At 40.6% G+C, this 50,249-nt stretch carries 44 protein-coding genes, 1 tRNA gene and 1 pseudogene (1 of these 46 cut by a window edge); 15 read left to right on the top strand and 31 right to left on the bottom strand.

Features of this window, described 5'->3' with window-relative positions; all coding sequences use genetic code 11:
* The 20 genes and pseudogenes from ACOYVE_RS13845 to ACOYVE_RS13750 form a co-directional block, all read right to left on the bottom strand.
* Positions 1 to 125: pseudogene (locus ACOYVE_RS13845) on the bottom strand (sugar kinase); the annotation flags it as partial.
* A gap of 23 nt (positions 126 to 148) precedes the next feature.
* Positions 149 to 1,921: a chondroitinase-B domain-containing protein gene (locus ACOYVE_RS13840; RefSeq protein WP_014856041.1), complete on the bottom strand. Its 1,773-nt coding sequence runs from the start codon at positions 1,919 to 1,921 to the stop codon at positions 149 to 151.
* A gap of 174 nt (positions 1,922 to 2,095) precedes the next feature.
* Complete coding sequence (locus ACOYVE_RS13835) at positions 2,096 to 3,361, bottom strand: MFS transporter (protein ID WP_014856040.1); 1,266 nt, start codon at positions 3,359 to 3,361, stop codon at positions 2,096 to 2,098.
* Between the two features lie 26 nt (positions 3,362 to 3,387).
* Positions 3,388 to 3,735, bottom strand: coding sequence for a cupin domain-containing protein (locus tag ACOYVE_RS13830; RefSeq protein ID WP_014856039.1), 348 nt, complete (start codon positions 3,733 to 3,735; stop codon positions 3,388 to 3,390).
* Between the two features lie 26 nt (positions 3,736 to 3,761).
* Positions 3,762 to 5,960 carry an alginate lyase family protein gene (locus ACOYVE_RS13825; protein ID WP_041355969.1) on the bottom strand — a complete coding sequence of 733 codons (2,199 nt, stop codon included), beginning with the start codon at positions 5,958 to 5,960 and terminating at the stop codon, positions 3,762 to 3,764.
* Positions 5,961 to 5,981: 21 nt separating this feature from the next.
* On the bottom strand, positions 5,982 to 6,737 hold the full coding sequence (locus ACOYVE_RS13820; RefSeq protein ID WP_014856037.1) for an SDR family NAD(P)-dependent oxidoreductase: 756 nt from the start codon (positions 6,735 to 6,737) through the stop codon (positions 5,982 to 5,984).
* Between the two features lie 18 nt (positions 6,738 to 6,755).
* Positions 6,756 to 7,397 (bottom strand): bifunctional 4-hydroxy-2-oxoglutarate aldolase/2-dehydro-3-deoxy-phosphogluconate aldolase, encoded by a 642-nt coding sequence (locus ACOYVE_RS13815; protein ID WP_014856036.1) that lies wholly within the window; start codon positions 7,395 to 7,397, stop codon positions 6,756 to 6,758.
* Positions 7,398 to 7,414: 17 nt separating this feature from the next.
* Positions 7,415 to 9,694, bottom strand: a complete 2,280-nt coding sequence (locus ACOYVE_RS13810; protein ID WP_014856035.1) for a heparinase II/III family protein — start codon at positions 9,692 to 9,694, stop codon at positions 7,415 to 7,417.
* 12 nt (positions 9,695 to 9,706) lie between these two features.
* Positions 9,707 to 11,605 (bottom strand): T9SS type A sorting domain-containing protein, encoded by a 1,899-nt coding sequence (locus tag ACOYVE_RS13805; protein ID WP_014856034.1) that lies wholly within the window; start codon positions 11,603 to 11,605, stop codon positions 9,707 to 9,709.
* Positions 11,606 to 11,618: 13 nt separating this feature from the next.
* Positions 11,619 to 13,811, bottom strand: coding sequence for a chondroitinase-B domain-containing protein (locus tag ACOYVE_RS13800; protein WP_014856033.1), 2,193 nt, complete (start codon positions 13,809 to 13,811; stop codon positions 11,619 to 11,621).
* An 84-nt stretch (positions 13,812 to 13,895) separates the two neighbouring features.
* Complete coding sequence (locus ACOYVE_RS13795) at positions 13,896 to 15,305, bottom strand: DUF5123 domain-containing protein (RefSeq protein ID WP_014856032.1); 1,410 nt, start codon at positions 15,303 to 15,305, stop codon at positions 13,896 to 13,898.
* Between the two features lie 30 nt (positions 15,306 to 15,335).
* Positions 15,336 to 16,850: a hypothetical protein gene (locus ACOYVE_RS13790; RefSeq protein WP_014856031.1), complete on the bottom strand. Its 1,515-nt coding sequence runs from the start codon at positions 16,848 to 16,850 to the stop codon at positions 15,336 to 15,338.
* Between the two features lie 26 nt (positions 16,851 to 16,876).
* Positions 16,877 to 17,860 (bottom strand): PorV/PorQ family protein, encoded by a 984-nt coding sequence (locus ACOYVE_RS13785; RefSeq protein WP_014856030.1) that lies wholly within the window; start codon positions 17,858 to 17,860, stop codon positions 16,877 to 16,879.
* A gap of 24 nt (positions 17,861 to 17,884) precedes the next feature.
* A complete protein-coding gene (locus tag ACOYVE_RS13780) occupies positions 17,885 to 20,197 on the bottom strand; it encodes a T9SS type A sorting domain-containing protein (protein ID WP_014856029.1) in 2,313 nt (770 codons plus the stop codon).
* 24 nt (positions 20,198 to 20,221) lie between these two features.
* Positions 20,222 to 23,119: a TonB-dependent receptor gene (locus ACOYVE_RS13775; protein ID WP_014856028.1), complete on the bottom strand. Its 2,898-nt coding sequence runs from the start codon at positions 23,117 to 23,119 to the stop codon at positions 20,222 to 20,224.
* 98 nt (positions 23,120 to 23,217) lie between these two features.
* On the bottom strand, positions 23,218 to 23,937 hold the full coding sequence (locus ACOYVE_RS13770; RefSeq protein ID WP_014856027.1) for a FadR/GntR family transcriptional regulator: 720 nt from the start codon (positions 23,935 to 23,937) through the stop codon (positions 23,218 to 23,220).
* A 125-nt stretch (positions 23,938 to 24,062) separates the two neighbouring features.
* The gene (locus ACOYVE_RS13765) at positions 24,063 to 24,263 is read right to left on the bottom strand and encodes a GIY-YIG nuclease family protein (protein WP_014856026.1); all 201 of its coding nucleotides are present in this window, start codon (positions 24,261 to 24,263) and stop codon (positions 24,063 to 24,065) included.
* A gap of 102 nt (positions 24,264 to 24,365) precedes the next feature.
* Positions 24,366 to 24,611, bottom strand: a complete 246-nt coding sequence (locus tag ACOYVE_RS13760) for a GIY-YIG nuclease family protein (RefSeq protein ID WP_422882426.1) — start codon at positions 24,609 to 24,611, stop codon at positions 24,366 to 24,368.
* A gap of 103 nt (positions 24,612 to 24,714) precedes the next feature.
* Positions 24,715 to 24,960, bottom strand: a complete 246-nt coding sequence (locus ACOYVE_RS13755; RefSeq protein ID WP_041355964.1) for a GIY-YIG nuclease family protein — start codon at positions 24,958 to 24,960, stop codon at positions 24,715 to 24,717.
* Between the two features lie 53 nt (positions 24,961 to 25,013).
* Positions 25,014 to 25,088: transfer RNA gene (locus ACOYVE_RS13750), tRNA-Asp, on the bottom strand.
* Positions 25,089 to 25,378: 290 nt separating this feature from the next.
* On the opposite strand from ACOYVE_RS13750, the gene ACOYVE_RS13745 reads away from it, so the two are divergent.
* From ACOYVE_RS13745 to cysK, 10 genes are all read left to right on the top strand, one after another.
* Positions 25,379 to 25,966 carry a YceI family protein gene (locus ACOYVE_RS13745; RefSeq protein WP_014856024.1) on the top strand — a complete coding sequence of 196 codons (588 nt, stop codon included), beginning with the start codon at positions 25,379 to 25,381 and terminating at the stop codon, positions 25,964 to 25,966.
* On the top strand, positions 25,963 to 26,412 hold the full coding sequence (locus ACOYVE_RS13740; RefSeq protein ID WP_014856023.1) for a MarR family winged helix-turn-helix transcriptional regulator: 450 nt from the start codon (positions 25,963 to 25,965) through the stop codon (positions 26,410 to 26,412). The genes ACOYVE_RS13745 and ACOYVE_RS13740 overlap by 4 nt, the downstream gene beginning before the upstream one ends.
* Before the next feature lie 68 nt (positions 26,413 to 26,480).
* On the top strand, positions 26,481 to 27,503 hold the full coding sequence (locus ACOYVE_RS13735) for a S1 family peptidase (RefSeq protein ID WP_422882423.1): 1,023 nt from the start codon (positions 26,481 to 26,483) through the stop codon (positions 27,501 to 27,503).
* 10 nt (positions 27,504 to 27,513) lie between these two features.
* The gene (locus tag ACOYVE_RS13730; protein WP_014856020.1) at positions 27,514 to 27,990 is read left to right on the top strand and encodes a methylglyoxal synthase; all 477 of its coding nucleotides are present in this window, start codon (positions 27,514 to 27,516) and stop codon (positions 27,988 to 27,990) included.
* Positions 27,987 to 28,493 carry a DinB family protein gene (locus ACOYVE_RS13725; protein ID WP_014856019.1) on the top strand — a complete coding sequence of 169 codons (507 nt, stop codon included), beginning with the start codon at positions 27,987 to 27,989 and terminating at the stop codon, positions 28,491 to 28,493. Before ACOYVE_RS13730 ends, ACOYVE_RS13725 begins: the two co-directional genes overlap by 4 nt.
* A 75-nt stretch (positions 28,494 to 28,568) precedes the next feature.
* Positions 28,569 to 28,901, top strand: a complete 333-nt coding sequence (locus ACOYVE_RS13720; RefSeq protein WP_014856018.1) for a DUF2752 domain-containing protein — start codon at positions 28,569 to 28,571, stop codon at positions 28,899 to 28,901.
* Entirely contained in the window at positions 28,880 to 29,230 is a 351-nt protein-coding gene (locus ACOYVE_RS13715; protein ID WP_014856017.1) for a TM2 domain-containing protein, read from the top strand. The genes ACOYVE_RS13720 and ACOYVE_RS13715 overlap by 22 nt, the downstream gene beginning before the upstream one ends.
* A gap of 131 nt (positions 29,231 to 29,361) precedes the next feature.
* Positions 29,362 to 29,574, top strand: a complete 213-nt coding sequence (locus ACOYVE_RS13710; protein ID WP_014856016.1) for a cold-shock protein — start codon at positions 29,362 to 29,364, stop codon at positions 29,572 to 29,574.
* A gap of 256 nt (positions 29,575 to 29,830) precedes the next feature.
* Positions 29,831 to 30,688, top strand: a complete 858-nt coding sequence (gene epsC / locus ACOYVE_RS13705; protein ID WP_014856015.1) for a serine O-acetyltransferase EpsC — start codon at positions 29,831 to 29,833, stop codon at positions 30,686 to 30,688.
* A 19-nt stretch (positions 30,689 to 30,707) separates the two neighbouring features.
* Positions 30,708 to 31,619 (top strand): cysteine synthase A, encoded by a 912-nt coding sequence (gene cysK, locus ACOYVE_RS13700; protein ID WP_014856014.1) that lies wholly within the window; start codon positions 30,708 to 30,710, stop codon positions 31,617 to 31,619.
* Between the two features lie 54 nt (positions 31,620 to 31,673).
* On the opposite strand, the gene ACOYVE_RS13695 is transcribed toward cysK, so the two are convergent.
* The 5 genes from ACOYVE_RS13695 to ACOYVE_RS13675 are packed head-to-tail and all read right to left on the bottom strand — an operon-like array spanning position 31,674 to position 33,882.
* A complete protein-coding gene (locus ACOYVE_RS13695) occupies positions 31,674 to 32,273 on the bottom strand; it encodes a peroxiredoxin family protein (protein ID WP_014856013.1) in 600 nt (199 codons plus the stop codon).
* A gap of 54 nt (positions 32,274 to 32,327) precedes the next feature.
* On the bottom strand, positions 32,328 to 32,546 hold the full coding sequence (locus ACOYVE_RS13690; protein ID WP_014856012.1) for a hypothetical protein: 219 nt from the start codon (positions 32,544 to 32,546) through the stop codon (positions 32,328 to 32,330).
* Positions 32,515 to 32,724, bottom strand: a complete 210-nt coding sequence (locus ACOYVE_RS13685; RefSeq protein WP_422882420.1) for a DUF6132 family protein — start codon at positions 32,722 to 32,724, stop codon at positions 32,515 to 32,517. The genes ACOYVE_RS13690 and ACOYVE_RS13685 overlap by 32 nt, the downstream gene beginning before the upstream one ends.
* Before the next feature lies 1 nt (position 32,725).
* Positions 32,726 to 33,472: a protein disulfide oxidoreductase gene (gene pdo, locus ACOYVE_RS13680; protein ID WP_226990982.1), complete on the bottom strand. Its 747-nt coding sequence runs from the start codon at positions 33,470 to 33,472 to the stop codon at positions 32,726 to 32,728.
* On the bottom strand, positions 33,451 to 33,882 hold the full coding sequence (locus ACOYVE_RS13675; RefSeq protein ID WP_157867328.1) for a septal ring lytic transglycosylase RlpA family protein: 432 nt from the start codon (positions 33,880 to 33,882) through the stop codon (positions 33,451 to 33,453). The genes pdo and ACOYVE_RS13675 overlap by 22 nt, the downstream gene beginning before the upstream one ends.
* 109 nt (positions 33,883 to 33,991) lie before the next feature.
* Here ACOYVE_RS13675 and carA point away from each other — a divergent pair, with 109 nt between their 5' ends.
* Entirely contained in the window at positions 33,992 to 35,074 is a 1,083-nt protein-coding gene (carA, locus tag ACOYVE_RS13670) for a glutamine-hydrolyzing carbamoyl-phosphate synthase small subunit (RefSeq protein WP_014856009.1), read from the top strand.
* Positions 35,075 to 35,091: 17 nt separating this feature from the next.
* Positions 35,092 to 38,271: a carbamoyl-phosphate synthase (glutamine-hydrolyzing) large subunit gene (carB, locus tag ACOYVE_RS13665; protein WP_014856008.1), complete on the top strand. Its 3,180-nt coding sequence runs from the start codon at positions 35,092 to 35,094 to the stop codon at positions 38,269 to 38,271.
* 57 nt (positions 38,272 to 38,328) lie between these two features.
* Here the strand turns inward: carB and ACOYVE_RS13660 are convergent, their stop codons facing one another.
* The 6 genes from ACOYVE_RS13660 to dnaG all read right to left on the bottom strand — a co-directional run bounded on the left by ACOYVE_RS13660 (position 38,329) and on the right by dnaG (position 46,698).
* Positions 38,329 to 39,180, bottom strand: coding sequence for an outer membrane beta-barrel protein (locus tag ACOYVE_RS13660; protein WP_014856007.1), 852 nt, complete (start codon positions 39,178 to 39,180; stop codon positions 38,329 to 38,331).
* Between the two features lie 63 nt (positions 39,181 to 39,243).
* Entirely contained in the window at positions 39,244 to 39,645 is a 402-nt protein-coding gene (locus ACOYVE_RS13655; RefSeq protein ID WP_014856006.1) for a response regulator, read from the bottom strand.
* Positions 39,646 to 39,711: 66 nt separating this feature from the next.
* Positions 39,712 to 40,389, bottom strand: coding sequence for a sensor histidine kinase (locus tag ACOYVE_RS13650; RefSeq protein WP_226990997.1), 678 nt, complete (start codon positions 40,387 to 40,389; stop codon positions 39,712 to 39,714).
* A gap of 117 nt (positions 40,390 to 40,506) precedes the next feature.
* Positions 40,507 to 43,203, bottom strand: coding sequence for a PAS domain S-box protein (locus ACOYVE_RS13645; RefSeq protein WP_422882416.1), 2,697 nt, complete (start codon positions 43,201 to 43,203; stop codon positions 40,507 to 40,509).
* A gap of 172 nt (positions 43,204 to 43,375) precedes the next feature.
* On the bottom strand, positions 43,376 to 44,848 hold the full coding sequence (locus tag ACOYVE_RS13640) for an alpha-amylase family glycosyl hydrolase (RefSeq protein ID WP_157867326.1): 1,473 nt from the start codon (positions 44,846 to 44,848) through the stop codon (positions 43,376 to 43,378).
* A gap of 8 nt (positions 44,849 to 44,856) precedes the next feature.
* Positions 44,857 to 46,698, bottom strand: coding sequence for a DNA primase (gene dnaG / locus ACOYVE_RS13635; protein ID WP_014856001.1), 1,842 nt, complete (start codon positions 46,696 to 46,698; stop codon positions 44,857 to 44,859).
* 104 nt (positions 46,699 to 46,802) lie between these two features.
* On the opposite strand from dnaG, the gene ACOYVE_RS13630 reads away from it, so the two are divergent.
* The 3 genes from ACOYVE_RS13630 to ACOYVE_RS13620 form a co-directional block, all read left to right on the top strand.
* Positions 46,803 to 47,333 (top strand): DJ-1/PfpI family protein, encoded by a 531-nt coding sequence (locus ACOYVE_RS13630; protein ID WP_014856000.1) that lies wholly within the window; start codon positions 46,803 to 46,805, stop codon positions 47,331 to 47,333.
* 5 nt (positions 47,334 to 47,338) lie between these two features.
* Entirely contained in the window at positions 47,339 to 49,288 is a 1,950-nt protein-coding gene (gene ispG, locus ACOYVE_RS13625) for a (E)-4-hydroxy-3-methylbut-2-enyl-diphosphate synthase (protein ID WP_014855999.1), read from the top strand.
* A 162-nt stretch (positions 49,289 to 49,450) separates the two neighbouring features.
* A protein-coding gene (locus tag ACOYVE_RS13620) for a Nif3-like dinuclear metal center hexameric protein (protein WP_422882414.1) crosses the window boundary here: on the top strand, positions 49,451 to 50,249 show its 5' portion. It continues 314 nt past the right edge of the window; only the first 799 of its 1,113 coding nucleotides appear in the window; the start codon lies at positions 49,451 to 49,453; its stop codon lies off the right edge, out of view.

Genomic DNA, 50,249 nt, shown 5'->3' with positions numbered 1-50,249 from the left:
ACAGCTACGTTTGCTTCGCCGCCGCCGAATGTTACGTCGAAATTCTGCGCCTGGACAAAACGAGTGTATCCCGGCGTAGAAAGACGAAGCATTATCTCGCCGAAGGTTACTACTTTCTTGCTCATTTAATTAACTCCTGTTTTAAATATTATTTTAGATAAACTATTTTTAGTATTTTATGCCCGCTTGGTCCTTCTATTTTACAGAAATATTTACCGCTTGCTATTTTATCAGCTACAAATTGAACTGTATATTTACCCGGCAATAGCTCCTTGTTTAGTAGTTTTGCAACTTCTCTCCCAAGTATATCATATATCTTTAATATGTATAGTCCTTTTTTATTCACTATAAATACAATATTTGTCGTTGAATTGAAGGGATTTGGATAATTATTCATTAGTTCAAAATCGTGACTAGGTACATCATACTCTCTAACGGAAGTCTCTATATCATCCTCGGCGGCATATGGACCAACTTTATCAGGAGTAAGCAGATAATTGGATTTTGGGAACATACTTAACTCGTCGGCTCCTATATCGGGCATAGTATCTCTCTGTTGTCCTTCGATATCGTAATTAACAAAAGGGTAATGATTATTTCCCTTATTCACCGTAGGACTTTTTGCACTAATTTGATATACGCCGTCATTCATCACCAAAGACGGGTCGTCTATCAATTCTATTTCATTTTTTGTAAAAGGCACTCCTACATAAACAGAATCGGTAACAGCGAAAGCATTATTTTCCAGTAATAAGCCCTCCGGTTTAGAAATGATTTTAATAATTGGATTAGTTCCGTTTGATACTACTAAATTATTAGAGAACATAATATTCCGGGGAGCCTTTTTATAAGAATCATTGTTTGTGTAACCTATTTCAACCGGATGCTCGACATTAATAAAAGAATTAAAGCATACTATGATATTTTCGGGTCTCATGTGGGAAGAATAACTTGTAGAAGTGTTTTCCACATCGCCATTTGTAATGGTAATAGCAGCATCCCATTTTTCCCCCTGTAAGTCATGAAAATAATTGTTATATATTTTATGCCCGTATCCATACATACGAATACCGCCCGTACTGTCAACATTGTATCCTAAAAAGTAGTTGCCATATACCACGGAATTTTTTGTTTGTCTGAGGCATAACGTTCCCTTTGACCTTATAAAAGTATTAAACCTGATAGTATCTTCGGATGTTTTTACCGAAACAATTTCAGGGTCGCCGTCGCACTCTTCAAACAAATTATATTCTACTACCGTAAAACCGCTATCCCAGCTTAATTCACTTTGTCCCAATCGTACAGACTCTTTTTCGTTTACCACCCTCGGTTTATTATTTCTGAAGTAGTTATGATCGATTCTATCGTATTTTGAGGGGATACTTGTTGGTTTTGGCGTTCCATCCAAGGTAATAAAATTGCCCGGTTGTGTTTTATTTTCAAAAAGATTATGATCTATTCGGTTATAAGAAGAAGTTGCGTACGGTTCGTCCCATTTACCACCCACGATAATCCATTTAGCCGATTTAGTTTCATTTAATCTGAAAAAATTTCTTGTAATACGAACATGATTACACGCTTCTAATTTAATAACCGTCCCGCTTTCCGAACGGAAATCAAATCCTTTTAAAATAACATGACTTATTTTCCTTAATGTAAAATAAGAATTGCCTGTTAATACCGCTCCTCCTACTGCCTGGCTTTTTATAACTATCGGTTCTTCGGCTGTGCCATTTATGCCGGCGATAGTAATATACCCAAGTTCATATTGTCCGTTCGCAAGCTCAAGCGTATCACCGGGCAACAATGAATTCACATATGCCTTTAATTCGTCTTTAGAATGAGCGACATATTTATTACCCGCCAATACTTTACTTAGGTGGCTTACAAAAAAGATTATTAAAAAAATCTTTCTAAGCATATTTTATTATGCAATAATCGCTCTGTTATATATTGTTCTTTGACTACCGTATTGTATCAAAAGCCTGAATTAGACTTTTGGTGTATATATTAACCAGTCACAAACTTATTTACAGCTAACTAGCTTCATTTTTCCGACGACCGACAATTTCTCCGAGATTTAATTTAATCAAGATCATTCTAACGGTTTAATTTCTTTTGCAAAGAAATAAATTGCCAATACACCGAATGGTACAAATACTGCTATCATAATAAATACTGGTGTATATGAGATTTTAGTAATAATAGGGACAAGAAAATTCATAACAATTACAGAAAAAACCCCCACGCTGCCGCCTAGCCCCGCCAAAGTGCCAACCGATTTTCCACTGAAGAGATCGCTTGGCAGAGTTTGAACATTGCCTATTGCAAACTGAAAACCGAATAAGACAAACGCAACTATCACAACAAATTTTAATGGAGTGTCGGCAAAAAGAATCGTAGTTATTAATCCGAGGAACATAATAACCGCTCCTATAGAGATAGCTGTTTTTCTTGCTCTGTTAACAGATTTACCCTTAGAGATAAGCTTGCCGGCGAAGTATCCGCCGCTTATACTTCCGATAGCAGCTCCGACATAAGGCACCCAGGCAAAGAGTCCTATTTCCTTAACGTTGAATCCGTATACGTCTGCAAGATATATCGGCATCCAACCTACAAAAAGCCACCAGATAGGTTCAAAGAAAAATCTTGATATTAAGACCGACCATGATTCTCTGTGGGATAAAATTTGTTTAATACTTAGCGCTCTCGCGTTACTATTGTTTTTTTCAGTTTGAGTTTGTCCGTCAAGTATATATGTCCTTTCTTCCTCGCTTAACCACGGATGTTTATCAGGAGATGTTTTATTAATAATTAGCCATGGAATCAACCATATCAATCCGAAAGTGCCAACTATCATAAAGGTTGTTTGCCAGCCAAAACTCGCCCATAACAAAGCGATAAGAGGAGGAGCGATCACAGAACCGATTGAAGCGCCGGCATTAAATAAACCCTGTGCAGTTGCTCTTTCTTTTACTGGAAACCACTCAGCATTGCTTTTGACTGCGCCTGGCCAGTTTCCGGCTTCCGCCAATCCAAGCGTTGTTCTAAAAAGGCTAAATGAATAGATATTCCTCGCAAAAGCATGAGCAAAAGAAGATAACGCCCAGACTCCTACGGCAATTACATATCCGATTCTGGTGCCAACTTTATCGAATAATTTGCCTGACACAGACTGCCCGATCGCATACGCAATCATAAACACGTTTAGTATCAAGCCGTAATCTGTTTTATCCATTCCCGTATCTTCAGAAATGCTGGGCCACATTATTGCCAAAGTGCTTCTGTCTATGTAATTAATAATTGTAGCGATACAAATAAGAGTTATTATCCACCAACGTAAGCCTTTTACTTTTTTCATTGTAGACCTCAATATTTTTTATCTGTTTAACCTTTTTTGAGAAAATCCTCACGTACCGGACTGAACACATCTATAAGCATACCGTCCTCCAGACATATGGCGCCGTGCAATGCATTGGGTGGGACATAAAATCCGTCCCCGCTACTTAATATTTGTTTAATCCCGTCTATCTCTACCTGGAATTTTCCGGACACAACGTAAGTCGTTTGACTGTGAAAATGTTTATGCGGCTCGCCGACAGAATCTTTTTTAAAACGAACTTTAACCATCATTATTTTATCGTCGTATCCTAGAATTTTTCTTTCTACGCCCGGGGCAACATTTTCCCATTCTAAGAAATTAGCTTTAATAAAATTTTCGCTTTTATTTTTCATTTTTATTCCCCTTAATTTAAAGTTACTTAATTAATGTATTTCAGATGAATTGGTCCTTTCCAAGAATATTGGGCATTTCCCGTATTAATATTATGCACTTTATTTTTGGAAGGATCATTATTTGCAATAAATAAGTTAATCCCGGATTTATCTTCGTTAATGATTTCGATTACGGTATAATTACCGTCATTATAAAGCACTTTAATATCGCTAATAGTAGCGTATGAATTCTTTGTATATTCCAGAGTCGGATTGAACTCGCCATGCGGTTCAATTACTGAAACAATAAGGTGATTTTTTGCCTTTTTTCTAAACATTATACCTTGTTCATTTCGAAGATTATAATTTTTATCGTTAGCTCCTATCTGAGTTAAATATATATCCGTTGAATTATCGCAAGTTGTTAACAGAGTATAAAATCTATTATTGTCACTCAGGAAAGTTAGCGAAGAGACGCCGTTTCCTTTTCCTTTGGCTGTAACCCACAGATGTTCATATCCGTTAGACTTTCCCAGAGGAACTCTTTGATTATCGTACGCTTCATAATCGAAATTTATATCTATAATATGCCCCATAAAATAATATGGCAAATCGTACTGATGTTCCGTATCGGAGTTGACTCTAAATACATCAACAATGATCGGATAATCGTGTTGGTGTGATTTTACAAGCGCCAATGTTCGATGTAATTCAATCCCTTTGTAAGCATTTTTTTCTTTTGCGCTTACGTATTGGAAATTAGCATCCGAAATATCAAACAGGTACTCTTCGGGGTGGAATTTTTCGGCCCTGCTTCGTTTACCGTCAAAATGGGATTTCTCATCCGCTACAATTGTATTATGAGCAATTGTTTGCATAGCGTATGATTTATTTTCAGGCAAATATCTGCCGCCGAATTTCTGATCGATGTTTAAGAATCTAGCTGCGCCGTAATCCTGTATAATTTCACTTCCTTTGTCGTAATATAAAAAGTGTAGTCTGTCATAATGACCGTGCGAAAGGCCATGCGATGCATATTTAAATACTAATGTTGAAAGTTCTTCTTTATTATTCCCCCAACGTAGAATTGCAAGACCACCTTGTTTACCATCGGCTCCGTCGCTAAACTTTATACTTTTCCATTTAAATTCAGGCAGACTCTCTCGTTTCGCTATAGCTTTTGCTACAACCAATCCGGCGTAACTCAGAATTACCCGACCATGCTCATTGACAAGGCTCAGCAAATTGTCGTCCTTATCATACCTGTAGTAAATTAAATTAGAAGCTATAACCAGTTCTTCGGACTGCCATGTTTTTTCTTTGAGAGCATCGTTAATGGGGAAAAAAGCTCCGTTTGTATTCGTCTGTTGCAACAGAGCGTTCAAAGTCTTTTTTAGTATAGAGTCCCTGTATTGATAAATTTTCAATTCAGGTTTATTATTTTCCAGAGCTTCCGCGTAAATAAAAAACGGCCACAAAGCATAACGCGCATAATATGGCCCTTCCGTATAATAACCGTCTGGAGAGAACAATAAATCCAATTGTTTTATAAACCCCCCTTTTCCGTCCAAGTGTGTTCCGTAAAGCGAATACTGCACATACTTATCATTTTGTGTAACCAGTCCAGTCATACCAACGGCTGTTACCATCCAAGTTCCATGATTGTGTATCCTATTAAATTCCTCTTCGTGTTCCATGAAATATTCACACATTGGATTAAAAATATTATTCTCATATTTTTCTCTATCTTGCGGGGACAACCAATCATATATGCAATCGTATGCCTGGATTGTATGTACAAGCCATACATTTTCATTCAAGGTTTGCCAGAAGAGACGCCCGGGGGTTTCTATTTTGCTTTGCGGATGCTGTCCTATCTTAGGATACAGTTCTGCATATTTATTTAACATATCACGGATAAAAACGGCATATTTTTCATCTTGCGTAATCTGATACAATATCCCGGCATAGTACATCTCATTGTAATTTTGTTTGTGTTTCTCGTGAGTGTACCCTCCGCCGGCGTCTTTGGGAACCGGTACGTCCATCGGCTCGGCAATTACCGAATCGATATAGTTTTTAATCTTTTGATAGGTATTATGGAAGAGCGGATATTTATCTTTTTCCTGCCTAATAATTTCAACAGTTTTTTTAGTTAATAATAAATTCGGATGCATATTTTGCGCATCCGAATTTATATATGTAAAGAACATCAATACACTTAAGACTAACGTATTAAACTTCATAATTTTCCTCTCGTGTTAATATTATACAAAATAAGTACCGCCGTTAATTTCAACGCAGGCGCCTGTTATAAAAGAAGCAGAGTCGGATGCAAGATAAGCAACCAAGTCCGCCACTTCTTCGGCTTTCCCTTCTCTTCTTAACGGTGTGTTATTGGCAACCATTTGTCTTACTTCCGGTTTTGTAAATTTATCATGGAAGGTTGTACTTATCATACCAGGGGAAACGGCGTTAACTCTAATTCCTTTAGGGCCGAATTCTTTGGCAAGGCTCCTGGTATAAGTTAGTACTCCTCCTTTAGCAGCAGCGTATGCGCCAGCTCCGGGACCTCCGCCGTCTCTTGCCGCCTGAGAAGCAAAATTAACAATCGATGCGCCGCTTTTCATATAAGGCACAACGGCTTTAGTTACCATAAAGACTGTTTTCATATTTAACGTAACCACGAAATCCCAAAAAGCTTCATCCATTTCGTTGATTGTTTTCCTTCCTACCAAACCTCCTACGACATTTACCAATATATCTATTTGAGGTCCGTACTCTTTAACGCAGGTTTCTACAAGACGATTGATATCTTCTGGTTTAGTCATGTCTCCCTGTACTTTTATAGCTTTGCCGCCAAATTCAGAAATTAATCTTAATGTTTCGTCGGCGTCTTCGGGATTATCAAAATAATTCAGGCATACCGAAGCGCCTTGCCGAGCAAGTCTTATTGATACTTGTCGACCAATATCTCTTGCGCCACCGGTTACAATTGCTACTTTACCTTCTAGATTAACCATTTTTTTACCTCCGTAATGTTAGTTTATATTTTTTAGGTTTTCTAAAGCTTTTTGGGCATTTTCAGTTAATAACTGATAATTATTTTCTTTTATTGCCGTTTTATCCAACAAGGCAGTTCCTATTCCGACCGCACAAGCTCCAGCTTGTATCCAGTCCTTAATATTGGACAGTGTAACCCCTCCTGTTGGCATTAAATTAATTTCTGGGATAGGAGCTTTTACAGCTTTAATAAATTGCATTCCAAGAATATCGGCGGGAAAAACTTTTATAATCTCTGCGCCGCTTTCATAAGCTTTATAAATCTCTGTAGGAGTAAAACAACCGGGGAATGCAGGTAAATTATTTTTATGAACCAAGTCTATTATTTCCTCTTTGAATATAGGGCTTACAACAAATTTAGCTCCCGCATTTATAGCATCCTGAGCGGTTTCTTTTTTCAATACCGAGCCGACGCCAATAAGAACACTATCTCCGAATTTCTCAGCCGTTTTTTCTATTAAATTTATTGCTCCCGGCACTGTCATTGTAATTTCGATTATGTCTACGCCGCCTTTATAAATTGCGTCTACTACGTTTAATAATTTATTCGCGTCTTCCATCCTGATTACTGCAACTATTTTATGGTCAAGTATTTTCCGAATTATTTGTTGTCTCTCCATCCTTTTTTAATCTCCTATTATTTATCGTATGATTTGTTTACCAACTTCCAGCCATCAGCCGATTTTTGATATTCATATACAGATTTATTCGATTGCTTTGTATCTAATCCGTCGTATCTAACGTAACTGCCTTTATATAACAATAATGCGCTTGGTTCTTCGTCCCTACTCAATATGCATACAAATTGCGCGTCAGTTTTTATTTCAGGCAGCTTTAGCTCGTCGCCTTTTTTTATATAAACATCAGCCTTTAGTCCGCCGGACGTAACAGTAAGCAACACATAATTAGGATTGTTGTATTTTCTTATCGACGGCGTTACTTTGTCATTGAGCGTAGGAAACAGGAGTGTATTAAACGAGTAATCATTAACCGAGTGTTTTTCAAACAATACAGCGTCAATTCCATACTTGGATATTTTATTAATATCCATATCTGTTTGATCAGCCTGCAAAATATAAAACCGGACATTTCCCTTATGTTTTACGACTCCGTTATTCATGCTTTCCCGCTCATATTCTCCTTGAAATATTTGTTGATAATTATGTATCTCTTTTGATGTAAAATTATCCGTAAGCAACCAGAAATACGGTTTGACAAACAATATTTCTCTGTTATAATTAACTCCGAGTGTGTCAAAACCATTGTGTTCAGCCATGATATAATCAAAATTACTACCGATATACAAATCATGTATTAGTGGCTCCGGTAGAATATTCCATTTACCAAAACCCGTTCTTGCATGATTATCAATCCAATCTCTGCCCTGTAAATAGCGATCAGCCAGCGCTACATTCTTTGTTAAAGAATTTTTCATATACTGAATCGATACGTCGCTGTATCTAACTCTGTAAGAAGGCAATAATTCTTCGCCGTAACCGTGAGCTACTATACCCAAAACGCCTCCGTGCGTGTGATCGGGCTTTAACTTCGCCAATCCGGCGTCTACTAATAAATACAAGGAGCTACTGTCTGATCCGCTACGCATTACAAAATATTTGGTTTGTTCTAAGAAAGCCGAACTAATATTTTGTCTTTCAGGAATCAATTTATGGTAGTCCTCTATTTCTTTAGCGGAAAAGAACCAGTACAACTCCGAAGGGAATTTATAGCAGCTATAACTTTTATAGTTCTTATCCAGGAAAAACGCCGCTCCGATAGTCATGATAATGGAAGTTTTAATATCCGGCAACTCTGCAGCTTCTAAATTCTCGAGAGAATCATTCTCGGCGCCATAAGTAGCCTGAGCGTCTTGCAATACGGGTAATTCTCCAGAAGGCAATGCTAATTTGACAATTGCATCGAACATTCTGTGAAATCTTCTGCGAAACAGCTCGGGAAGCTCAACATTATTTCTGCGAGATAGCTGAGATACTCTGAAATAATTGATCAGTTCCAGTTTAAAATAGTGGGAAGCTCTTTCGAATTGAAAACCGTCTTCCATTACCTCGGTTTTAATATGCTCCATCAGGGTATTAAGAGCTATCTTGTTCCACAACTTTGCAATAGTAAACTCGGGAAACATTAACGTCGTTTCATATAAAGCTTCCAAACCATGGGTTTGATGATTGCCATAATTATAGACTTTACTTACATCGACAATACGCGCGCCGTGAAGCAAAAACAGTTTTATTAAAAATATTTGATCCTTCCAGTCTAAATAATCCGCTCCTAGCATAAAATGATATGCCTGCAACAAATTCCTTAATCGGTGTCCCGCATAAAACCTCTCGAACAAATCATTGCCTCCAATTTCAGTCTCTTTGTTTTCATAATCTCTTATAAAATCTTTAACCAACAACAATAAACTTTTCACATACCGATCATCCTTGGCGTAGTACGAAGCGAGCGCCATTTCGCTTGCTCGTTCGAAACGCGAAACATAGCGCAGCGCATTCGGATTAAGTTTTCTTCCATGCTTGTCTACCGAAGGTAATTTCCAATCGATATCTGTCCCGAACGTTCTTAAAAATTTCTTCGAATCTTCAATGTACATTACCACTGCGTCGGGATATTCATTGCCAAAAGAGGCTAATCTTTCTTTTAAAGAAACATTATTAAAAAAATAATTGACGTTGTTTCTTTTTCTGAAATATTCGGCAAGTTGAATTAATCCTTTTTCTTTATCTCTCTTATAATAATCATATATTGATTTGAGTTGAGGAACCGTTAAATCCAGAAGATTCATTAATTCATCATCCGAGAGAAGACGATTGCGAGGCACATTATCCTGAACGCTATTCTGGCCGTAGTATAGCGTAAAGCTTAACAATAAGAACAATAGAATGTTTTTCCTCATTTTAATTAATTCCTATTTTGATAATAACATTGGAATGGTTTTTGAATTGTTGCCGGCTATAATCCTACATAAATAAACGCCCGAACAGAGATTAAATGAACTGGCGTCGAATTTTATTTTATAATAACCTGCTTTTTGAAATTGGTCGACAAGAGAGCAAATTTTTTCTCCGAGCATATTATAAACAGCGACATTAACATAATTATCTTCGGATAGATTGTAACTTATAATTGTTGAAGGATTGAAAGGATTCGGGTAATTATAATTCAGCTTAAATTCGGACGGAAGCGTTTTCTTTTCAGATTGAACCGATGTATAATTTCTTCTTTCGTTAAGTTGCGCTATGTATAGCGAGGATGGATTTAACCCTTCTCTATTAGTGCCTTCTATGTATCCTTCAGGGTGGACGAATAAAGCGCCGTGCACTTTTAAGCCGCTTACCTTTCCGGCAAAGCATCCGATTGCATAATTTTGCGCTGTGGGAGGTTTTTGTATTATTATATTTTTTGAATTTTCTACTTTGCAATTCCAAGCTACCGAATTCACCGCGCCCCATCCGTGACCGGTGCCTTTGTCGCCTCTATTATAGAGCGCCAAAACATAGCTGTAGTTTGGGGATTTGAACAATATATTATCGTATAAAAGTCCCTGACTCCACCATCTATGTCCTTCACTCGACGAATAAGTATATTCACTTACATTGTTATAAAAGACGCATCCCGAAACAGTACTGGTGCCATTAGATACAAAATCGTGTCTACCATATCTGGCATAGCAATTCTTAACAAGAATTAACTGCGACGCATGGTATAAGTTGAAATTATATCTTCTTTCGCCGGTAATTCTGCTTATCGGATCGATTGCTTTGCAGCTATCTATCGTTATGCGGGATGCAGTGCTGGTTCGAAAGCCGGACTGCCCGAAATGAATAGCCGTACATTTTATCACCCAGGCATCCTCAATCTGCATCAATTCAATTGCTTGCCATGCATGATTTTCGTTTCCGTTGGAGTTCGTAGGCAGATCATTTGCTTCAATGTCGACTCTTAAATTTTCAATACCAATATTAGTCTTAATGCCTTCCCGGCTATACTTGTAAACATAGGATTCCGATAAATTCTTATTAAGAGTATAAAAAACCGGAGCGTCAATAAAGATTGTATCACCGTTTATTTTTTCAATGTAACGATTATAAACTATATCAATTCCATCATATATTGTCCAGCCCGGGTCCGATGCCGTTCCTCCCCTGTCGACAGCATCTAGCCAAGCGTCTGTAGCAGGATGATATATTATAATATTATCGCCCTGTTTGAATAAAGATGGATTTTCCACCCTAAACTTAAATGCCCCGACGAAGACATAATCATCAATAATTTTTGTGGTTGAATTTTCTACTCTATCCGCCCACCTTGTATTATTTCCACCGCCAGCAATAATAACGCTTCTTTGATGCGGGTTATTTCCGACTGCGTATATAATTGTATTAGATGTTGTATCCTCGCCGTCTCCTTCTCCCCTAAGCACTATACCGCTTTCGTTTAGATAAATAGTTCCGCTTATTCTATACACGCCGGCTCTTAATAATAGAGCTCCTCTGAATCCGCTAGCATTCAATGGCAGCCGGGCTAATTCATTAATAGCATTCTGTATATGCTCAGTATTGTCTCCCTCCAAAGGTTCGATAATTTTAACAGTTTCTACATAAGGGAGCTCTTCTTCGCCGTTTTTATATCCAGCATAACTAAAATCGGGTATTCTGTTTCCAGCGCTATCGCTTATGTAAACAAGTTTATCGCCGTTATAGTAAACTATCGAAGATTGCCATTCCTGAGCATAAAAAATATTTGTGATGAAAAAAAGGATTGACAGACTCAAGAGCAATTTAAAACCGATAAATATTCTATCCATTATTTTTTAGGTATTATTTTATTATTAACATACATTTTGTTTCTGAGTACTTATCTGTTTCGATGCGATAGAATAATCTTCCCGAACTGAAATTTTTCCCTTCAAGATTGTACTTTAACTGATATTTACCCGCTCTTTTATATTCATTAACCAGCACGTCTATTAGTTGTCCCAACTCATTGTAAACTAAAATTTTGACAAAAGTTGGTTCCGGTATAGAGTATTCAATAACCGTGGAAGGATTAAATGGATTCGGGTAATTTTGTTGAAGATTGTATTCTGTCGGAACCGCCTTTTCATAAACATCTGTTAATTTGTTGAAATTTGCTATAACAAGCTTGTCTGCATCCATAAGTACCGTGTCCGGATTGGAGTTGCCAGTTAAGGCGTTACTCCAGGATTCGAACGCCCATCCTTCAGCCGGAACAGCCGTAATAATTACTTTAGTGCCTTCAATGTAACTTCCGCCCTCCGGTGACAGGATTACATCGCCTTCGCCGTTTTTCCATATCGCTAGTTTATATACTTTCGGGTCTTTAAAATTTGCCGTAATATTCTTATCGGAATTCATCAGTATTGTGATCGGATTTTCGGTGGTTACGGTGTCCCCCGTCCAATTAATAAAAGAAGAATTAGTTGCCGGAATTGCGGTTAAAGTAACGTTTGTTCCTTTTTTATAAACTCCGCCTGCGGGTTCTAATATTACTTCGCCTGTCCCGGTTTGAGTTACCGTTAAGACTACTACATCGTTGTTATTCGATAGCCAAGTAGGCCCTGACGATTCGGGAGTAACGGGAGTCCGTATAATTTCTGCAACTGAATATTCGTCGGCGCCGACATCTTTCAAAGAATCTCTAACTTGTCCATCTATATCGTCTATTACAAAATAGTAATCGCCTTCAGCAGAATTAATCAATGGACTGTTAAATTGAGGACGCCAAAGATTATCCGCTCCCATGACCATTAACGGATCGGCCTCAACAAAACCTTCGGCAACAGTCGTATAATTGCCGCCCCACACGTAGTTGTTTTGATATATAAAATTAATAGGCTCAGTTACATAAGTAAGTAAATTCGTAGTATTATAAATTACATTATTTGCAAAGACAGAATTTTTAGGCGGCAATATCTGATCGGGATCACTAGACTTTTTGAGTCCGATTACGAATCCATTTTTGCAATTAACAATAGTATTAAACGCTACCGTAGCGCTGTCTACCTGGAAGTATCCGTTCAAAGGTGAATTTTCAATGCCATTCATCATTACAATCGCGCCGTGCCAATCGCTTACTTCGCCTGCCAAATCCTGGAAATAATTATTATAAACTTTGTGCCCTGCTCCAATAATTCTTACCCCTCCGGTTCCTGGTTTATTATTGCCGAAAAAATAATTTCCGTACACCTCGCAATTGTCGCCGTGTCTAAGAGTAAGCTGTCCGTCGCATTCGTAAAAAGTGTTATATCTGTAGATATTGTAATCACTTTTGTTCGATATAATCTCGGTTTCACCATTACATCTTTCAAAATAATTATACTCAACGGTTGTGGAAGAATTATAAATCGAATTTTCGCTATCGCCCACACGTATTGTTTCGCCTCCGTTATAGCCAAGTTCAGGCCTGTAACCAAAATAATTGTGATCTATAAGATGGTAATTAGGAGACGTATTTTTACTAACCCAAACCACCAAAGTTGTACCTGAGTGCTCTTTCCCCTTAAAATAACAGTGGTCTACTCTGTTATTTTGACCGTAAATGGAGACCCATTTATAATCGGTATTTTTATTAGCCGGATTATAATCTTCAATTGCAGTATTCGTTAATCTGCAATGATATGCATTAACGCTGCCATTACGAAACTCAACAACCGCTCCGCTTGAACTATAACCTTTATAAAACCACAAGCCGTCTACAGTCAAATATTTCCCTGCAATTCTCAAGGTAGAATTACCGTTAAGAATAACTCCGCCTGGCGTCTCGGCTTTTAACACAATATTGGCTTCCTCTGTACCGTTCCCTGTAAACACTATCGTTTGGTTAGTCCAGATTCCATTTTTCATAATAATAGTGTCGCCAGGAGCTGCAATTTTAGTGAAGTTTGCAATCTCGGAAGCATTCTTCGCTTCGTATGTAGTGGCAAATATATTATTAAGGAAAAAATGCACTGCAACAATGATAGTTATTAATATTTTGTAAGATTTATTCATTAGTTCACCCTAAAATTTTAGGAGTCGGAGAATTAGTTATTCCCCGACTCGCTATTCGTAATGTGGAGGCAACACGAAAAGGCTTTATTTCATCAACATCATTTTTCTAATAAGATTTATGTTTTCACCAGAAAGTTTATAGAGATACAATCCAGATGGTAAATTCTTTGCGTTAAAGATTGTAGTATGCGTACCAGCAGCCAAGTTTCTATTTATCAAAGTAGCTACTTCCTGTCCAAGTACGTTATATACTTTGAGTGTATAAGCTCCAGCTTTGGGAACTGTAAATTCTATTACGGTTGAAGGGTTAAAGGGGTTTGGGAAATTTTGTTTTAGTTCAAAACTAGTAGGAGTTACGCCATTTTCTTCAACACTGACAACATCTCCAGCCCACCTTAAGTCGCCCAATGCTTTTCCGTCGGAAGCAAGTGTACGAACCGGCGAATTAGGATCTAATGTGAAATCGGCATTATCCGGATCTTTATACATTGGATCGTAATTATAAATAGTCGATTCGTCGATTGTAGCTGTGCGTTGCGCTCCCGACCATGACGCTGGAGTTTCAGCTAAAAATCCGTTAGTGTAGTTTGGTATTGAAACGTTAAATGTATCTATATGCGATACTATCGTACCTTCTCTCTGGACAGTAATAATATAGCCAAGTTGATCGTTACCTTGAATCAAATTCGTTATCAATAAATTTCTTATAATCGAATTTGAAAGGTCGCGATGCCAAATAACTCTTCTTTGACTCTTATTAAATGTACAATGATCGATTAATACCTGTGTGTCGACATTTGTTGAGTCGCCGTCGTCTTCAATTTTTATAGCGCTTCCTCTGATATTATGAAAGGTGCAATTTCTTACTGTAAATGTTTCCGCAAATTTTCCTTCAAGCGGCACAGGATCTTTGTGCGTATTGATTGCTCTAAGCGCTTCGTCGCCTGTATTCATAAACGTAGTATTTTCAATTAATACATCGCCTGCGCGCGCGCCCTTAGCAAAGTCTAAGATTGTACCGTCTGTGCTCGTTTCCGGGTCACCGTACTTGTATATATTTCTTACAATACAGTCTTTAATTGTAACTTTTGGTTTTTCATTAACGCCGCCTGCCATAGCCTGAACCTGGAAGACATACTGAATTGAGTCGTATGTGCCTGCATTCGAATCATAACCGTCAAATATGATTCCTTCTATCTCGAAATCATTTTTAATTTTGAAAAACGGCAATGCTTGACAGCCTTTTATTACCACAACGGGAGGGTTTTGCAACCCTTCTTTAGCTCTAATTTTAACGGGTGTTTCGATAGTTGTCGGATTAGTGATATAAAGCCCCCCATCGTCGACCAATATAATTTCATTAGCGGCGCCTGTATTGACAAAAGCAAGCGCGTTATTCAATCCGTCGCTTACTTTTACTTCTATTGCCTGTCCTAATACTATATTGGCGAAGGAAATAAGTGTAACAACCAAATAATAAAAATGCTTCTTCATAGCTTACTCCTTTTTATTGATTAATAAATATTAGAATACTAAAGTGTACCCCAATAATATTTGTTGATTTCTTCTTACCTGATAATTTGTATTGCTGAAGTAGGAATCGTAATATTTCAGAATACTGTAAGCGTAAGTAATATTAATTTTGCCATAAGGAATAGAGACGCCCAGACCAAAGGAATAAGCGTTCGAGTTGGGTCCGTATTTTTTATCCGGCGCTCCATCCGGAATAAATAGCTCCGAATAAGTGTTGTAACCGGCTAACAATTCAACGAAGTCAAGTAGTTGATACTCTATTCCAAATCTTAGCGAATACGAATCCGGGATGCCACTAAATGCGGTATCCTGCGCTGCAAGCGCAAATTTAGATTCGGAATAAGGATTCAACTCGTAATCTATAGCCAGTCTGAACTGCTCTACAGGACGATAGGAAATACCCACTGCAAAGTTCAACGGGATATCAATTTCGTCTTCGCCTTCTACTCGGGTTTTTGTTTTGTTGTTTATGTCCGCATTATAAATTTCGTTCTCATATGAATATTTTCTCGTAATCGAGGAAGGTATGTCGAATTTCAAACCCACATCGAGTTTACGAAACGTGAAAATAACGCCGAGAGTAACATTAAAAGAATTAAATTCCGAAACGCCCGAATTAACGTTATTTAATGTATCGTAAGAAAACTTAAATTTGTTTGCGCCTCCCATCAAATCGAAATAACCTACTTTGTTCAACGACAAAAAATCATCGGTTTCACCTGATAAAACGGTTGCGCTAAGACCAACCTTAATCCAGTCGTTGATTCTTGAAGATAATGCGAATCTATACTGAGTAACTTCTCCGAATCGTTTTCTTTGATAGTCGTACCAATTAATTCTAATGCTATCGTCGGCGGACGTAACTCTTTCAGGCAGATACCCGTATCCAGTATATCCGATATGCGGATCCAAGTAGGTTTGGTTTCTGTCGTAATCCCAAACATTATTCCTGTTATAGGAGGCTGCGAATACAAAATTGTACGATGCAAAATTAAATGGAACTGCAACGGCAATGTTCTTTAACGCCCATTCGTCTTTACTTTCAACCCAGTCCGCAGCGTCCTGGCTATACGGATCAGGACCGATTTTGGGTTCAGAAACGATGTAGGACGAATCATTAAAGAAAGCTTTATTATCCCATTCCCCATTGTTTTCCGGATTTGGCACGTACATTCCGTCGAGATAGAATGGCAAGGTTACAAACTGACGATTCGGACGGTAATCCTGGTTTTCCCACCACTTGCTTTCGAAGTTGCCAATTCCAATATATATCTGAAATTTACTGGAGCCAGACAAACCTGCAGGGTTCGTATATAACGAGTTGATGTCGCTTGTGCCGCCTACGCCCGTTCCTCCCAGCGCTATTAATTTAACGCTGCTCAAATTTGTAATATCATTCAATCCCTGGAAGTAGATATTATCCCCTCTATGCTGAGCAAACAATGTCGGCAGCAAAAACATTAAGAAGATTAGCATCAATAATTTTCTTACAAATAATTTTGACATTTTTAAACTCCTTTTTGAATAAGCCTTTAATTTGTACTGAAGCTAATAGTAAACCGATGAACATCTCCCAGGAAATCGCCGTAGTCGTTAAATGAATAATCTATTTTATAGCCGCTATAATTCAGTCCCAGTCCAACGGATATGCCTTCTTCGTCATAATTAAATTTGTAGCCTCCCCGCAGAAAGAATATTTTTCTGAAAGAATATTCAAACCCCACTTGATATTGCTGGCTGTAATCTCTTGGCTGAGATAAATTAGCAGCAACTAAAAAAGCGTGATCCGAAGAGCTTGCTAAAAACGGCTGACTGTCCGATACCATGTATGTAGATATTCCAATTGCAAAAGTTTGCGGGAGGGGATACGATTTATCATAATATTTTACTTCAGGACCAAAATTTCTCAGAGACGCGGCAACTATTATTGACTTAAAACCCGTATTGTACAAAACTCCGCCGTCAAACATCAAAGCGCCCGTGCTTTTTACAACGAGATTTTCGTAAGCATATTTTGCTGTCAGACCGAAAGAAAATTTATCGGTCAGACTTTTTGCAAACGACAGCCCGTAAACCTGGGAATTTGGTCTGATAGTTTCTCCAGTGATACCCGGATTGAAATTGCCCTGTTCATCGCGATACAAGCTACTTACTCTTGTCACTTCAATAGTTCCGATGTCGTTTACCATGGCATGGAATCCGATGGTGCCAAAATCGTTCAAGTTATATGCAGCCGAAAAAGAAAATTGTTTAACATCCAGGAACCAGTCAACCACAGAAAACGAACTGCTAAAGCCATTTATATATATCAGATTCGCAGGGTTCCAGAATACCGCATCCGAATTATCAGCTATACTTACGCCGGCATCCCCCATTCCGGTAATTCTCGCTTCCGGTATGACCTTTAAGAATTGAAACGAGGTTGTTCCCACTTTGTCAATGCCGATGCTCTGACTGTAAATAGTTGACAGCGGGATTATAATAATCATCAGCAAATTAATTAAGACTATTCTCATGACTAATACCTTAATTTTTTCTAATTATTTTACAATAACTAATTTACCAGTTGCTGTTTCGCCTGATGGAGTAGTAATGACATAAAAATAGATACCCGAAGCTATATCTTGATTATTTCTGGTTACCTGGAACCAGGCTGTAGAATAAACCGGGGAATCGTGCTCTATTGTTTCTACCAATTGTCCGGCATAGGAATAAATTCTAATGGTGCATTTTTCAGGGAGTCCGTAAAACCCGATAGCATTATCCTGTCCGTGTCCTTCGAAACCCGACTTTACAATAAACGGGTTAGGAACTGCATATACCTTATCCATTTTATCGACGCTGCGTACATTTTTAACATGCGGGGTTATATTTGTTCTGCCGCTTTGATTGCCTTTATCGTCAACCGAAGTTACGCTATAGTATTTTGTTTCGCCCAACTTGTATGTTTCGTCGTTATCGATAAATTCATACAATCCTTCTTCATTTACATTGCCTAACTGGACTTCCCCTAATAATTTCCACGGACCCATACCGGCATTGCTTCTCCATACATAGAACTTGCTCAACTTGCCTGTCATACGGGGCGCCGAGAAGTTTTCCACAGACCTTTTCCAGGTAATTTTGACAGTCGCTTGAGGTGTGTTTTCTACTTTAATCACCGGAGCAGGTACTGGAATCGGGATTTTGTACTTAGCTGAATTTAGCGACGGTTTGGGATTGTCTTCGGGAAACAGCATGCCGCCCGCCGGTCCTTTTCTATCAGGGTCGTATGGAATTTGCTGCCCCAAATACGCTTCCCAAGCTTTATGAGCAACTTGATTAACGCTTATAATATCCGAGTCGATATAATCCGGATATCCATAATCCTGTAAATAATGCTCTGTGTAAACTTTCCCGTTTACAACAACTTTTCTGTCCATAGATCTGATGGGGAAAAATTGAGTGCTCGTTTGTCCGCCGCAAATAATTTTGCCTTCCGTACCTCCATAGCCGACCACTTCCGCATAGGCAAATTCAAGTTTATCTCCCAATTTCATCTTGTATGGTCCGAACCCATTAATAATCTGAACTCCGTTGTAGCTTTCATCCCATTCATAACGAGCTCTTCCAAGCCATTGTCTTCCCTTAGGCAGAACAAATCGCCCTTCGTCGGAAGGAAATCCTTCCGGCGCTCCAAGTTCGCCATATACTGTCCACCATCTTTCGTCCATAGTTGTAGCTCTGTCTTCCATTTTCTCGATACGTGTATTTCCGCTTTCTGTTTTCATATTCCACGGTTGTAGTATATACCCGTTTTCATCTGTTTCAAAATATCTTCCTTTACTGTCTTTGAGCATATAGTTTGCATATTCCGATTCATTTCTTTCCGGATTGACAGGGTCAACAACGGCAAAATGATCAGTGTCCCAGTAGAGCCAGCAATATCCAGGCGCCTGAGGACTTAACAGTCCGCCTCCGTTTACACCCGTTTCTGCGAAATATTTAAATAATTCCTCGTCTGGTTCCGGCTTAAACGCCATATACTCGTCTTTTGCGTCTGCCGCTCCGGTATGAACTGTTTGCATAAACGTCAGCCAGTAGTCGGGATCGAAACTGCTTCGATTGTCCTGTCTATACATACCTTGTTCGTATTTCCATTCGCCGTAATTCCGTTGGTAACCGAGCATGGAAGGAGAAAAACCGTAATTAACGTGGAATAAAACATCGACCAGGGGAGCAGTTCTTTCGATTGTTGCGGGATTGCCGTCGGTGTCTCCCGTGTATTCCAATTCATATTCGTAAATTATCATATCATTATAATCGGGATACGACCAGGCACGCGAAGTTCTTGTGACAGTAATTCCGACATTTGTAGCCCATTTTGCTATAATAATCTCTTCGGCTTCGTCGGGATTATAATTGGGGTTTAATTCGCCGTCGGGCAATAGTGGATAGTTCTCGATTTTTTCAATTGAGATAGGGAAGCTCCACCTTCCGGCAGGCAATTCGGGTCCGCTACCCGTCCCGATACCGCCGCAAAAAGAGAAAATGCGATTTTCCCATCCCGGCTTGCCGACTTCATTTGCGCTTATATATATACCTCCGCCAATAATATTATGTTGACCGCTGTATTCAATTCCATTAATAATTGTTTTTGAATACGGGGGCCACTCGAAACTTGGCAAACTTTGTTTTTCTCCGCTGCTACCGTATTGCCAAGGTCTTCCAATTACTCCGTCGTTGTAAACAGTCTCATGCAGCATGCCCCTTTGGTGTATTCTATAATCAACAAGTTGCGCACGAACTAATGCAGGCAGAAGCAGCAGAAAAACTGCTACTGAAAATATTTTGTATTGATTAAGAAATTTCATTGGAACTATTAACTCCTTTATTTATTAAAATCTGATATTAACGCCCAGACGAAAATGTCTTGGTGTATTACCGTAAAGAAAACTTTCTATTTTCGTTACATACGGCGCATATAACATATCTGTCTCTAAATTTTCCCTGTCTTTAACATAAATCGATTTATATCTGTTATCCGGACTTTCCGAGAAAACATTATTGTAATCATATACTTTACTATTGAGCACATTAAAGGCTTCTAAATAAATTCCCAGGTCGACTTTACCCACTGTAAATTTCTTATCAATTCTGAGTCTCAGATCGTGCTCGTCCGGCGTTCTTCTGTTATTTCTCAACCCTTGGCCAGTTTCGTCATATGTAAAAGGTCTTCCGGTCTGGAATCTGTATATCATACTGAGAGATACATTGTTAAACGGATTTACTCCAAAGATAGAGACGCCCTTTTCAATGCTGTATTTCAAGCTTGCGAGCACTCTGTGCGTACGGTCAAAATCGAGGTAGATGTCTTCGGGCGCAGGCAAAGTGTTATTCTCAGGGTTAGTTTCATAATAAACCGCACTGTAAACGGGACCGATAGCGCTTGAATTTTTTCCCCTTACAGACTGCCAATTGTATCGTATAAATCCTGTAACAGCGCCTTCGTTTTTCTCAATGTTAATATGAAAGCCTTTAATATCGGCATATTCTCTGTTATTAAAAGTCTGATATAAATTTCCGCTTCGATCGACGTACACGGCATCCTGAACAAGGTTGCTAACGTCTTTAAGGTAGGCGCTCAGGTCAATAGAAAAACCAAACGGGAGCATCCGAACAATTCCTATATCATAGGATATGGTTTTTTCTGGTTTTAAATCAGGATTACCCAAGCGAGTAAAATTGGGTTCGGGAGAAATTTTTAGAGTTTTCAGAAAGACATACTGATAAGCCGGTCGCTGGGTAAACAGACCATAATTGAGATGCAACACGGTGCTTACGTCAATTGGGAAAGAAATACCGATGCGCGGTTGAAGCACGGATACCAATTTCGTGTTTTCCTTCGCGGCTAATTCTTCGCTATAGTACTTTGAAGTCGGATCGGTCGGGTCAATATTTGGATTTCGATATGGTGAAAATTTATCGAGATATGAGAATGTGTTAAAATTGTAGAAATCATATCTTAACCCGACGTTAGCTATCATACCTTCAAATTCAAGTTTATCCTGTATATAGAGCGCGCCTTCATAAGGGTAAGCATGATACTTGTCGAAGCGTACACTGGACGAGTTGGTAGCGCTCGACCGCCGGTCGACATCCATATCGTAATAAAAGAACTGGACGCCGGTTTTTAACAAATTATTCTTGTTGACCTGGCTTGTAACGCTGGCGTTAATGCTCAATGTATTAGTTTTACTCTTTCCCGACGACGTGTATAGGCTGCCGACAGTATGACCTGAGGGGTCTGTATAAAATCTCCAATTACTGTTGTCGTTGTATATAGTTGAATACTCATTATCTTTCAAAACATGAAGGTCATCTAAATCATCTGTCATCAACCAACCTATTTTAACATCCATAAATGTTGAGTTGCTGAATACATGGTTCCATTCAGCGCCCATTTGTAACGTATTCTGAGTATTAATTGTCAAATTAAAAATTGGGTCAAAATAACCGAAATAATCTCTGTGGAATTCATTTGCCCGTTGATTGCTATAGTTCAATATCAGTTTGAATTTATCCGATGATGATGGTCTGTACATCAAGGATGAAAGCATTTGTATATTCAAGTCTGGCTGAGAAGTAGGAAGGATAGGATTAATGACTTCGTATCTGCCTGCAACGAAGAGGGAAGTATTATTAGCCACTGGACCGCCAAGCGTAAAATCAACTCTGTAATCGGGTTTATCGTATTCAAGTCCGACCAATTTGAAAGCCTGCAACCATAAAGCTCTTACCAAGCTTGCGGTTCTGAGTGAATCCATACGACTCAGAGGGGGGCTGGGAGGCCAAGTAACTGGAACGGGAGGCAAATAATTTTCCGGAAAATTAATTCCAAAGTGAGTCCATAAAATTTTACCCGACGACGGATCTTTTCCGTCCAGCCACTCTTCCGGATTATACATCTTCTCGAAGAATGGATTATTCTCCCTACTATAAACACTCCCCCCCCAAGTCTTATAATATGAGTTAGTTGTCGCAACCTCAAATTTAGTTTCCCATCTATCAGTAGGTCCTTCCTTTGTAACCAGGTTAACCACGCCTGATTGTACGTTTCCATATTCAGCGCTAAATCCGCTTGTATAAACTTCAACTTGCTGGAATGCGAAAGCTATAGGTTCAAAAGAACGTGAATTATTCAGAGGATTTACAATTGAAGAACCACCGACCAGGTAGAGAGACTCTCCCGACCTTCCCCCTCTAAAATGGCCGTCTGATACATCCGCTTGCAGCGAAACGATATCGCCAACATCCGTAACGCCCGGCAGCGTTTCAATTTTTTCAATAGTATATGTTTGCTTTGTTGCAGTAAGATCCGACTCCACCTGATCTTTTTTATATCCGACTATATATACTTCTTCATAAGCGACAGTACTGAGAGATAACTGGAAATCCACCCTCGTAGTTTTGTCAACGTTTACTTCGACATTTGTCTGAAGTTGTTCATTATATCCCACGTAGGATGCCTTGACATTATAGTACCCAGGGGGGATATTTATAATGTAATATTCACCATCAATATCCGTTGCCGCTCCATAAGTATATGCTAGAGGCACCTCTTTACCTTCAACAATTTTTGAGACAATAATTATATTAGCGCCTATTAAAGGTTCCCCCGTTTCCTTATCAATTACTCTCCCTGATATTTTACCAGTTTCCCCGGCAAAAGTAACTTCACTGGTTATGAACAGAAGTAAAGTAATTGAAATTAGCAGTAGCAAAAATTTTTTCATTATTTAATTACCTCCAAATGATTATTTGTCGCGGTTAAATAAAGAGAAAATATTACCTATGTTGTAATATGTCATACATTAAGTTGAAAAAAAATTTTTTACTTTATTTTTTCTATGCGTATCATTTCTTTTGCGTGTTTTTTAGCTATAGTCAAATGTTCTTTCATCAAATCATGCGCTTTATCAGAATTTCCTTCAATAATTGCGTCCAAAATATATTGATGCCAAACAACGGCTGAATTTATTGCATCGGGAATATCATGAATTATTCTGCTTTTAATTTCCGGCATGAGGTTAAATATTGGTTTTAACATAAGTGGAAGGACTTTGTTTTTAGTAGCCTTTGCGATAGATACATGGAATTCCATATCAACACCTGCTAATTCTGCTGCAGAACCGCTAAAGGATTTTAGTTTGTTCAGAGCTTCGTTGATCCGCTCGATATCTTCACTAGTCCTATTTAAAGCGGCATATCGAGCTATTTCTGGTTCAATTATCAGTCTTGCTTCTACAATATCCAATATATATGAAGACCCGCTGTGGTACAACAGATAATTTTTTAATGGATTAGAAACACTATCCGAAGATATTTTTCTTACAAATATCCCTCTTCCTTTTTCAACACTAATCAATCCTTTGGCACTCAATGTTCTTAAGGCTTCTCTTACAGCAGTCCTGCTAACTGCAAATTGTTCGCAAAGTTCCAGTTCGGTTGGAAGACGGTCGCCGGGATTCAATATTTTCGAATTGATTGCTTCTTCAATTTCCTCGGCAACTTTCATACTTAAAAGTTCTTTATTCCCAACAGGATTAAACATACTATCCTTTTTTGTATTATGTCATACGTAATATTAACGGAAAAATCAAAATTTGTCAAGCGAAAAAATATTTTAAAGAGACTTTGAGGAAATTCTTAATCAATAGAGAGAGTAAATAGTATGTTCTAGACACCATATCTTCTTTTCATTGCTTCGGATTTGGTGGGGTAAACTTCAAAGTAGACAATTTCCCAGGGTATACCGTGTTTTGTCGAACGGCTATTGCCCGAATTATGTCTTTCGAGTCTTAATGACAAATTCTGAGTGTGACCAGCATAATATCTGTCTGCGGAATGCGAATAAATTATGTAGGTATACCATTGCATTGCGGCTAACCTTTTAAAACAAAAAACTCGCTCTGTTGGCGAGTTTTTCTTGCGGGGCCGACGAGACTTCCCGCCCCGGCGGGACGACCTCCTTCGTGTGTTCTAATTTCCTATTAGCTCCTCAATGTATTTTCTGCTCTTCTTTCTTTTGATTTCGTATTCTCTTTTCATTGCTTCGGATTTGGTGGGATAAACTTCAAAGTAGACAATTTCCCAGGGTATACCGTGTTTTGTCGAACGACTGTTGCCCGAATTATGTCTTTCAAGTCTGAATGATAAATTATGCGTGTGGCCAACATAATATCTATCCGTCGAAGATGAATAAATTATGTAGGTATACCATTGCATTGGGGCTAACCATTTAAAACAAAAAAACCCGCTTTGTTGGCGAGTTTTTCTTGCGGGGCCGACGAGACTTCCCGCCCCGGCGGGACGACCTCCTGCGTGTGTTCTAATTTCCTATTAGCTCCTCAATGTATTTTCTGCTCTTCCTTCTTTTGATTTCGTATTCTCTTTTCATCGCTTCGGATTTCATAGGATAAACTTCAAAGTAGACAATTTCCCAGGGTATGCCGTGTTTTGTCGAACGACTGTTGCCCGAATTATGTCTTTCAAGTCTCAATGATAAATTATGCGTGTGGGCAACATAATATCTATCCGTCGAAGATGAATAAATTATGTAGGTATACCATTGCATTGCGGCTAACCATTTAAAACAAAAAAACCCGCTTTGTTGGCGAGTTTTTCTTGCGGGGCCGACGAGACTCGAACTCGCGACCTCCTGCGTGACAGGCAGGCGTTCTAACCAAACTGAACTACGACCCCATTTATTAAAAGAACTTTATTTCATCACTCTTTGACGCCGACGAGACTTCCCGCCTTTGGCGGGACGACCTCCTGCGTGACAGGCATACCGATCTATCGGGATATCCTAACTTCCAAATCAATTATCTAAAAAAGAACATAACCCTTTCAAAAAACGCCTACAAAAATAATGATTCTATCTAATCCGAAGCAAGTAAAATTTTCTGTGATTTTATAATGAACTTTTTAATTGCAATATATGTTATAACGCTTATACTAATTAATTTTTTCATAAAAAAAGGAGAGTTGCCATGCGTAAGTTATTTTTATCATCATTAATACTTTTTTTGGCAGTCGGGCTTATTAACGCTCAGACCAAATGGAATTTCGATAAATCCCACTCCAAAATTGCTTTTAAAGTAAAGCACATGGTCATTTCTGAGGTTACCGGATATTTTAACGAATATGAAGGCGCCGTAGAAACAAACGGCGATAATTTCGAAAACGCCAAAATTAACTTTACTATCGACGTCAACAGTATCGATACCGACAACGAGAAACGCGACGAACACTTGAAATCCGACGACTTTTTCAATGCCGCCAAATTTCCCAAAATTACTTTCGTCGGTAAGTCCTTGAAAAAAGTTGCGGACAATAAATATAAACTGGTCGGCGACCTTACAATCCGAGACAATACAAAAGAAGTGACTCTCGATGTCACATACAACGGTATGGTAAAAGATCCGTGGGGAAATACGCGCGCAGGTTTCAAGGTAACGGGAACAATTAACCGTTTCGATTTCGGTCTGAAATGGAATGCATTGCTCGAACTCGGCGGCGCTGTTGTGAGCGAGGATGTCGACATTGTTATTGACGTACAATTGATAAAAGCAAAATGAGATTAGAAGAAGAGATTAAACAAAAAAAATTCAGGAATGAATTTCATAAACTGACAGTCAATCTTCATTACACAAACAATTGGCTGTTAAATATTCACAAATCTATTTTCGAACGGTTCGGCATAACGCCGAACCAGTTCAATATTCTGCGTATTCTCAGAGGGCAGCATCCCGGTAGCGCGTCTGTAAATCTGCTTAAAGAGCGCATGCTAGATAAAACATCCGACGTTTCCCGATTGGTCGAACGCTTGCGCGTCAAAGGATTGGTAGAAAGAAATCGATGCCCTAACGACCGGCGACGCGCCGATGTGATTATAACTGAGAAAGGGCTCGAGCTTTTAAAAGAAATAGATAAATACAACGATGAATTCGATCGAGCTCTATCCAATCTTTCCGAGAACGAGGCAAAACTCCTCAATGACTTGCTCGATAAAATGAGAGGCTGAAAAAATATTCTTTCCTCAGTGCGTAAATTCTGTTACATTTATTATCAAAATTTCCGCGCGGGGGATTTGTGCGATTATTATCCGCCTTATTACTTGTATTATCAGCATGCACCGCCGTCTACGATTCGGTTTATCCCACCCTTTCCGACGGCAAGTACGATAGCGAGTTTCCGTATAAAAGCTCTTCGGAACAATTGGAAGAGATAAGCAATTCCATCAATCTCATAAACAGTATAGCGTTTTATACCGGCTATGTTTTCGACTATAATTCTCGATTGACCCGAAAGGACATCTCACGAATCGACATCGAATCTGCGGCGACAGAAAAAGTTTATTTCAACCGAACCGCATCCGGCACAGCCACTTTAATATATGCGGGCGACGGTAATATTCTCTATCTTACGGTAGCGCATATCGTGGCTTTTCCCGATACCGTCTATTCTTATTTTATCAATCCGGACGGCAGCGTTTCGGAGTATATCGAAAGCATTTCCATTAAATCGCGACAAAGCAATTATATTCCAGACCTTCCCGACGGGGGAGAACTCGATATAATTTTAATGGATAAAAACATCGACATAGCTTTCCTCGGCAAAAAAATCGATCCGAAGGCGGCTTTTGCGCTCAATCCCTTTAAATATCCGTGGGGCTCATCGTCCGAACTCGAATGGGGCACTTTTGTCTATGTATTCGGTTATCCGATGAATTACAAAATGATTACCAAAGCATTGGTGAGCAATCCCAAAAGGGAAAAAAATATTTTTTTAATCGACGCAGTATTCAACAAAGGATCAAGCGGCGGAATTGTTCTGGCTATCCGGGACGGAGTGCCGAATTTCGAACTTGTAGGACTCGTCCGTTCAGTGCCAGCCGATTTTCAATTGAATCTTCATCCTTTCACCAAAGAACACGACATCGACTTTAATCCTCAAATTCCCTATAAAGGCGAAGTTTATGTAGAAAAAGAGCAGGTTATCCGAAGCGGTATCGTAAAAGCAATCGGGATTGAAGCCGTCAAAGATTTTATTGGAAAACATTTGTCTTATCTCAGAAGCAAAGGCTATTATCTGAGCGGATTTGCAACAAATTAATATATATCTTATGAAACAGAAAAAAATCAAAATTCAAATGCCGGTCAAAAAGAGGATTGCTCTCGTTGCTCACGACAACAAAAAGCGCGACCTTCTGGAATGGACTGCTTTCAATAAAGACAAACTGAAAGATTGCGCTATTTATGCCACCGGAACAACCGGTAGACTTCTCGAAGAAGAAACGGGTATAAATGTGAAAAAGTTAAAAAGCGGACCCCTCGGAGGCGACCAGCAGCTCGGCGCTTTAATTTCAGAGAACGAAATCGACATTCTGATTTTTTTCTGGGACCCGCTCGAACCGCAACCGCACGACCCCGACGTCAAAGCTCTTTTGAGAATTGCCGTCGTCTGGAATATTCCGATTGCAAACAACAGATCGTCGGCGGATTTTATTTTTTCATCGGCTTTGATGGACGAACCCTACGAAAGAATTCTGCCCGATTATGATTCGTATACGGAAAGAATTATCTCAAAAGAGGAAAAATGAAACCTTCTCCGAAAGATTATCATCCGTATTACAAGATGTATATCGATCTGATTGATTCGGAAGATATTGTTTCCGTTCTCGAAAATCAAATCGACGAGTTCAATGATTTTGCGGCAGGCTTGACTGCCTATGATTTCAACCGCAGATACAGCGAAGGTAAATGGAGCGTTAAAGAGATAATCGTTCATTTGATCGACACCGAGCGGATATTTGTCTACAGAATGCTTTCGGCTGCCAGGAACGACGGTTCCGATTTAAAAAGCTTCGACCAGGAATTTTATGTCAGCAATTCGGACTGCCGCGAAATAAGTCATCGATTGTTAATCGAAGATTTTATAAATCAGCGCAAATCCACGATTTCTTTTTTAAGAACTTTGACCGATGAAATGTGGCATAGGAAAGGAGATATCGGAGGATATCCTTTTAATGTATCCGCAGGCGCATACATTATTGCGGGTCATTTTATCCATCACATTAATTTCATAAAGGAAAATTATTTTTAACGGTTATTAAGAATTTCACGTTTTCTTAAAACTATCCCGCCGCTCATACGACTAAACCGTTAAAAGCGACAATAATTGATTAGATTAATCTTCATATTGAAAAATATTGAGTGGGAAGCCGTTTTCTGGCTAATCGGACTAATTTACCTAGCATCGATCGATCCGTATGCTCCGCAGCATTATACACTCTGTCCTTTTAAGAATATAGGTATTGACAGCTGTCCGGGCTGCGGATTGGGACGCTCGATAGGGCTGCTATACCATTTTGATTTCGTACATTCTTTCGAGGCTCACTTTCTGGGCGCAGTTGCATTAATATTAATTGCAGCCCGCATAATCGGACTAATTCATAAAACAATAAACAATTTCAAAAAATCGGAGTTGATATGGCTAACGTATACGAACTGATGCCCGAAATTATGGGCGAAGAGCAGATTTTTGTGGCTAGTATAATCAAAAATTTCGACGACCAAAAAGCGCAGCAATTTGCAAATGTTTACAGAACCCGCCGGCGCGATCCTCAAACAATACTCCTCCTTACGCTTGTAGGTTTCCTCGGAATTGCAGGTATTCAGCGTTTTATTACCGACAGGATGGGACTCGGAATTCTCTATTTACTGACAGGCGGTATTTGTATGATCGGAACGATTATCGATCTTATCAATTATAAGAAGATTGCTTTCGAATACAATCAAAAGCAGGCAATGGAAATTGCCGCTATGATTCGCGCCGTTTGAATTATTTTTGAAATTATTGAATTTATTCTTAAGTTTCGCCCGTAGAGCAGATGCTCTAAATTATATAATTTTTTTAGATGCGTTCTGCCTACAATCAAGAAGTAAGTAAAATTTTTAAGGAGTCTTTTTTTATGGCAGAACGTGAAAACGGAACCGTTAAATGGTTTAATGCCACAAAAGGTTACGGTTTTATTGAGCGATCGCAAGGAGGAGATGTATTCGTTCACTTCTCTTCGATTCAGGTTGACGGATACAAAACTCTCGAAAAAGGTCAACAGGTTGAATTTACCGTCGGAGACGGACCGAAAGGACCTCAGGCTCAAGACGTAAAAGTTGTCAAATAATAAAGTTTATTATTTTGCAACACACGAAAGCGGCTAACTGCCGCTTTTTTTATGCCCGTTCTTGAACTTTTCGGATTATTAACGCATTTTTAAAAACGTGATTCGAATTTATATGAAAACTTTTGCTTCCATATCGCACTCTTCATTCTCACTTCAGCTTAACTGCTGTCGCTCCAACAACTGCGCTTGTTGCTGTTGTTAATACATACTTAACCCCAAAAAATTAATTTATAAAAATTATTAAAGGGCATAAAAAATGGAATCCTGGGAAAGGACTAATTTTACAGATTTTGCAAAAAATATTTTAACGAGACGGCAAACGCACGCGTGCACGTCGTCCCTCAAAAACGAGTCGATAGCTTTTCTGGAAGGTATAATCGATTTTCTCTTTCCTCATTTTTCTTCCAAAATTTATTATACGGAAGAAGACATTCTTTCAAAGCTCCAATTGATCAAGAGAGATTTTATACAACTGATTAAATTGCTGAACGGAATGGCTCCTGTAAACGCCGCTGAGAAAAGCGCGGAATTTATAAAGAAGCTGCCGGCAATAAACGAGATGCTGTGGGAAGACGCCGAATTTATTTACAAAGGCGACCCGGCGGCAGAAAGTATCGACGAAGTAATTCTCGCATATCCGGGCTTTCGCGCAATTGTAATTTATCGTCTCGCGCACGCAATATATGAATTGAAAATTCCGATTATTCCACGCATTCTTACCGAACACGCTCATCAGGTGACCGGAATCGACATTCATCCCGGAGCTCAAATCGGATGTCCGTTTTTTATCGATCACGGCACGGGAATAGTCATAGGCGAAACTACAGTTATAGGAAAAAACGTGAAACTCTATCAAGGCGTAACTTTAGGCGCCCTTAGCGTCGACAAAAATCTCGCCCAGCAAAAACGCCATCCCACAATCGAAGACGACGTGGTAATCTATTCCCAGGCGGTCATATTAGGCGGCAACACAGTAATCGGAAGAAATTCCGTTATCGGGGGAAACTCTTGGATAATCAAAAGCATTCCTCCAAATTCTGTGGTTTATAACAAAAGCGAAGTACGCATCAGGTCTTCCAGACCATTCGAAGAAACACTCGATTTTGTAATCTAAAAAGAAAGGAAGAAATAAAATGAAAGCTTTCAATATACTCCAGACAATCGGCAACACGCCGCATCTCAAATTAAACCGATTATTCGGCGATAAATACGAAGTGTGGGTAAAACTCGAAAGGTCGAATCCCGGCGGCAGCATTAAAGACAGAATTGCTCTTGCAATGATTGAAGACGCCGAGAAGAAAGGAATCCTTAAATCCGACAGCATAATAGTCGAGCCGACTTCGGGCAACACGGGAATCGGGCTTGCAATGGTTGCGGCGGTAAAAGGCTACAGGATTATACTTGTAATGCCGGAATCGATGTCGATCGAACGCCGCAAAATTATGGCTGCCTACGGCGCGGAATTCGAACTGACCCCGCGCGAACTCGGAATGAAAGGAGCCATCGAAAAAGCAAAAGAACTAGCGGCTTCGAATCCCAATATATGGATACCTCAGCAATTCGAAAATCAATCGAACGTCGAAATTCACGTTAAAACCACCGCGCAGGAAATATTAAACGACTTTCCCGAAGGTTTCGACTATCTGATTACGGGCGTGGGAACCGGCGGACATATTACCGGCGTTTCGAAAGTTCTGAAAGAAAAATTTCCGAATCTGAAAGTATTTGCCGTAGAGCCGGAAAATTCCCCCGTTATTTCCGGAGGTAAACCCGGTCCACATCCGATTCAAGGCATCGGCGCCGGATTTATTCCTCAAATTTTCGACACCTCTTTAATCGAAGGCGCCATTCAGGTGACTAAAGAAGAAGCCTTTGAATTTGCACGCAGAGCGGCTAAAGAGGAGGGGCTTTTTGCAGGTATTTCCTCAGGCGCCTCGCTTGCGGCAATCAACAAAAAGCTGCCTGATATTCCCGAAGGTTCAAGAATCCTTACTTTCAATTACGACACGGGCGAACGGTATCTTTCGATTGAAGACCTGTTTTAAAATAAAAAGGCTGTCTCTTTCGGGACAGCCTTTTTAAGTTTCGTTACTTAATTTCTATAGACCCAAAATCTTTTTGATGTGATTTTCGTATGCAAGCTTGGGCACGAGACCTTCGTAACTGGCTACAATTTTGCCGTGCGGATCGATTACGAATGTAGTCGGAATGGCTCTGATTCCGCCGTACTGCATATAAACGCTTTGATTACCGTAAACTACCGGGTAGTTGATTCCCTTTTCTTTCATAAATGGAACAACCTGATTTTTTGTATCTGTATCGACGGAAATACCCACAATTTCGAGTCCTTTTTTGCCGTATTTATTTTTAAGATCGATTAAATCGGGAATTCCTTTTCGGCACGGCGGGCACCATGTAGCCCAGAAATCAAGAATAACAATTTTCCCGCGCAAGTCGGAAAGTTTCAAAGTTTTTCCGTCGGTTGTCGGCAACGCAAAATCGGGAGCCATTACAGAATTCTGCTGAGCCGCAGGAACGTAATTCGGCGGATAAGGCCCTCTTTCGGGTTCGCTGCCGGTATTATTGACTACGAATAAAAGCAGTATAAGTCCGACGAAAAATCCTGTATAGATATAACTTCTTTGTTTCTTGGTTAATCCCTGTTTGGTTTCTTTTGCGCCGGGATTCTTCTTTTTCATATTCTTCCTCATTTCTTTTGATGAATAAAATAAAGATAATAAATAACGTTCAATTTATTTATCACTTTTTGATAACATTTCGTTCAAATCCTCCACGAATACGTCGATTTGACTATCGTCAAAGCCTTTTTCGACGGCGGCTTCTTCCAAAGTGCCCCAAATCGGTTCTCCGCATCGTAAGCATCGTATCCCTTTTTCCATCAAGTATGTAACCGATTCGGGCAGAAGATTTACAAGGTCTTCAATCAGAATGTTTTTGCTTATCTTCTTCATTTTTTTTACCGGGAATTAACCAAACCGCGCCTACCAGAGCGCCGTAAAGCGTCGACACATACGGGTTGCCCGATATGGGGCAGCTTCCGTTACAACCGATAAAATAATAATACGCATATCCTAGTAACGCGCCGGCAGCGACGGGAAATATTTTCTTTATTATTTTTTTATTAATCATATTAAACAATAATCGTATTTAGAGCTTCTTTTACCTTTTCGAGAACGGTTTGTTCCGGAGCGGCTCCTTCCAGGAAAGCGCTTTCGTTGATTACGGTTCTCGGCACTCCGCGAACATTGTATTTTTGCGACAGATGCGGAAATTCCGTTGCTTCCACCATATCGCTTTTGATATTGTCGTTCAAATAAGCGAATTTGTGAGCAGTTATTACCGCCTGAGGACAATACGGGCAAGTCGGAGTTACGAATACCTGCATATGAACCGGTTTGTCGATTTTTTTGACTTCCTCTTCGATTTCCTGAGGCAATCCGGTAACGCCCGTGCCAAGCATTTTAATGTCTTCTAACAAAGATGCAAATTCATATCCGCTCGGTATTCCGTAATAACGGATACCGTAATCTTTGCCATTTTCGTCCAAAAGTACCGTAGCCGGAATTTTGTCCACTCCGTATTTTTCCGCGTCGGCTTTGTCGTTAACGAAATTTTTGACTTCAAGATGAAGTCTGTCGTTTATATCGGCTAATTCGGTCAATATTCCTTTTGTTTCCCGGCAGTATTGGCATTCGAGTTCCTGAGTAAAAAACACAATCTTAACATCCTTTGTCAAGACCGAAAGAACTTTCTGCAATTCTTCTTTTAATTGATCGTCTATATACATCTTTTCTCCTATTGAATTTTGCTTGCTACGGGTATGATGTTCAAAAACGGAAAACGTTTCAGAATTGATTATTTTTTTCCCTTCCCCCATTCGAGCACTTCGACTTTGACTTCGGCCAGTCCTTCTTCCACAAAGCCGAGTTCTCTGGCGGCGCCGAGCGAGAGGTCGATTATCCTGTCGGGGCGATACGGCATCCTGTCGTTTATTTTCAATACTATGCTCTTTTTGTTAGCAAGATTTGTTACGCGCACAAGGGTTCCCATCGGAAAGAAAGGGTGCGCCGCGGAAACCGAATTCATGTCGTAAACTTCGCCGCTGTATGTTATTTTATTGTGAAATTCGTCGCTGTAAAAAGATGCGATTCCGGTTTGAACTCTCAAACTATTATAGTCGTCGGGGGATTTTTCGGTTTTCGAAGTAAATCGCACCGATGACGAGCAAGCCGTAATAATTAAGGTTAAACATGCGATAATCGATATTTTATTTATTTTTCCAAGCATAAAGCAATAATTATTTTGAACGAAAAAATTTTTTTCATAAATTTGCACAATTTATTTATACATCCAATTGCAGGCTTCCTCCCTAAATAACTTGGAGATATACGACGCTATGAAAGATAGAAAAATTACGCCCAAACGAAAAGCCAAACTTGTACTGAAAAACGGAAAAGTATTCGAAGGATTTCTATTCGGGAGCAGAAGAAATGCAGCGGGCGAAGTTGTGTTTAATACCGGCATGATGGGCTATCCGGAAACGATGACCGACCCTTCTTACAAAGGTCAGATTCTCGTATTTACTTATCCGCTTGTGGGCAATTACGGAGTTCCGCAATTAAACGATTCGGACGACCTGCCTCTCTTTTTCGAATCGCAGAAAATTCAGGTAGAAGCAATTGTGGTTTCGGAACACTCCGAAAAATATTCCCACTGGAACGGCTATCAAAGTCTGGACGAATGGCTCAAGGCATACGATATTCCCGGTCTCTACGGCGTAGATACGCGCGGACTAACAAAAATTCTACGCGAGCAAGGCACGCTTCTCGGCAAAATTATTACGGACAATAAACCCGTCGACTACTACGACCCCGATACGGACAATTTAATTTCAAAAGTAACCATTTCGCAGAAATACGAGTACGGCAGCGGTAAAAAGAGAATTCTCCTTGTCGATTGCGGCTGCAAAAAAAGCATTATCACAAACCTTCTTGACAGGGATGTGCGTGTATTAAGAGTTCCGTACGATTACGATATTTCGAACGAGGATTTCGACGGCGTTGTTTTGTCCAATGGACCGGGCAATCCGGTTGTGTATAAAAAGCTTGTAGAAACCGCTCGCAAATTAATCCAGAAACAGGTGCCCACGCTTGGCATTTGTATGGGTCATCAGATACTGGCTCTGGCGGCCGGAGCCAAAACTTATAAATTGAAATACGGACACCGCAGTCAAAACCAGCCTGTTAAAGTTGTCGGTTCCAACAAATGCTATGTAACTTCGCAAAATCATAGTTTTGCGGTCGACACAAAGACATTGCCCAAAGGCTGGATGCCGTGGTTCGAAAATCTCAACGATTATTCGAACGAAGGAATGATTCACGAAAAACTGCCCTTCAGAAGCGTTCAGTTTCATCCTGAAGCCACGCCCGGTCCGGTCGACACCGAATTCATTTTCGATGAATTTCTAAAAGATGTTTAATTAAAAGAAGAAAGCCGATGAAATACAAAAAAGTTTTAATTATAGGAAGTTCAGCGCTTAAGATCGGCGAAGCCGGCGAATTCGATTATTCCGGCTCGCAAGCTATTAAAGCTCTCAAAGAAGAGGGCGTCTATACAATCTTAATTAATCCCAACATCGCCACCATTCAAACTTCGGATTACCTTGCCGACAAAGTTTATTTGCTTCCGATTACGGCTCAATACGTGGAACGCGTAATTGCGCGTGAAAAGCCCGACGGAATTATACTCGGTTTCGGCGGTCAGACAGCATTGAACTGCGGACTCGACCTCCACAAGCAGGGAATTCTCGACAAGTACAAAGTAAAAGTTCTCGGCACTCAGATAGAAGCGATTGAAAATACGGAAGACCGTCAACTCTTCTGCAATAAACTTTCCGAAATCGACGTTAAATTTCCGCAGAGCAAAGCCGTCAGCTCAACCGAAGAAGCGATTGAATACGCCAAGAAGATCGGTTTTCCTGTTATAATTCGAATTGCTTATGCGCTCGGCGGGCTCGGTTCGGGAATTTGTCGCAATAAAAGAGAGGTTGAAAAATTAGCTTCGAAAGCCCTCTCTTATACTTCTCAGATTCTCGTGGAAGAATATCTCGAAGGCTGGAAAGAAATCGAATACGAAGTGGTGCGCGACCGTTACGATAATTGCATTACGGTATGTAATATGGAAAATATCGACCCGATGGGAATCCATACCGGTGAAAGCATTGTGGTCGCTCCCAGCCAAACATTGACGAACGAAGAATATCACCGGTTGAGGGGAATTGCAATCAAGACAATCCGCCATCTCGGCATCGTAGGCGAATGCAACATTCAGTTTGCGCTTGATCCGAATTCGCACGATTACCGCGTCATCGAAGTTAACGCGCGACTGTCGAGAAGTTCGGCGCTTGCGTCGAAAGCCACGGGCTACCCTCTGGCGTTCGTAGCCGCCAAACTGGCGCTCGGATACGGACTCCACGAACTGCCGAATTCAATCACAAAAGTAACAAAAGCGTTTTTCGAACCCGCGCTCGACTACATTGTGGTTAAAGTTCCCCGGTGGGATTTGAAGAAATTCCGATTGGTCAAACGGAAATTGGGTTCGTCGATGAAGTCGGTCGGCGAAGTAATGGCAATCGGCAGGAAATTCGAAGAAGCCATTCAAAAAGCGATGCGAATGCTCGACATCGGCGTCGAAGGTTTGACGGCAAGCAGAACCAAAATCGAATTCGACAACCTGGAGGAAGCTCTCAGCAATCCGACCGAAGAACGAATGTTTGCGGTCGTTCAGGCTCTCAAAAGCGGTTATTCCGTCGACTGGGTGCATAATTTGACCCATATCAATAAATGGTTCCTTCACAAGATTCAGAACATCGTCGAGATCGAAAAGAAAATTAAGAGCTCTAACAGCTTAACTAAAGAAACGCTTTTGGAAGCCAAACAACACGGTTTTTCCGACAGGCAAATTGCGAATATACTCGATAAAGACGCGCACGACATTTATAAACTACGCGCTAAGCACAACATTCATCCTTTTATTCAGCATATCGATACGTTAGCCGCCGAATATCCGGCTCAGACAAATTATCTTTATCTTACGTACAATTGCTCGAAACACGATTCGACTCTCAAGCTTAAGAACAGTATAATCATACTCGGTTCCGGTCCTTACAGAATCGGCAGTTCGGTCGAATTCGACTGGTGCTGCGTTAATACGAGTAAGACATTGAGAGAACTGGGTTATAAATCGGTTATTATAAACTGCAATCCCGAAACCGTAAGCACCGATTACGATCAATCCGACGCTCTCTTTTTCGAAGAACTTACGACTGAGACTATCTGGGAAATTTACGATCAAATCAAAGCGCGCGGAGTAATAGTTTCGATGGGCGGCCAAACGCCGAACAATCTGGCGCTTAAACTTCATAAAATCGGAGTGCGGATTCTCGGCACTTCTCCCGAATCGATCGACAACGCCGAAGACCGCAGAAAATTCTCAGCCCTGCTGGACAAACTCGGAATAGAACAACCCGAATGGAGCGCGCTCAAAACAATTAGCGAAGCTCTTCAATTCGCCAACAAAGTCGGTTACCCGGTGCTGGTTCGCCCTTCATACGTATTGAGCGGAGCCGCAATGGCAATAGCAACAGACGACGTGGAGCTTACAAACTTTTTGCAGAAAGCCGTCGACGTATCGCCCGAACATCCGGTGGTTATTTCGAAATTCCTGGTTAACGCCAAGGAGCTCGAATTCGACGCGGTTGCTCAGAACGGCGAGATTGTCTGCTCGGCAATTTCCGAACACGTTGAGAATGCGGGCGTCCACTCGGGAGACGCCACACTGGTGCTTCCGGCTCAAAGGACGTACCTCGAAACGATGCGGCAAATTAAAAAATTCTCTTCGGATATCGCCCGTTCGCTTAATATCAACGGACCTTTCAATATCCAGTTTCTCGCAAAAGACAATAAAGTAAAAGTAATCGAATGCAATCTGAGAGCTTCGAGATCGTTCCCGTTCGTTTCGAAAACTCTCAAGAAAAATTTTATCGATATCGCCGCGAAAGTTATAGTCGGCAAAAAAGTTGAAAAGTCGAACGATTTTTCGTTCAATTACGATTACGTTGGAGTTAAAGCGCCGGAGTTTTCATTTACGCGTCTCGAAGGCGCCGACCCGACGACGGGAGTGGAAATGGCGTCGACAGGCGAAGTTGCATGCTTGGGCAAAGATTTCGACGAGGCGTTTCTAAAAGCATTGACCGCGGTCGGTTTCCGATTCCCGATTAAATCGATACTGGTTTCTTCGGGTACAATCGAATCGAAATCCGAACTTCTCGAGCCATTGAGACAACTCCAGAAAACAGGAGTAAAATATTACGCCACGCCAGGAACGGCAAAATTCATGCATTCCAACGGCATAGCGGTCGATACGGTCGATTGGCCTTTGAACGGCAAGAAGTCGAACGCTCTCGATTTAATTAAATCCAAATCGATCGACCTGGTTATCAACATTCCGAAAAACTTCCAGGAAGAAGAACTTACAAACGACTACCTGATTCGACGCACAGCCGTCGATTATAAAATTCCTCTTATTACAAACCGCCAACTTGCAATGAGATTGGCCGAAGCGCTTGTAAATAAAAATCCCGACAGTCTCGAAATTAAAAGCTGGGATGAATATTAATAATAACTATTGCGTAAAAAGCCTTCTGTTTAAAATTAAGCAGAAGGCTTTTTTATTTTAAAACGAAAAAGAAACGCTGAACTTAACCGTAGCGTAGCTGATCGGAGATTCGCTTTCGAAAGGCCAGTTCATTCTGTCTTTTCTCAATTCGTAAAAAGCGTACGAAAGTCCGCCTTTCAGCAAAAGATGAATTATCGGAGCGGCGTAAGGCGAAGAATATGCCGCTTCTTCTATAAATTCGTCGAGCAGTTTACCCGCCGCGCCTTCGATTGCAACGCTGCCCGCGTGCTTCCAGAAGAGGTAACGCGGAAAAATCTGGTTGTATTCGTATGCGGCGTTGAAAGTCAAATGATTCCCTATTCTGAATTTCAGTCCCGCTTCGCCGTTCGATCCGAATCTTACTCTTCCTTCGAAGCGTTTCAACAATTCGATATCTTCGTATATTAAATCCGACGAGACCACGTTTAAAGGCTCCGATTTGAAATCCGACCAGAGGAAACCTTCCTGAACGTACGGCTCGATTCCCGCTTTATCGAATCTGTATCCGTATCCTTCCCTTTTGCCGAATCCGAATTTCCAGATATCGGCTTTATAATCGACGCCCTCGTCTTTAATCAATTTCGAAGACGCCTTGCCTCCGATTAAAAATTTTTCGCTCAGTTCTGTAACATTCAATTCAAAAGTATCAATCCGCGTATATCCGAGTTTAATATCGAGAGAACCGAAATCGGCAAACTCGCCATTAAGTTTTTTGTATTCGGGCGAAGTAAAACCGTAATTGAGTTCGAGCATAGGCGAGCCTTTGTGCCATCTGAACCATTTGTGAAATTTCATGTTCGCTTCGGCTCGGTAAGATTGTCCGAACGCGCATACGTATGGGACTAGCAACAAGAAGATTACTTTTTTCATGATACTCCTCTTTAAATTGTGCCCTTTAGACGCATCGGAAAATCGAAAAGTTCTTACATAAATTTATTCGATTTTAATGCCTGTTTTTTTCTCGAGAGTTTTAATCAACGTTTCCATCAAAACGCTGTTCTGAATCGGTTTTGTAAGAAATATATCCACTCCGGCATTGTAGGCATTGTCTTTGTCTCTTTGAAAAACATGGGCTGAGAGGCCTACAATCGGCATATTTTTATATTCCTCGGATTCCCTCAATTCTTTGGTAAGCTGCAGACCGTCTTTTTTCCCTCTAAGCGATATATCCATTAAAATAATATCGATCTTTTTTTCTTTCATTTTTTCGTAGAAGGTTTCCGCTGAGTCGCAAACTTCGACTTCAAATTTTCTTTTAAGAAAGAGCTGAAGGAATTTCTGATTTTCGTAATCGTCCTCTACAATCAGAATAGTTGGTTTTCTGGCTTCGCTCATTTCTCTCCTTCCGTTTATTATGACTTAAATTTATGAATTTATCCGACCAAAATAAACAATAAATTATCATTTAAATGTAAGCGTAAATTTAGCGCCTTTGTTTTTCCCGCTTTCTACGTCTATATCGATATTATTCAAATCGCAATAGTATTTCACGAGCGCCAAACCGAGTCCGCTTCCTTCGTACCGTCTGGTATATCCCGATTCTTCCTGAGTAAACGGTTTGAAAAGTTGTGGTAAAAAATCCTCGCTCATACCTACGCCCGTATCTTTAACTTCTAAGACAAGCCGTCCTTTTTCATTCCGGCTCAATACAACCTCCACTTTGCCCGAAGGCGTATATTTGATCGCATTGTCTACGAGATTCGCAATAATCTGCGACACAGAGTACTCGTCGCACCGGACTATGCAATTATCCGTATTCACCGTTTCGATCAAAGAAAGATTTTTATCCTTAGCGTAGAAAGAATATTCCTTAATAATATTATCGACAATTTCTTCTTTAATGTTTATGTCTCTGAAAATCGGTTCGTATGCGTTAGTCTGAATTTCCGCTACGTTCAAAATCAGATCGATGGTTCGGATAATTCTCCTGCTGGCTTGTTCGACGGCGAAAAAGCCCTCCATAACTTCGTCGCTTACGTAATTTTCGATTTCTTCTTTAATGAGATTGTTAAAATTAACTATTACGTTTATCGGGGTTCTGATTTCGTGCGAAATCTGCGCGAGAAAGTTAGTTTTCAGAAGGTCGGCTTTCTCGGCTTTTTCTTTGGCAAGTATCAGTTCCTTTTCGGCTTTTTTATGAATGGTAATGTCTTCAACAACGCATTCGTAAAACGAAATGTTGTCTTTGTCGTCCTTTTACGCCCGCGCGCTTTCTTTTACGTTGATTAACGTTCCGTCTTTCTTTTTCCAGACTTCTTCGAAACGGTAAACGATCCCTTCTTCCAATAATATTCGATAGAATTGCTCGCGGCGTTCCGTATCCGAGCAGAAGTCCCATATTGTATGATTTTTCAGCACATCGTCAACGCTTTCGCAGCCGAGCATTTCAACAAACGAAGGATTGACCATTATCAGTCTGCCGTCGGTTTTTGCGCGGTAGACTCCTACGGTCAAGTTTTCGAAAATTGCCCTGAAGCGTTCTTCGCTTTCTTTAAGAGCCTCCTCGGCTATTTTTTTGTCAGTAATATCGAAAGCCGTACCGATAGCCGCCGTGTCGCCTTGATATTCTATTATAGTCGCAGTAAAACTAATCCATCTTATTTCGCCGTCTCTTCTGATAACTCTGAATTCATATTGGGCGGGAACTTTTTCTCCCCTGAGCCGAGCCATACCTCTTTCGATAATCAGTTCCCTGTCGTCGGTATGAACCACATCCCAGAAATTCATTTTGTATAATTCTTCCGCGTTGTAACCCGTAAGAATTTCCGTCGCTCTGTTGGCATAAACAAATTTTGTGTTCCTGTAGATAAAGATTGCCGTGTTTGTCGATTCTGCGAGTTTTCTGAATTTTTCCTCGCTCTCTTTCAACTGCAATTCGGTTATTCTGCGTTCGGTAATATCTTTTGATATTATCGTAACGGCGTTTACCGTATTGTGGATTTTATCGCAAGCGGGACTCAGAGTGCGGATAAAGTAGCGTCCGTCGCGATTGCTTTTGTATTCGTAAGTAACCGGCTTTCTATTTGCTATTACATAATTAATCCTGTCCAAAAATTCGTCCGTACCTTCGGGGGTATGAAATTCGGAATAATGTTTTCCAATAACTTCGGCGTGCGTTTTTCCCAACCTCGACAGGTATTTATTGTTCATATAAAGATAATTGCCTTCGGGATCGACGAGATAAATCGAATCCTCGCTCGATTCGAGCAGAGTTCTGTAAAGAGCTTCGTTATCTCGAATGATTTTTTCGGCGGCTAATCTTTCTTTTTCTTTCCTGTAGTAATCTAACGCGAATGAAATGTCGAGCGTCAATTCGTCGAGGAGTTTAATTTCTTCGGCGTCGAAAAATTCCAATTGATCAGAAACCAAAATTAACGCGCCCCACGAATCATCATTTGGAGTAATCGGCAGCAGCGCGCACGCTTTTGCTCCGTTCTCGGCGGCTTTCCGTAAATATTTGTCTTTTTTATATTCCCGCGGACTATTGAGAATCTTTTTTTCTTTTTTGAGCAATACATCTTTCAACAAATTAGAATCGGCTTTATCGATGTCGATTTTATCGTAAGGGAAAAGCTCGTCTCTGCCCGCTTTCGAAGCTTCTTTAAGTAAGTTTCCGTCACGCTTACCCAACCACGCCAACTTAAAATCTCCCTTCGAAACGGCAATTTCCGTAATGGTCTTCAATAATTTACGTTCGTCGTCAATTCGTACAATCGATTGATTTATGTTGCTCAAAACTTCATAAAGGCGATTGTACTTTTTGATTTTTTCTTCGGATTCTTTTCTGTTGGTTATATCTTCGATTGCCAGCAGTATCATTTCGGTTTTATTGCCGTCCCTGTAAATTCTTCTGGCATTAAGCAGCATTGTTTTTTTGCCGATTCGCGTGAAGTTATGTTCGACAACGAAATCGTTAAACGAAGTGTTTTGCGGAAGAATTTTCTTCAGCAGTCTTTTCAGTTCGGGAATATTCCAGGATTTATTTTCTATATCGAAAAAGATTTTTCCTTCCACATTTTCCGGTTTGGTGTCGAATTTCGAGTAGAAAGCTTTATTCGCCCTTATTATTCTGAAATTTTTGTCGAGAATGACGAGCGGCTCCCTTATTGTTTCGACTATGCCGTCGGACAGTTTACGAGCTTCTTCAATTTTTCTTTGCGCTTCTCTTTCTTTGGACTGGTCTCTGAAAACGAGAACTACTCCCGTCAATTTGCCCTGACTATTTTTAATCGGGGCGGCGCAGTCGAGTATCGGATATTCTTTCCCGTCTTTCGATATAAGAAGAGTGTGGTTTGCCAGTCCGACGACAGCGCCTTCCCGTAAAACTCTTTTAACCGGATTGTCCGCATTTTTCCGGCTGAATTCGTTTACAATCCTGAAAACGGAATCGAGTTTTTTGGCTTTGGCGTCTTTTTCTTTCCATCCGGTCAGTTTTTCGGCTACGGGATTCATAATCGTTACCCGCCCCTTGTCGTCTGTAACAATAACTCCGTCGCCAATGCTGTAGAGCGTGGTTCTCAGTTTTTCTTCGGAAAGGAAAAGTTTGTCGAGCGCATGCGATTCTTCGGTAAAGTCGCATACTTGTATCAACAGAAACTTTCTGCCGTTTATTTCAATTTCTTCTTCCGCAATTTTTACGTCGATTAATTTACCCTTGCTGGTTTTGTGCTTGGCGGGAGTTTTTTTATCCGGCAGTAAATCGTCGAATTTCAACTGCAGAATTTTTTTCAAGGAATAGCCATAGAGACGCGCGGCGGCTTTGTTTGCCGCAATTATTTTGCGGGGTCTTTTTTTGCACAGGAGAGCGGGAACGGGTAAATTATTTAAGAGAGATATGAGCGTTTCAAATTTACCTTTTTCTGAAATTAAATTCTCCCTCGGTTTGCTTCCCATCTCCCCACCTTTTTAGAAATTTCTAACGCACCGATTATTACAGCGCCCTGCAGAGCAAGATAAGCAGCATAACAAAAGTAACAAATTATTTTTATAATCAAAATTATAAAGTGTGCGCTAATTTCAATTAAAGATCGAATGGTTTAAACCGACAAATGAATTTACGCAACGGTTATTCCCACATAAATATATGGGAGGCATACGGTTTGAGTTCGATGTACAAACCCTGCATAATTATTTCTTCGGAACTTCGTCTGTAAACTTTATCGTTCAGCAAATCGTTGAGAAGAATTTCCTCGTCGTAATCCCGGAGATCGAGCTTAATTCGGCAGGAAGATGTTTTATCCGAAAAATTAATAACCACCAGACAATTTTTGTGTTGATGGGTCCATTCCCAGGCGAGCATATTCAGATAAGTTGAATTCCCATCCCACGCAGGCGCCGGCTCCAGCAGAGTCCATTTGCCTTTTTTGAGTACGTCTGACGAGACGATGCTCAAAAGTTTGTCGTAAAAATTTTTAATTTCTTTATTAACGGGCTCTGCGGGTTCTCTCCCGAGCTGCACCGGAAGTTTAATTTTTTTGCCTTCGAATTGCCCGTCGAAATAAAAACGCATTCCCTGAATAGTGCTTATGATTACGGCAGCCGCCAGGGCTTTTTCTTTGCCGAGAAGCGTAACAGACCTCTCTTCGTCGTGATTTTCGATAAACCTGACGGATTTTTTTTGATACGATTCCTCAGCCATCAGGTGGTCGTGAATATCCCTCACGTAACCTGCGGTAATTCTGTCGGTCAGTTTTTTGTCGTAAGTATAATCGAAGCCCTGCTGTTGCAATTTCCATTCGAGGTCCCAATATGCTTCCGCAATAAATATAAAGTCGTTTCGTACGGAACGCACGCTTCCTATTATCTCTTCCCAGAACTCGACAACCGGTCCCTCATCTTCCGCATTATTATAGACTCCCGCCCATGTATTTTTGAAAACGTTATTCATAGCCAGCATAGCCATATCGCACCGGATACCGTCGCAGAGCCGCGTCATCTTACCGAGAATATCGATATAATAGCCGCGTGCTTTACGGCTCATCAGATTTACCTGGATTGTATCCTGCCATGCCGGGAAAAACGGGTCTCTGCCATGCGCGTAATATTCGTCTCGGTCTTCAAAAGGTTTGAAAAACGTGTGAGGATCTTTAAGATAATTCGACTCATCCACTTTCAGAAATATGTCCGGGGCATCGCGAAGAAGGCTCGTATCGGCTCCGAAATGATTCGGCACAAAATCGAGAATCAATTTAATTCCGATATCGTTGAGTAAGTTTTTCAATTTCAGCAACGATTCCTCGGTTCCGAGCCTTGGATTAACCTCGTATTTATCGATTGCAAAAGGCGAACCGATTACGTCGCGCCTGCGCCAATCGCTTAGCGCTTTGTCGTAACTTTTAATCAGATAATCTTCAAAGCAATATTTGTCCACGTTTTCTTCGCAAGTTTTCCAGACGCCCATTAACCAGACATAATCGATTCCTTTGGAACGGAGTTCCATCCAGTAATCATCAGGTATATTTTCGAGCGCGGCATCTTCTCCGAATCTTTTCAAAAACGCGCGGATGTTAATTTCGTAAAGGGAAGGATTGTAATTCATGGTTTCGCTCAATTGTTCAACAGTTCTTTCTTTTGTTCGTACAACTCCTTGTTGCGTTTCAGCAATTCCAGATGAAGCATTTCGTCGTTGTTGGTTTGAATCAATTCGTTGTTGCTTTTTATTTCTTCTTCTATTTTATATATGAAGTAATTCCTTACGGTTTGAACGGCGTGTTCCAGCGTGTCTTTTTCGAGTTTTCCGCTGATATAAAAATTGTCCCATTTATCGCTGATAGTCGATATCTGTTCGTCTTTCATCAGCCACAGGCGCAAAAATTCTCTCAAACCCTCTTCGGTAATATGGTCGAGAATATTAGCCGTAGAAACGTTATTCTGTTTGTGGCATTCTGCCACTATTTCGGCAATCTTTTTCAGATTGGGATGGCGGAACGATTCCGACCCTACTTTTTCGAGTATATAATCCACAATCTCTTCCTTGCCGCTCAATAAAAGACGCGCCAATTCACGCTCGTAAGGATTTGCTTTTTGAGCGGCGGCAACTTGCGGCCTGGCATAACTTGCCGCGGCGACTTTTCTAGTTTCGTTTCTTCCTGAAGAGCTCTTGCGAAATTCGTCCAATTCTTTTTCGATCAGTTTTTCGCGAAGGTTGAATTTCCTGGCTATCGATTTTATATAGAAATTCAGCTTCAATTCGTCTTTAACAAGAGCCAGGCTTTTAATAATTTCCCTCAAAGCAGCCGCCGATGTCGAAGGGTCGTCGAATCTTCCTTCGGAGGCGTATTTGGAAGCGGTAAATTCAAAGAAATTCTGGGCTTTCTGAAGCTGCTCCTGAAATTTCTCCCGCCCGTGTTTCTTGATGAAGGAATCGGGGTCTTCTCCTTCTGGCAGCGAAACCACTTTAATGTCGAAATCATGCTTCAAAAGAATTTCGATGCTTCGCAGAGCCGCATTCTGACCGGCGGCGTCGGCGTCGAACAAAACGTAAATATTCCTGGTGAATCTCGACAGCAACGTTACCTGCTCCTCGGTCAACGAAGTTCCCGACGACGCAACTACGTTCTGGACTCCTTCCTGAAAAAGCGATATCAAATCCATATAACCTTCCACAAGAATAGCCCTGTCGAGTTTGCGTATTTCTTCTTTAGAGTGAAAGAGTCCGTAGAGGACTTCCCTTTTGGAATAGATCGGTGTCTCGGGCGAGTTGATATATTTGGCGGTCTTTTCGGAATCGTCGAGAATTCGCGCGCCGTATGCTATAATTCTCCCGTTTGTGGAATGAATCGGAAATATTACTCTGCCGCGCAGTTTATCGTAATAATCGCCGTTTTGTTTCGTATCGATAAGTCCGAGCAACCTTGCTTTTTGAAGGTCAATGCCGTTTTGTTTTGCAAATGTCAAAAAGTTGTCCCATCCGTAAGGCGCAAAACCGATATTGAATAGTTTTTGCGTCGACGGCTTGATGTTCCTTTTGATAAGATAATTTCTGGCTTCCTCGGCTTCCTTGCTTTTATGCAGAATTTCGGTAAAATATCTGACAGCGGCCGACATAATGTCGTAAAGTTCTTCCTGGGCTTTATATTTTTCGGAATAACCGCTCTCCGGTTCGATCGGAATTCCCACAAAGTCGGCTATTTCCTGAACGGCTTCCACAAACGAAATTTTTTTGAATTCCATCATAAACCGGAACAGGTCGCCGCCGGCTCCGCAGCCGAAACAGTGATAAATCTGTTTTTCCCTGCTGACCGTAAAAGAAGGCGTGTCTTCGGAATGGAAAGGACATAACCCGACGAAATTCTTGCCCCTCTTCTTCAAGGACACTTCCCGACTTATCACGTCTACTATATCCGCAGCGTTTCGTATTTCGTCTATCTTTTCGTCGGGTATTCTCATTTCCTCAAACCGTTTCTTATCGCTTCCGTAAACTTAATTCATTAATCCGTACCGAATCAACATTGCCCGTCAATTTTAATATTGTTATTTTAGCGATAATCATCATGGAAAGAAATTTTTTGATTCCGAAAAGTCTGTTATTATTTATCCCTCAAACCGATTTCAGTGAAGAGGAATATCTCGCCGTAACGTCCGCGCTCAAACGAGAGCGGATCAACTATTTTATTGCTTCGGATGCTACGGGAATTTGCGTCGGCTCTTCGGGACTAAAAGTAAAAAACGACATACAATTATACAACATTCATCCGGCAAATTTCGAAGGATTAATACTCGTCGGCGGCTCAGGAGCCCGGAACTATAAAGGGAATCAAAAACTGATAAAAATTGTTCAGGAATTTGATCGATTGAAAAAACCGATCGGAGCAATATGCAGCGCGCCGTTGATTCTGGCTAAAGCCGGCGTTTTAGGCGAGTTTGCCGTTTGCTATCCGTCGGACAAGCCCGAACTCGCATCCTTTGGCGTTAAATACAAAGACGCGCCGGTGGTAGAAGACGGGCGAATTATTACGGCTCGCGACCCGAACGCAGCAGTTGAATTCGCGGAATCTTTTGCCGGGTTAATTAAAAAACGATAAAATCAATGGATATGGAAAAATTCAAATATTGCCTAAGCGCAACGAGATATAAACGATATAAAACGAGAGAAGTTAATATTGGCGGCGTTCCGCTCGGCGGCGACAATCCGATCAGAGTTCAGTCGATGACTACTACAGATACAATGGATACAATCGCTACGGTCGAGCAATCGATTAGAATGATCGAAGCGGGCTGCGAATACGTTCGAATAACCGCTCCGAGCATAAACGAAGCGCGCAATCTTGAAAATATCAAAAACGAACTGCGCAAGAGAGGCTATAAAACTCCGCTCATTGCCGATATTCATTTTACTCCCAACGCGGCTGAAGTGGCGGCTCGCATTGTCGAAAAAGTGAGAATAAATCCCGGCAATTACGTCGATAAAAAGAAATTCCAGACAATCGAATATACCGACAAGCAATACGAGGAAGAGATTGAAAGAATACGCGAACGCTTTGTGCCTCTGCTTAAAATTTGCAAGGAATACGGCACGGCGATTCGAATCGGAACCAATCACGGTTCGCTGTCGGACAGAATAATGAGCCGTTACGGCGACACTCCGCTGGGAATGGTCGAATCGGCGTTGGAATTCGTACGCATCTGCCGCGACGAAAATTTTCACGACATCGTCCTCTCGATGAAAGCCAGCAACCCGCAAGTGATGGTACAGGCTTATCGACTGCTCGTCAATAAAATGGAAGAAGAGGGATACAATTACCCCCTGCATCTGGGAGTAACCGAAGCAGGCGACGGCGAAGACGGACGAATTAAATCTGCAGTGGGAATCGGAGCGCTGCTCGAAGACGGTCTCGGCGACACGATTCGCGTTTCGCTGACAGAGGAACCCGAAAACGAAATACCCGTCGCAATAACCCTTGCAGAAAGATACGCCAACAGAGGCGGACACGAATCGATTCCTTCAATCAAAAAAGTCGTTATCGATCCGTTCAATTACAAACGACGTGAAACTTTTGAAGTGTCTGATTTCGGCGGCGCCAACGTTCCGAAAGTGATTGCCGATTTTGCGTTGGTCGATTTAAATAAAGAAAGTCAACTCGAGCCGATCGGATATACATACGACGGCGGAACGGACAAATGGAACTACTCCGACCAATCCGCGGATTACATTTATCTTGGCAAAAAAATTCCAGCATTTAATCTGCCGACAAATCTCAAACCGATTCTGGATTACGACGAATGGATAAAATCGGAAAAAAAGACCGAATATTTTCCTTATTTCGGCTCGACGAAAGACTTCGCTCAGTCGATTTCAAAATCGTTTGTGATGAATTTTGTAGAGATCAGCATTAACGACATAAAAAACAAATCGCTGGAAATTATCAAGAACGACCCCCGGATTGTATTCGTTCTTACAACAGGTAATTTGCACGGAATGGCAGAGCAGAGGAGGGTGTTTTTTCATTTAATCGAAAACGATATTAAAAACCCCGTGGTCATCCGGCGCGCTTATTCGACGGACGACTCCGAAAAGTTGACGCTCTATTCGTCGACCGATTTAGGAGCTTTGCTTATAGACGGATTGGGAGACGGCGTTTGGATTACGCCGGCGGCGAAAAGCGACGCCGGGGCAACCGAATTAATCAACAGGTTGTCGTTCGGAATTTTACAAGCCACGCGCACCAGAATATCCAAAACCGAATATATCGCATGCCCTTCGTGCGGCAGAACTTTATTCGACCTGGTCGAAGTTACAAACAAAATCCGCAAAAGGACGGAGCATCTGAAAGGGGTTAAAATTGCAATAATGGGATGCATCGTAAACGGACCGGGCGAAATGGCCGACGCAGATTACGGTTATGTCGGTTCGGGTCCGGGCAAAATCACACTTTACCGGGGAAAAGATATTGTCAAAAGAAATATCAAGTCAGAATACGCTCTCGACGAACTAATCGAATTAATTAAAGAAGACGGAAATTGGATCGAAAAAGATTAATTTTAATGCCGGTATTGAAATTAAAGACCGGAAATCATATTTTTGTATATAATTATGGACACATTTAGTTACAAAACGAAAATACCAGAGTCGTACAGTAATAATTCTTAAAGGTAAAAATGCACTCCAATTAAATCGGGGTGCATTTTTTTTTGTATATATATGAAAATAGGTGAACTGATAAAATATCTTGAAGACTGGGCGCCAAAAGAAGCCGCATGGGAAAGAGACAACGTCGGCATTCAAATTGGCTCCCGAAACAAAGAATTGAAAAACATTCTGATATGCCTCGAACTAAATCACAACGTTGTTTCGGAAGCCATCAAAAAGAAATGCAACTTTATTTTTACGCACCACCCGTTTATTTTCAATCCGCTAAAAAAACTTGAATTCGACAAAGACAATCTGATAGAAAAAATTATTATCCACGGTCTAACGGTCTATTCGGCTCATACGAATCTCGATTTTACTAAAGACGGAGTTTCGTTTGCCCTTGCAAAGAAATTAAATCTTCAGGAAATCAAATTCCTTCAGAATGCGGATTCCAATCGCGTTAAAATAGTAGTTTTTGCGCCCGAGGAATCGGTCGATTTGCTTTCGGAAAAACTGTTCGAGACCGGGGCGGGAATCATCGAAGAATATTCGAGATGCAGTTTCAGACTTAAAGGCGAAGGTACGTTTCAAGGCGGCGAGAATACGAATCCGGTAATCGGCAAAAAGGGAGCATTCGAAAAAGCGGCCGAAATACGTATGGAAATGATTGCCGACAAATGGCTTTTACCGAAAATAATCGACGCCATACGCACTTACCATCCGTACGAAACGCCGGCTTACGATATTTATCCTTTGAAAAACGAGAACGAAAATTTCGGCGCCGGCTGTATCGGTATATTGCCGACGGAAATGTCGCCTTCTGATTTTTACGACTACGTAAAAAAATCTCTCCGTCTCGAATCGTTCA

This window comes from Melioribacter sp. (genome assembly GCF_049325435.1).
In the GTDB taxonomy this organism is placed as follows: Bacteria; Bacteroidota; Ignavibacteria; order Ignavibacteriales; family Melioribacteraceae; genus Melioribacter; species Melioribacter roseus.
This window is presented reverse-complemented; position numbering and strand designations above follow the sequence as displayed.

Excerpts from the sequence above, each read along its gene's own strand:
- ACOYVE_RS13840 (WP_014856041.1), bottom strand. The coding sequence starts at position 1,921 with ATGCTTAGAAAGATTTTTTTAATAATCTTTTTTGTAAGCCACCTAAGT.
- ACOYVE_RS13835 (WP_014856040.1), bottom strand. The coding sequence starts at position 3,361 with ATGAAAAAAGTAAAAGGCTTACGTTGGTGGATAATAACTCTTATTTGT.
- ACOYVE_RS13830 (WP_014856039.1), bottom strand. The coding sequence starts at position 3,735 with ATGAAAAATAAAAGCGAAAATTTTATTAAAGCTAATTTCTTAGAATGG.
- ACOYVE_RS13825 (WP_041355969.1), bottom strand. The coding sequence starts at position 5,960 with ATGAAGTTTAATACGTTAGTCTTAAGTGTATTGATGTTCTTTACATAT.
- ACOYVE_RS13820 (WP_014856037.1), bottom strand. The coding sequence starts at position 6,737 with ATGGTTAATCTAGAAGGTAAAGTAGCAATTGTAACCGGTGGCGCAAGA.
- ACOYVE_RS13815 (WP_014856036.1), bottom strand. The coding sequence starts at position 7,397 with ATGGAGAGACAACAAATAATTCGGAAAATACTTGACCATAAAATAGTT.
- ACOYVE_RS13810 (WP_014856035.1), bottom strand. The coding sequence starts at position 9,694 with ATGAGGAAAAACATTCTATTGTTCTTATTGTTAAGCTTTACGCTATAC.
- ACOYVE_RS13805 (WP_014856034.1), bottom strand. The coding sequence starts at position 11,605 with ATGGATAGAATATTTATCGGTTTTAAATTGCTCTTGAGTCTGTCAATC.
- ACOYVE_RS13800 (WP_014856033.1), bottom strand. The coding sequence starts at position 13,811 with ATGAATAAATCTTACAAAATATTAATAACTATCATTGTTGCAGTGCAT.
- ACOYVE_RS13795 (WP_014856032.1), bottom strand. The coding sequence starts at position 15,305 with ATGAAGAAGCATTTTTATTATTTGGTTGTTACACTTATTTCCTTCGCC.
- ACOYVE_RS13790 (WP_014856031.1), bottom strand. The coding sequence starts at position 16,850 with ATGTCAAAATTATTTGTAAGAAAATTATTGATGCTAATCTTCTTAATG.
- ACOYVE_RS13785 (WP_014856030.1), bottom strand. The coding sequence starts at position 17,860 with ATGAGAATAGTCTTAATTAATTTGCTGATGATTATTATAATCCCGCTG.
- ACOYVE_RS13780 (WP_014856029.1), bottom strand. The coding sequence starts at position 20,197 with ATGAAATTTCTTAATCAATACAAAATATTTTCAGTAGCAGTTTTTCTG.
- ACOYVE_RS13775 (WP_014856028.1), bottom strand. The coding sequence starts at position 23,119 with ATGAAAAAATTTTTGCTACTGCTAATTTCAATTACTTTACTTCTGTTC.
- ACOYVE_RS13770 (WP_014856027.1), bottom strand. The coding sequence starts at position 23,937 with ATGTTTAATCCTGTTGGGAATAAAGAACTTTTAAGTATGAAAGTTGCC.
- ACOYVE_RS13765 (WP_014856026.1), bottom strand. The coding sequence starts at position 24,263 with ATGCAATGGTATACCTACATAATTTATTCGCATTCCGCAGACAGATAT.
- ACOYVE_RS13760 (WP_422882426.1), bottom strand. The coding sequence starts at position 24,611 with ATGCAATGGTATACCTACATAATTTATTCATCTTCGACGGATAGATAT.
- ACOYVE_RS13755 (WP_041355964.1), bottom strand. The coding sequence starts at position 24,960 with ATGCAATGGTATACCTACATAATTTATTCATCTTCGACGGATAGATAT.
- ACOYVE_RS13745 (WP_014856024.1), top strand. The coding sequence starts at position 25,379 with ATGCGTAAGTTATTTTTATCATCATTAATACTTTTTTTGGCAGTCGGG.
- ACOYVE_RS13740 (WP_014856023.1), top strand. The coding sequence starts at position 25,963 with ATGAGATTAGAAGAAGAGATTAAACAAAAAAAATTCAGGAATGAATTT.
- ACOYVE_RS13730 (WP_014856020.1), top strand. The coding sequence starts at position 27,514 with ATGAAACAGAAAAAAATCAAAATTCAAATGCCGGTCAAAAAGAGGATT.
- ACOYVE_RS13725 (WP_014856019.1), top strand. The coding sequence starts at position 27,987 with ATGAAACCTTCTCCGAAAGATTATCATCCGTATTACAAGATGTATATC.
- ACOYVE_RS13715 (WP_014856017.1), top strand. The coding sequence starts at position 28,880 with ATGGCTAACGTATACGAACTGATGCCCGAAATTATGGGCGAAGAGCAG.
- ACOYVE_RS13710 (WP_014856016.1), top strand. The coding sequence starts at position 29,362 with ATGGCAGAACGTGAAAACGGAACCGTTAAATGGTTTAATGCCACAAAA.
- epsC (WP_014856015.1), top strand. The coding sequence starts at position 29,831 with ATGGAATCCTGGGAAAGGACTAATTTTACAGATTTTGCAAAAAATATT.
- cysK (WP_014856014.1), top strand. The coding sequence starts at position 30,708 with ATGAAAGCTTTCAATATACTCCAGACAATCGGCAACACGCCGCATCTC.
- ACOYVE_RS13695 (WP_014856013.1), bottom strand. The coding sequence starts at position 32,273 with ATGAAAAAGAAGAATCCCGGCGCAAAAGAAACCAAACAGGGATTAACC.
- ACOYVE_RS13690 (WP_014856012.1), bottom strand. The coding sequence starts at position 32,546 with ATGAAGAAGATAAGCAAAAACATTCTGATTGAAGACCTTGTAAATCTT.
- ACOYVE_RS13685 (WP_422882420.1), bottom strand. The coding sequence starts at position 32,724 with ATGATTAATAAAAAAATAATAAAGAAAATATTTCCCGTCGCTGCCGGC.
- pdo (WP_226990982.1), bottom strand. The coding sequence starts at position 33,472 with ATGGGGGAAGGGAAAAAAATAATCAATTCTGAAACGTTTTCCGTTTTT.
- ACOYVE_RS13675 (WP_157867328.1), bottom strand. The coding sequence starts at position 33,882 with ATGCTTGGAAAAATAAATAAAATATCGATTATCGCATGTTTAACCTTA.
- carA (WP_014856009.1), top strand. The coding sequence starts at position 33,992 with ATGAAAGATAGAAAAATTACGCCCAAACGAAAAGCCAAACTTGTACTG.
- carB (WP_014856008.1), top strand. The coding sequence starts at position 35,092 with ATGAAATACAAAAAAGTTTTAATTATAGGAAGTTCAGCGCTTAAGATC.
- ACOYVE_RS13660 (WP_014856007.1), bottom strand. The coding sequence starts at position 39,180 with ATGAAAAAAGTAATCTTCTTGTTGCTAGTCCCATACGTATGCGCGTTC.
- ACOYVE_RS13655 (WP_014856006.1), bottom strand. The coding sequence starts at position 39,645 with ATGAGCGAAGCCAGAAAACCAACTATTCTGATTGTAGAGGACGATTAC.
- ACOYVE_RS13645 (WP_422882416.1), bottom strand. The coding sequence starts at position 43,203 with ATGGGAAGCAAACCGAGGGAGAATTTAATTTCAGAAAAAGGTAAATTT.
- ACOYVE_RS13640 (WP_157867326.1), bottom strand. The coding sequence starts at position 44,848 with ATGAATTACAATCCTTCCCTTTACGAAATTAACATCCGCGCGTTTTTG.
- dnaG (WP_014856001.1), bottom strand. The coding sequence starts at position 46,698 with ATGAGAATACCCGACGAAAAGATAGACGAAATACGAAACGCTGCGGAT.
- ACOYVE_RS13630 (WP_014856000.1), top strand. The coding sequence starts at position 46,803 with ATGGAAAGAAATTTTTTGATTCCGAAAAGTCTGTTATTATTTATCCCT.
- ispG (WP_014855999.1), top strand. The coding sequence starts at position 47,339 with ATGGATATGGAAAAATTCAAATATTGCCTAAGCGCAACGAGATATAAA.